This window comes from Desulfosporosinus meridiei DSM 13257, from assembly GCF_000231385.2.
Taxonomy (GTDB): Bacteria; Bacillota; Desulfitobacteriia; order Desulfitobacteriales; family Desulfitobacteriaceae; genus Desulfosporosinus; species Desulfosporosinus meridiei.
Map to the genome: position 1 here is coordinate 1,632,501 of NC_018515.1, position 57,671 is coordinate 1,690,171.

The window sequence follows — 57,671 nt, forward strand, 5'->3', positions numbered from 1 at the left end:
CATCCTATTGGTCGATTCTCACGAAGAACATCGGTTGAAAGACTTAAGTTCGACGAGAGATCAATAACGAGTCGTAAGACTCACGCCGAGGGATCGGCAACTCATTGGAAACAGCTGTTGTTTAGTTTTGAGAGACCAGGATGGTAACTCAATATTGTGGGGGTATAGCTCAGCTGGGAGAGCGCTTGAATGGCATTCAAGAGGTCAGCGGTTCGATCCCGCTTACCTCCACCATTAAATTGAGTTACAGGAATCCTAAGATCTCAATCATAAAATGCAAGATGGGTTATCTTAGTCACTAGGCTAAAATAATTCCTACATCATGCCAGCATTTTGTATATTGTTTGTTCTTTGAAAACTGCATAGAGAAAACTAGTAAAGTCGAACGAATTCACATCAATACGGACGTATTGAGTAAACCTAAAAGTAGCGACCAATAGGTCAAGCTATTAAGGGCGTACGGTGGATGCCTAGGCGCTAAGAGTCGAAGAAGGGCGCGGTTAACAGCGAAATGCCATGGGGAGTCGTAAGCAGGCTTTGATCCATGGATACCCGAATGGGGCAACCCAACCGGAGTCATGTCCGGTTATCCTCAACTGAATACATAGGTTGAAGAAGACAACCCGGGGAACTGAAACATCTAAGTACCCGGAGGAAAAGAAAGAATCATCGATTCCCTGAGTAGCGGCGAGCGAAACGGGAAGAGCCCAAACCGAATCCTTCGGGATTCGGGGTTGTAGGACCCTCTTTTAAGAATGGAATTCTAGTCGAACAGATCTGGAAAGGTCGAGCAAAGAAGGTAACACTCCTGTAGACGAAAGAAGGACATTCTGTGAGGGAATCCTGAGTACCGCGGGACACGTGAAACCCCGTGGGAAGCAGGGAGGACCACCTCCCAAGGCTAAATACTACTTAGCGACCGATAGCGAACCAGTACCGTGAGGGAAAGGTGAAAAGCACCTCGGAAGAGGAGTGAAAAAGAACCTGAAACCGTACGCTTACAAGCAGTTACAGCACAGTTATGTGTAGTAGCGTGCCTTTTGTAGAATGAACCGGCGAGTTACGGTATGTAGCAAGGTTAAGGCGAGAAGCCGGAGCCGAAGCGAAAGCGAGTCTGAAAAGGGCGAAAGTTACATGCTGTAGACCCGAAACCGTGTGATCTACCCATGGCCAGGGTGAAGGTGGGGTAAAACCCACTGGAGGCCCGAACTCACTGTCGTTGAAAAGGCAGGGGATGAGCTGTGGGTAGGGGTGAAATGCCAATCGAACACGGAGATAGCTGGTTCTCCCCGAAATAGCTTTAGGGCTAGCCTCAATTGATGATCGATGGCGGTAGAGCACTGAATAGGCTAGGGGCCTTACCAGGTTACCGAACCTTATCAAACTCCGAATGCCATCAGATTTAGATTGGGAGTCAGACTGTGGGGGATAAGCTTCATAGTCGAAAGGGAAACAGCCCAGACCATCAGCTAAGGTCCCAAAGTATACACTAAGTGGGAAAGGATGTGGAATTGCACAGACAACCAGGATGTTGGCTCAGAAGCAGCCACCATTTAAAGAGTGCGTAATAGCTCACTGGTCGAGTGGTTCTGCGCCGAAAATGTAACGGGGCTCAAGTGTATCACCGAAGCTATGGCTTGCACTTTATGTGCAGGGGTAGGGGAGCGTTCTATCAGCAGAGAAGTCAGACTGTAAGGTCTGGTGGAGTGGATAGAAGTGAGAATGCCGGTATGAGTATGCGAAAAGGAAGGTGAGAATCCTTCCCGCCGAAAATCTAAGGATTCCTGGGGAAGGCTCGTCCGCCCAGGGTAAGTCGGGACCTAAGCCGAGGCCGAAAGGCGTAGGTGATGGACAACTGGTTGAGATTCCAGTACCACCTAGAAATGTTTGAGCAATGGGGTGACACAGAAGGATAGGTTAAGCCAACCGTTGGTTGAGTTGGCCCAAGCGATGAAGGAGGTAGGGTAGGCAAATCCGCCCTGCGATACTCTGAGACGTGATGGGGAGCGAAAATTAGTAGCGAAGTAACCGACTCCAAGCTGTCAAGAAAAACCTCTAGTGAGTGACTAGGTGCCCGTACCGTAAACCGACACAGGTAGATGGGGGTGAGAATCCTAAGGCGCGCGAGAAAACCCTCGTTAAGGAACTCGGCAAAATAGCCCCGTAACTTCGGGAGAAGGGGCGCTCTTCGAAAGAAGAGCCGCAGAGAAATGGTCCAGGCGACTGTTTAACAAAAACACAGGTCCCTGCTAATCCGAAAGGAGATGTATAGGGGCTGACACCTGCCCGGTGCTGGAAGGTTAAGAGGAGAGGTTAGGGGCAACCCGAAGCTTTGAATTGAAGCCCCAGTAAACGGCGGCCGTAACTATAACGGTCCTAAGGTAGCGAAATTCCTTGTCAGGTAAGTTCTGACCCGCACGAAAGGTGTAACGATCTGGACACTGTCTCAACGAGGGACTCGGCGAAATTGTAATACCCGTGAAGATGCGGGTTACCTGCGACAGGACAGAAAGACCCCATGGAGCTTTACTGTAGCTTGACATTGGATTTTGGTATAAAATGTACAGGATAGGTGGGAGACTAAGAAGCTAGGGCGCCAGCCTTGGTGGAGTCAACGGTGGGATACCACTCTTTTTGTACTGAAATTCTAACTAGGTCCCCTGAATCGGGGATTAGGACAGTATCAGGTGGGCAGTTTGACTGGGGCGGTCGCCTCCTAAAGAGTAACGGAGGCGCCCAAAGGTTCCCTCAGCGCGGTTGGAAATCGCGCGAAGAGTGTAAAGGCAAAAGGGAGCTTGACTGCGAGACCTACAAGTCGAGCAGGGACGAAAGTCGGGCTTAGTGATCCGGTGGTACCGAGTGGAAGGGCCATCGCTCAACGGATAAAAGCTACCCTGGGGATAACAGGCTTATCTCCCCCAAGAGTCCATATCGACGGGGAGGTTTGGCACCTCGATGTCGGCTCATCGCATCCTGGGGCTGTAGTAGGTCCCAAGGGTTGGGCTGTTCGCCCATTAAAGCGGTACGTGAGCTGGGTTCAGAACGTCGTGAGACAGTTCGGTCCCTATCCGTCGCAGGCGCAGGAAATTTGAGAGGATCTGTCCCTAGTACGAGAGGACCGGGATGGACGAATCCCTGGTGTACCAGTTGTCTCGCCAGAGGCATAGCTGGGTAGCTATATTCGGAGCGGATAAGCGCTGAAAGCATCTAAGCGCGAAACCGACCTCAAGATGAGATTTCCCACAGCGAAAGCTGGTAAGACCCCTGAAAGATGATCAGGTTGATAGGCCAGGTGTGGAAGCACGGTGACGTGTGGAGCTGACTGGTACTAATCGGTCGAGGGCTTGACCTAAATCGAGACGCTAGGTGAGTGGCTCAAATTCTTAGACAATACTAGATAGACTCTGTGCAGTTTTGAGAGAACAGCAATCGAAAGAAAGCGATATCTCAGACATCTGGTGATTATGCCGGAGGGGTTCCACCCGTTCCCATACCGAACACGGAAGTTAAGACCTCCAGGGCCGATGATACTTGGGGCATAGCCCCTGGCAAAGTAGGTTATCGCCAGGTAAGACATAGGGACTACTTAGGTAGTTCCTTTTGTGTCCTTATTACCTAGAAAAAGGTGATATTATCCACCCCAATCCTAGGGGATTAGTTTAATGGTAGAACAGCGGTCTCCAAAACCGTCAGTGGGAGTTCGACTCTCTCATCCCCTGCCAATTCTTATCTGGCCCGTTGGTCAAGCGGTCTAAGACACCGCCCTTTCACGGCGGTTACACGGGTTCGAATCCCGTACGGGTCACCAATTTATGGGCGATTAGCTCAGTTGGTAGAGCGCCTGCCTTACAAGCAGGATGTCGGCAGTTCGAATCTGTCATCGCCCACCAATCCTGGCCCCGTGGTGTAGTGGTTAACATGCCTGCCTGTCACGCAGGAGATCGTCGGTTCAAGTCCGATCGGGGTCGCCATCATACTTGGAGGGGTGTTCGAGTGGTTTAAGGAGCTGGTCTAGAAAACCAGTGACTCCGCAAGGGGCCGTGGGTTCGAATCCCACCCCCTCCGCCAAAAAAAGCAAATAATAGGGTGGGATTCGAACGGGCGGATAAAGAAAAGCCGACCTTTGGGAGGGTTTTCCCGCCCCGGCGTGATAGTGAGCGAAAGCGAGCGGAGCGAATCCCACCCCCTCCGCCAGCATTTATATTTGCCTTGGTAGCTCAATCGATAGAGAAGCGGATTGAAAATCTTAATAACAAATGGCGGCATAGCCAAGTGGTAAGGCAGAGGTCTGCAAAACCTCTATTCCTCAGTTCAAATCTGAGTGCCGCCTCCAATTCATTTGCCGATGTGGCGTAACTGGCAGACGCACGGGACTTAAAATCCCGCGGACTTAACATCCGTACCGGTTCGATTCCGGTCATCGGCACCATGACATCTAACCCCGCTACATACAACCTGATGCAAGTACAGTTGGAGTTTGGATTCGAGTTCTTAAAATTCCAATTATAGCTTCAGACAAATATTATGCACCTCATTGATTGCCTTTTTCTTTGAATAATATAAGTATGCCCTTAGTTCATTAATGAGGTCTCCATGTTACTAATAGAGAGCGCTCATCAGCTTTAAAAGCTGATGAGCGCTCTCTATTAGTAACTTACTCTCTCTTACTCACTCTCCTTCATTGCTTTGATTAATAAGTGAATAGCTTTCTTTTCTAACCTTGAAACATAGGAACGTGATATTTTAAGTGTATCGGCCACTTCTTGTTGAGAGCATTCCTGGCTGTTCATCAGACCATATCTCATTTCAATGACTTGCCGGCAAAGAATTGGTAATGTTTTGACCTTTTCCAGTAGAAATTTGTGATCCTCCTCATTGATGATTTGATCAGGAATCGGGCAAATATCTGCTTCTAGGTTGTCAATAATAATTAGTTCATTCCCGCTATCATCTTCCCCGATGGGCGTAAAAAGAGAGGTTTCGGATTTTCCGCGCCCTCTACGGTAGTGCATTAGAATCTCGTTTGTAATGCAGCGTGTTGCGTAGGAACTAAGCTTGACTCCAACCGCAGGTTTGAATGTATCAATTGCTTTAATTAGGCCAATTAGTCCTATGGAAAAAAGATCTTCATTATTTTCTTCGAATTTGTTAGCAGTAAATGCTACTAGACGTAAATTGTGTTCAATCAGCATGTTTCGGGCATGTTCAGCCTGAATGACTGTATCTATCGGTACCACATTGGAGTTGGAGTTAGCACGACCACGCAGTAAAATTTCAAAGTAACGTGATTCATCCTCTTTACTGAGCGGTTTTGGAAGGGATTTATTATTAATATATGAAACGAGAAAAGTCATCCCTTTAAGGACAGAGAGGGTAAAACCAGTAAGGTAAAATTCCATTAACATCAGTTTCACTCCTTTCGCATTGTTTTATAGTATGCGAAAGAAGAGAGGTAGGTGATTTATACTATAATATACATTTAATGGCAAACGATCATCGAGTGTACCGACCCTGATAGCCGGGGAAGTCGTCTAATTCTTTGGTTGAAAGAAGAGTAAATCCCATTTTAATCCAAAATTCTCGTGCCTCAACAACAGATCCCAGGATAATGTATTTGAAACCCAACTCACTGACCAAATCTTTAAGCCAATTGATACAGATTGTTCCAATTCCCATTCTTCTAAAGTGTAAAGGCAATGATAATCGATCTACGTAAATTCCTTGCTTTGCATTACAAAAATGAAGCCAGAGCTGTGTATTGTCTTTTTCGCTCAGATTATCAAAACTCACGCTATCAGTCTCGCAAGTTATCGTTTCAAATTTTAGGCTGTGGGTTAGGACTAAGGAGTCTCTCAACATTTCTACCCAAGATAGAACATTCTGGTAAAACAAAACCATGTTTTGATTTCTCGCTTTAGTAATCAAAGGTTTATAAACGAAAATCCCAGTATCCTTAGGGCTGGTGCAAAAGAAATTGTTTGAGAAAGTGTTAGAAATATAATTAAACCCATTCTTATTTTTCTCACTATCAACGAGCGACATTATAAAACAACTCCTCTCAAATTGAGAATACTTGGTGTTAAAAACAGCATATGTATAGTTGGGACGATAATTTACAGAATATTATGCAAACTAATTGGGTAAAAACTTTGATTGTCGTTAGTTTCTTCAGTTTCTCCATAGTTTCAGTGACATCAAACTTCTAAGTGATTTATCTCCATATCCATAAATGTAAATGATAATAAATATCATTTACATTTTGCCTGAAGTATTGTAGAATTAAGTTATTGAAATAGTGATTCAGATAAAGTATTAGGAGAATACGAAATTTTAAAGCGTAGTAATTTGTCGCTGAAAATGGCTCAATCACGGAATTACACTAGACTAAGCACTCGGTTTTTTAGATGCCCATTATTAACTCAAGAAAGTCGCATTAGTAATCCTAATAGGAAAGAAAGTTCAATACAGCAGAATAGTAGGGGATTGAAGCTTAATTCAATTGATAACCAAATTCAATTTTAAGCTGTTTTATTCTAAAAAGAGAGGATTGTTGTTAATGAAAGTAATTTCAACTACTAACAAAACCTTTGTGTCGATTAGCTCAAATGACTTCTGGAGAGAGGGGCAGTGGTTAAGATACTGGGAGGATAGAATAAAGGAATATGATGTAGCTGTGCAACAGGATGGACTTACCAAAAGAACTGTTGATACTGATGAGCGCTAGAGTCAAAGGATCACAGAAAGAGGTGGTCTGTTCATGAACTTTATGAGTCTACGGCGTAGTATTATGGACGACAAGAGTTATCTATACATATCCATAGCTTACTGGGCGGCACCAACCATTGCTAAGCAGAAACCATCTTCACTAATAGCTTTCTCACATGATAGTCGTGATCTTTACAGTCTTTGGGAGTCCCATAAGCAAGAAATCACGGAAAAACTACAGCTAGAGTACTTTGAGATTCGTAAATGCCCTCGAAGAGTGCTAGTGATTTTTTTGGATAGGACACTATTAATAAAAACTCTATCAGTATATAAAAATAAGAAGTTTCTTATGGCTATTGGATATCCTAGAAAATTAATCTTGGATGAATATCTAGTATTACTAAAAAGACATTTTCAAATATCTTGTCCTCACGAAGTGGGTATCTTTCTGGGCATACCTTTAGAAGATGTTCTTGGATTTATAAAATTCAAAGGTAAAGAATGCCTTCTTAACAGCTATTGGAAGGTATATCATAATCTCGAAGAGGCTAAAACAATTTTTGCTGCTTATGATAAGGCCAGAGTTGAGGCGATTTCGTCACTTTCATTTTTGGAGTACTCAAGTCCCGTCAATGAAAACCTAATTAGTACGGCTTAATAGTAATTGGGTACTATATAAATCTAAAGATACATGAATCTGGGTGGTTGAAGAGGCTATCACCAAGACAGTGAAGAGGGAAATATCTTACTCCGATATAAAAAATATTTTTTATATCTAGTTTTTACCATAGTAATATGGTAGTATAAATATCGTAGCGTTCATTAATTGCCTAACTGTTTATCCGGTAGTTGTCGATTAATGGAAGAGTTTTCGTAATAGCACCATTAAAAATGGTAGCATTAGCAGCGTGGACTTGTAGTATAGTAGAGTGAGTAGTTAAGTTGTTTTCTATAGGTAGGATTGTAGGACGGTAGGAAATAAGGATGTGGTTTATACTCTATCTCTGTCTATTTATGGACGGGCAAGGGTGTTTTCGCAATTTTTAACTCCTATTTTTAGGAGTTTTTTATTTTTTAATCATTATTAAAAAGGAGAGATTGTTTGTGAAAAAGGGGCTATGGAAATCACTTAAACAAAAGTCATTAGGAAGAGGACTTTTACTCGGGGCGATGGTGCTAAACTTACTTTTTGTTTCGGGATGCGGACAGAGTGCATCTGCTCCGACTGATACGAAATCTCAATCAGTGGAGTTAAAATTGGCCCATTTCTTCCCTGCTACTCACCCGGCTGAGAAAGAATTAATTCAGCCTTGGGCAAAGGCGATTGAGAGTGCGACTGAGGGCAGAGTAAAAATCACCAGTTATCCAGGACAGACGCTTTCCCAGGCCGATGCCACTTATGACGGGGTTATTAATGGAATTTCAGATATGGGCCTTTCTTGTTTTTCATACACGCGAGGTAATTTTCCGGTGTTGGAGGTATTTGAACTGCCCGGTATTAAGTATGTGAATTCTAAGGCTGCCAGTAAAGTTGCCTGGGAAGGGATCAAACAAATTAATCCAAAGGAGGTTCAGGATACCAAACTAATGATGGTATTTACAACAGGCCCTGGGGATCTATATACAAAAGAACCTGTACGTGGTCTCAAGGATTTAAAAGGGTTAGAGATTAGGGCTACTGGCCTTAGTGCCAAAAGTCTGGCTGCTCTTGGAGCGTCTCCGGTAGCAATGGCTCAATCTGAAGCCTACGAATCATTGTCAAAAGGTGTAGTTAAGGGGAATCTAGGTCCAATCGAGGTTCTACAGGGCTGGAAACAGGCAGAAGTCACAAAGTATCTAACGTTGACACCATTTTTATACAATAATTTATTCTATATTACCATGAACCTCGACAAATGGAATTCTCTTACCCCGGAAGATCAGAAAGCAATTGAAGCTGTTAATGAGAAGTTCTTTAACGAAGTTGCCATGGGTTTATGGGACAAACAGAATGAAGCAGCTTTAAAGTATGCGGTGGATGAAAAAGGAATGGAAGTTATTAATCTGTCTCAAGAAGAGCAGGAACAATGGATGAGCTTGGTTAAGCCAATTCAGGACGAGTTTATAGCTCAAATGAAACAAAAGGGGCAGAACGGTCAAGAAATTTTGGATAAAGTGAAAAGTCTTGCAGATCAATACAACAAGGAGTTTCAGTAATCCTAGGAGGAATTAAGAGTTGAAATTTACTGACCTGGTAAAAGGAGTAAGCAGCATCTTGGACAAATTTGCACCCCTGTGCATTTTTTTTGTAATGCTGTTGATTGTAGCAAATATATTTTTAAGGACAGTTTTGAACCATCCAATTTTGGGAACCTATGAGTTGGTAGGCTTTTTAACCGCTGTGGGTGTGGCCTTGGCCTTAGCGCACTGTGCTTTCAAAGATGGACAGATTGCAGTTAGCTTGATCATGGAACGTTTCTCTAATAAATGCCAAGCTATGGTTTCTTTTTTCGTTAACCTTGCTTCTTTAGGGTTATGGGCTGCCGTTGTCTGGTCGTTAGGTGAATTAGCGCAGACTATGAAGATTAAAGGGCTCGTTTCGCCCTCAGCTGAAATACCTGTTTACCCATTTATCTATTTAATTGCTATAGGCTTATTGGGGCTTTGTCTAGTGCTATTAAATAAGTCAGTGATATCCTTCCGACAAATTCTGGGAAATGACTCAGCAAAGAAGGTGGCACGATGAGCATATTCTTAGTTGGGTTAATTGGAATCGCTGTTTTCTTTGGTCTGGTGATGGCACGTATGCCTATTGCCTATGCCATGGCGCTGGTGGGTTTTGGAGGATTTAGTTACCTTACTTCGGTGCCTGCAGCTATGGATATGTTGGCTAAAGAACTATATAATACCTTTACCTCTTATTCACTGAGTGTTATTGTCATGTTTGTCTGGATGGGGTTTCTGGCTTTTTATTCAGGAATTGGCACAAGTCTCTATGTTTTTGCCTATAAAATGATCGGACATTTGCCCGGCGGGCTGGCAATTGCTACACAGGCAGCGTGTGCTGTTTTCGGGGCTATTTGCGGCTCTAATACCGCAACAGCGGCAACAATGGCTGCCATCGCTTTGCCTGAGATGGATAAATATCATTACGATAAGTCATTATCCACAGCTAGTATTGCGGCAGGAGGGGTCTTAGGGATACTGATCCCTCCAAGCGTTATATTTATTTTATATGGAACCGCCACGGAACAGTCTGTGGGTAAGCTTTTTATGGCCGGAATTATTCCCGGAATCCTTCTGACGGTTTTAAACATGGGTATGATTTATATTCTCACCTTGCGTAACCCAAGTTTGGGGCCGGCTGGCTCCAAGTCGACTTGGAGAGAACGCGTTCGTTCTTTGCGGGGAGGTCTGGGTGAAGCCCTTGCTGTGTTTGTACTTTCCATTGGCGGCTTATTCGCAGGCTGGTTTACCCCTACTGAGGCGGGAGCGGTAGGTGCGGGAGGAATACTCATTATCAGCCTATTGGAAAAACGTCTTAGTTGGGAAAATCTAAAAAAGTCCTTATATGATACAACACGAACTAGTGCCATGATCATGCTTATGCTTGCCGGGGCGGTTATGTTTGGTCGCTTTATGGCAATTAGCAGGGTACCCTTTGAACTGGCTAATTGGGTAGGATCTCTACCCCTGCCCTCATTTGCCATTATGGGCATGATTCTCTTAATTTATCTTATTCTGGGATGCTTTATTGATGCCCTAGCGTTAATTTTGCTGACTATCCCAATATTCTTCCCCGTAGTTGTTAATACCTTGGGGTATGATCCAATTTGGTTTGGGGTAGTTGTAGTACTGGTTGTAGGGATGGGGGTTATTACTCCTCCCGTTGGGATGAATGTTTATATAATTAAAGGGATAGCGCCAGAGATTCCGTTAGAAACAATTTTTAAAGGAGTATGGCCATTCCTATTCACAATTGTTATATGTATAATTCTACTGATGGTTTTCCCGGGAATTGTTACCTTCTTGCCAGAGCTCATTAAAGGGTAAGAAAAAATCAATAGCTTGTATTTTGGGTTGACCGCTATATATTAGGTCAACCTTTTTTTATTTATCAGAAAATTTTACTTTTCGTCGCATATTCTTCAACGTCTAAAAACTGTGTTGCATGAAGGTTTAACACGTGCAAAGACAGTGCTGCAAGAAGGTGTAAACACGTGCGAAGACAGTGTCTTCGTCGTAGTCTGAAGGATAAGTGCATCTAAGGCGGTCGCCAGCCAAGTTTTTCTTATCTAAAGTTGATTGGAGGTTCTAAAAAAAATAGATAAGCATACTTATTCTTAAAAATAACGGCTATAGATAGAAATATTGGTAATTTCCTGACTTAGGGATATAAGTGAGATTTTTGTTGGGATGTTGTGGTAAACTATTAATATCGCTAGAGCTCTTAATAGTTTAATTTTTGAACATTTTTTAAATGTATAGTTATCAAAGGGAGGTAGTTAAGTGTCTATCAAATTAGAACATGTATTAAAGCGCGTACATGCACTTCCTCCCTTACCCTCATCAGCTATCCAAGTGTTAGAACTTACGAATAATCCTGCTACCTCTGTTAAACAGCTTGAAACTGTTATTGGTAAGGATCCTGCTCTTACGGCAGGGATTCTTCGTCAGGCTAATTCTGCTTATTATGGTTACCCCAGAAGAATCTCGTCCCTTCGGGAAGCTATCGTTTTGCTCGGTTTTCAGCTAACTCAAGAGTTAGCTATGTCTGCAGCAATTTCACCTGTTCTTAAAACCAATCTAGCGGGTTATGAGATAGACCAAGAGGGACTATGGAAACATTCCTTACTTACAGCGATGGCTGCGAGAAAGGTGTGTCAACATTGTAAACTTCCTTACGGAGAGGTTGCCTTTATTGCAGGATTACTTCATGATATCGGTAAACTAGTTATTTCCGTCTATGTTCAAGAAGTTAGCGATTTTCTACGGCAGAAAGCAAAGGACACACCGCTTACTTTTGTAGAACTTGAAGAAAAAGTAATAGGATTCGACCATGCAAGGGCGGGCGGTTTTTTAGCTCGATCATGGAATTTGCCTGAAGAATTAGTAGCTGCAATTTCTTTTCACCATTCCTTAAGTAACGCTCAGAATCATGAAGAACTGTCTAGTGTAATCCATGTTGCCAATGGTCTTGCTAGTTTATTAGGAGTTGCAGGAGGGGTGGATAGTTCATTGAATCCTATCCGCCAAAAGGCTCTTGACCTTCTGAACTTCCAAACGTCGGATCTTGAACTTCTCAAGGATGACCTTAGCAAAGTTCTTGTAGATCCTACCATTTTTGGTTAATGAATTGAATCTCCTAAGATAACCCTGACATAGGCATTATGAAGCTGTCCTAACACTTGTAAGTCTTGGCTTCAAATTCTCAAATCCTGAAATTCAAAATTATCGCTTCTAAACATAAAGCAAAAACGCAAAATCGGTCACTTCCACTTCAACAATGGAAGCAGGCCGATTTTTAATGAAGGTAATTATTTTTTATAGGCTTAAGTTTTCACTCGGCCCCATAAGAAAATGCTTGTTTGGTTAAAATCACTTTGACAAGAACATATGTTTTGTATATAGTTAAAGTAGTGATTGTCAGGGGGTCGATTATTATAGATATTTTTGATAAGCTGACTATCTTATCAGATTCAGCGAAATATGATGTAGCTTGCACCTCAAGCGGTATAGATAGAAAAGGAAAATCAGGCAGTTTGGGTAGTGCTGCAAAAGCAGGGATATGTCATAGTTTTTCCGCCGATGGCCGCTGCATTTCCTTACTGAAAGTGCTGATGACAAATGTCTGTGTCTTTGATTGTAAATATTGTATCAATCGTGAATCTAATGATACTCCAAGAGCTGCATTTACACCCCAAGAACTAGCGGAATTGACCATTAACTTTTACCGCCGTAACTATATCGAGGGTTTGTTTCTAAGCTCTGGTGTTATTAAAAACCCTAATTATACAGCTGAACAAATGATTAAGGCTTTGGAACTGCTTCGTAATGTATATCACTTTAACGGTTATATTCATGTCAAGGCTATACCCGGAGCAGATAGTGAACTTATCACACGCTTAGGACTCTTAGCAGATCGGATGAGTATAAATATTGAGCTTCCATCTCAAGAAAGTTTAAGGCTTCTGGCCCCGAATAAGACAAAAGAGTCCATCTTACGTCCTATGGGGCTTATAAGTAATAAAATCCAGGAAAACAGAACAGATCTTGTGAAATATCGTCACGCTTCCAGATTTGTGCCTGCTGGGCAGAGTACTCAGCTGATTGTGGGAGCTACTCCTGATACGGATCACACTATTTTGACACTCACTGAGGGGCTCTACAAAAAATACGGTCTTAAGCGAGTTTTTTTCTCCGCCTATATGCCCGTTGTCGAGAATTCCCTCTTGCCGGCCATTGACACAAAACCACCACTGATTAGAGAACATCGACTTTATCAAGCAGACTGGTTATTGCGCTTTTATGGCTTTGAAGCAAAGGAATTACTTGATGCGCGAAATCCTAATTTCAATTTACAAGTCGATCCTAAATGCAACTGGGCCTTAAATAACATGGATAAATTTCCGGTTGAGATTAATAGAGCATCTCATGAAATGCTTTTAAGAGTCCCTGGAATTGGTGTGATTAGTGCCCAACGAATAATTACTGCCAGGAGAAATGGCACTCTTGATTTTGCCAGTCTTAAAAAGCTGGGGGTTGTTCTCAAACGTGCCCAGTATTTCATTACTTGCCAAGGAAAGATTATGGAGGGCCTAAAAATAACTTCGGATAGCACTATTAGAACATTAATGTCAGATCAATATAAGCTCCCGTCATATCAAGAGCAGTTAAGTCTTTTTGATGAACCTTTTATTACGAGAAAGGATGTGCAGCAATGCTTGACGGGACAGATATAGTGTACGCCTATGATGGCACTTTTGAGGGTCTGATGTGTTGTGTCTTTGAGAGTTATGAATGTAAAGAAATTCCCTGCCTCATCCGTCCTCCAAGTGTCCAGCAAACTATTTTTGACACTTCAAAATGGATTGAAACAGATTCCCAAAAAGCCGACAGGGTTTATAACTCTATTCCTGTAAGAATTTCTTCTGAAGCTCAAGAGTTAGTGAAACTAGGGTTTTTAACCTGCGAGGAGAATAAAGAACTACTAATTTTTCGTTTTTTACGGTTAGGTTTTAAGGTTGGTGGCAAAGTCATGACCATGCTTACAGATGAGGCAGTTTGTTCACTGCAAAAAGCCGTTCGCCATTTGACGTCCGAAAGCCATAAGTATAAGGGCTTTATTCGCTTTTCTGTGTTTGGGGAGGCATTGGTTGCAGTTATTGAACCCAAAAACTACGTTCTCCCTCTTTTGTCTGCGCATTTTTGTGATCGTTATAACGGTGAAAAATTTATGATTTATGATAAAACCCACAGCGTGGCCTTAATCTATCAGTCCAATCGTGCTGAATTGATTGGTGTGGAAGGGTTAACTCTTCCCAATGTTGATTCTATGGAGGCAAAGTATCGCCTATTGTGGAAGCAGTTTTACAACACAATTGCCATTGAAGGAAGAACTAACCCCCGCTGTCGAATGACCTTAATGCCTAAACGATACTGGAACCAAATGACCGAACTGGATAATACCAATACTTTGGTTAACTTTAAACTTACCGAAACAAATAAAACCATCGCAAATGATATAAGCAAAACAGCAGACAAAACAGTAAGATACCAAATTCAAGGTAAGCAAGTTCCTTAGTTTCTCGTCGACGGGTTTGTCGATGCTGATTCTGGGAGTTATGGGGTATTATAGTCGGCAAGATATGCAGAAGCACAGGGGTGACCTAACGGTCACCCCTGTGCTTCTGCTCTAACCAATATTCGGAAATGCAAATATTTCACGGATTATACAAGGAAAATTAGGCTTTATGGCGAATTATTACATAGAATAATATGAAGTAACGAGGAGCTAGGATTAATGAAAAAAGGGATAAGCATACTGCGTAAGACAAGTCTTGTGGGTCTTATCGGAGTTTTACTTTTTGTGGCCTCATCGGTGCCTGTTCGGGCTGACAATTTACAACAACAGCTTACTCAATCTCAAAAGCAAGCCAGTCAAATGAAGGCAGCTCTCAATGCTCAAAAGGAAAAAGTAGCCGGCGCGACGACCCAGGTGTTGGCCTTAAAACAATCCGTTGAGGCATTAAATAATAGCATCGCTCGAGAACAAGAAAAGCTCACCGACGAACAAAAAAACCTTAAGAATTTAGAAGCTGAGCAGCAAAAGCTAGAGATTAAACGTCAGGAACACATTAAAGCTTTAGGAAATGTCCTGCGAAGCAACTATGAAGATGGAATTACTACATACCTGGCGGTCTTATTCGAATCCACTAGTTTATCGGATTTTATCGATCGGGCCGATAAGATCCAGATGATCATAAATAATCACAGTAAACTGCAAGAGGACATTCAGAAATTGAAAGAGTCTATGGATACGCAAAAGGAACTTATCGAACAAAAGAAGGAAGTCATTCAGGTTGCCATTCAGGGTAAAACTGAGACACAACAAGAAGTTCAGAAAGTATTGGTTAAACAGCAGACTGTGTTAGATCAACTAAGCAAAGAAGAAAAGGCAGCCTTAAATGCTTCCTTATCTGCTCAAGCAAAAGTTAATCGTATCCAACAATTGATTGAACAGGAAAAACTTGAAGCTGCTTACGCTGCCAAGGAGAAATCTTCTGGATCATCATCAGGCGGAGGGGGAGTTTCCGGTACAGTCGCTGTCTCAGGTGGAGCTAAGCAAGTTCTTAATTATGGAGCTCAATTCTTAGGAATTAAATATGTCTGGGGTGGTACGACCCCTTCGCCGGGATTTGATTGTTCAGGGTACGTACAATATGTTTTCCGAAACAGTGGTATAACCCTGAGCAGAACTTCAGAGCAGCAGTTTAATAATGGAGTTTCCGTTTCTCGTTCGGACTTAAAACCCGGGGATTTGGTATTTTTTGCCACATACTCATCAGGTGCATCTCATGTAGGAATCTATGCCGGAAACAATACAATGATTCATTCCTCTTCTGGAGGGGTTTCCTATGATGATATGACTAGTTCATACTGGGCTAAGCGATATCTGGGAGCTCGTCGAGTTATTGCCCAGTAAATGACAAGGGCGAGCTTTTCCAGAATTGATTTTGGAATAGAAATTCATTCACATACCACTTAATGTTGATTCGGGATGGGCAGGTTAATCTCACTTTTAAGTTCCAAATCCTTTTGGTTTTCAATCTAAATGGCTGATCGGAACCCTAGACCCTAGACATACTTATAATGGCTAGGGTTTTGTTTTTTGTTAGTAGAAAATCTCTCTCGCAACAAGTATTTAAACCATTTTAATATGTTCGCTTTTGTGAAATATCCAGACGGAAATTAAGCACCAAGAAAGATAAACAAAAGGTTGGATGTATTTATAGATTCCGATTGTTTCATATAGTCCTGATTGGGACATTACCATACCCACTGAATAATTTAAGGCTACAAAAGCGAGGAGATAGGGGACAAAAAAAGTTTTCCTCACAGGAAGAAAGTAGAAGAAAAGCATGAAGTAAAAAGTCCATCCAATGGGAGTCCAAAATGAAAAAAGCCCGAAGATACTTGTCTCACCCATGTTTTTGTAGTTTAAGTACCCCATAAAATGAAATAAAGCCACAAGTAGGGTATCTCCAATACCTCCAAAAATCAAACCATAAAGAAGATATTTCTTATATAAGTTTCTAGGAATTAAGATAATCGTCGCTAGCCCAATAGTAGCCGCAAAAATGAAATAAAAGGACAAATCAAACATTAAATACAACTCTTTCTCTATAGATTTTATTGTAGAATTTCCATATCTGAAGATATTAATTCACCAAACCATAAACGAGGTGAAATTGAACTATAACATACATTCAGTAGGATAAGGCATTTGGTAGTTTGCGTTTTAGTTGTGATATGCTGTGATATAATAAAAGGCCAAAGGCTTGGCTTAGTTAAGTGGTCATTAATTATTAAAAATTGCTTTTATATAAAACTAGGGGGAAAGATTCTTGAAAATACTCGTAATTAATCCAGGATCAACTTCAACAAAAATTGCCGTTTATGAGGATAGCAAATGTTCATGGAAGTATGGAATAAATCATCCTGCCCAGGAGATCAACACCTTTTTACGGGTAAGTGATCAATCTGAATATCGCATCAAATATATATTAGAGCTCTTGGAGGAAAAAGGATCTTCCCTGGACTCTTTTGCTGGAATAGTGGGACGGGGCGGAATGCTCAATCCACTTGTTGGCGGGACTTACTTGGTGGACGAAAATCTGGTTAAAATCTTGCAAAACCCACCTGGTGGGGAACATGCTTCAAATTTAGGTGGTATCATTGCCTATTACTTAGGACAGAAAACAAAAGTTCCTGTCTATATTGTTGATCCCGTTTCAGTTGACGAAATGGAGCCGGTAGCCAGGCTTTCGGGACTTCCTGAACTGCCCCGACTCAGCCAATCCCATGCCTTAAACATGAAGGCTGTAGCCCGAAAGGTGGCAAATAGGTTAGGGAAGGCTTATGATGAGGTTAACCTTATTGTTGCTCACTTAGGTGGAGGAATTTCAGTAACCCCTCATCGGCGAGGGAAAATGATTGATGTCAATAATGCTAATAATGAGGGGCCTTATTCGGTTGAACGCTGTGGTACCCTGCCCAGCGCTCAACTTGTAAAATTATGCTATTCGGGGAAGTATACTGAGCAGGAAATGCGGGCCAAAATCCTTAAAGAAGGTGGTTTGTTCGCTTATCTGGGAACTAAAGATGCTCAGGAAGTTGAGAGACGGATGAAAAACGGAGACTCCTACGCAAGTCTTATCCTGGAAGGACTATGTTATCAAGTAGCGAAGGAAATTGGGGCCATGGCAACGGTTTTGCTCGGTGGGGTTGACCAGATAGTCTTGACCGGGGGACTTGCGCATTCAGAGTTTATTACTCAGGAAATCACGCGGCGGGTATCATTTATTGCTCCGGTAATTGTGATTCCAGGCGAAGAAGAGATGGAAGCATTAGCTCTTGGAGCCTTAAGAGTTCTTAATGGAGAAGAGGAAGCCTTAACTTATAACAGTTAGTAGGGATATAATACTAACCAGAAAGGATAACTTTAAATGGGGTGTAACAATGCGCTTTAGCGGGTTTGATGCTTTATTCGATAGAGCAAGGAGTTTAGGCCGGGCAAAAGTAGCTGTGGCAGCTGCTGCCGATAAAGAAGTAATGGAAGCTATCAAATTAGCTGAACAAGAAGGACTGATTACACCGCTGCTGATTGGTGATGTCAATCAGATTGAGCAACTGGCCTTAGAAATAGGGTGGAACTTGGAAAGAGCCAAGTTGATTCAGGAAGCAAATCCTCAAGAAGCAGCTCATAAGGCTGTAGATGCAATTGTCAATGGGGAAGCGGATTTTTTGATGAAAGGGCTGATTAACAGTTCGGACTTTTTACGGGCTGTACTTCGTCCTGAAGGAGGACTTCGAACCGGACGTTTGCTGAGTCACTTAGCAGCATTTCAAGTTCCTGGGTACTCTCATTTGTTCTTTGTAACAGATGGAGGAATGAATATTGCACCGGACTTGACTCAGAAAAAACAAATATTAGAAAACAGTTTGTTCTATTTGCAGAGAATCGGAATGGAATTAGTAAATGTCATAATACTCGCAGCTAATGAAATGGTTGATCCCAAAATGCCGGCGACAATGGATGCCAAGGAATTAGTCGCAATGGGAAAAGCAGGAGAATTCCCAGGGGCGATTGTAGAAGGCCCGCTAGCTCTTGACGGAGCAGTAAGTGCTGTTGCACTAAAACATAAGGGAATTAGCAGTAAAATTAATGGCGAGGTCGATTTGATTTTAACTCCGACCATTGAGGTAGGGAACGTCTTAGGAAAATCAATGGTCTATTTTGCAGGAGCAACAATGGCAGGAATTGTCCTTGGGGCTAAAGTGCCTATAGTACTGACCTCACGCAGCGACACCCCTAGGAACAAGTTTATGGCCATAACCATGGCTGCTTTAAGCCGAACACTATCATAAGCCTCTTTACATTTTTCTATTTTTTGAGTTAAAATGCTTGTATGAGTTCATTTTAGAAAAAATTTGCTCATTTCTACTAAGGGGGGAGACTAGAGAAAGCATGAAAAAATTAATGACAGGCAATGAGGCAATTGCTCGGGGTGTCTATGAATATGGAGTCGGCGTAGCTGCTGCCTATCCTGGCACACCAAGTACTGAAATCCTCGAAAATATTGTGAAATACCCTGAAGTTTATTGTCAGTGGTCGCCTAATGAAAAAGTAGCAATGGAAGTCGGAATCGGGGCAGCTATTGCCGGCGCTCGCTCTATTGTTGCTATGAAAATGGTAGGTGTTAATGTAGCTGCGGATCCGCTTTTTACTGTAGCTTACACTGGAACTCGTGCTGGCTTAGTCTTAGTGTCAGCGGATGATCCGGGAATGCACTCCTCGCAGAATGAGCAGGACAATAGACTATATGCAGCCTTTGCTAAGATACCCTTGTTAGAGCCCTCTAACTCTCAGGAAGCTAAAGATATGGTTGGCTTGGCGATGGAGATTTCCGAAACTTTTGATACGCCCGTAATGATTCGGATAACGACACGGATAGCCCACTCCCAGAGCTTTGTAGAGTTACAGGATCCTCAAGAACGAATAATTAAGACCTATGAGCGTAATCAAAGTAAATATGTTATGCTTCCGGCTAATGGACGCGCTCGGCGTTTAGTAGTGGAAGAAAGGATGCATAAACTCGCTGACTATACAGAGACAGTGGCAGTTAATTATATGGAGATGGATGACCCAGGCGTTGGAATTATAACCTCCGGGATTTCCTATCAATATGTTAAAGAAGCTCTTCCTAAGGCTTCTGTTCTAAAATTAGGATTGACCAATCCTTTACCGTCAGGCTTGATTAAAGAGTTTGCGGCTAAAGTCGATAAACTCTATGTTGTCGAGGAATTGGAGCCCTATATGGAAAACGAAGTCCGTAGACTGGGCATAAATGTCGTAGGTAAAGAACTCTTCCCACCCTTCGGGGAACTCTCCGTTCGGATGATAGGGGAAAAGATCAGCGGTCAACCCGGAATACCGGTAGCTCCAGCTTTTGACTCGCCGGTTCGCCCGCCGGTGATGTGCCCCGGTTGCCCGCACCGTGGAGTTTTTTACACCCTTAAACAACTTAAATTGATTGTTTCAGGTGATATTGGCTGTTATACTTTGGGGGCAATGGCTCCACTCCAAGCAATGGATACAACAATTTGCATGGGGGCCTCAATCTCAGCAGGTTTAGGTATGATCAAAGCTCATCCGGAAATGGCCGAAAATATGGTGGCAGTAATTGGTGACTCAACCTTCCTCCATTCCGGGATTACCGGACTTATGGACGTGGTTTATAACGGTGGAAACCTTACGACAATTATTCTCGACAACTCCATCACAGCCATGACAGGGCACCAGCATAACCCCTCTACAGGCCAGTCACTGATGGGTCAGCCGGCTCCTCAAGTCGACTTTGTTGCTTTATGTAAGGCTTTGGGAATAAAGCGAATTACCGAAGTTGATCCTTTTGACCTACCAAGGGTTAAAGAAGTCATTAAAGCAGAAGTTGCCGCCCCGGAACCTTCAGTGATTATTGCTAAACGTCCTTGTGCTCTTATTATCAAAAACACAGAAAAGCCTCTCCAAGTTCAAGACTGCAGTGGCTGCAAAATGTGCCTAAAACTAGGATGTCCAGCACTTTCTTTTGATGAAGAAAATAAAACTGCTCAAGTTGACCAAGCCCTATGTACAGGGTGCGGAGTGTGCATAAATATATGTAAGTTTAATGCCTTGCGAAAGGCCGGTGACGGTAATGTCTAATATAATTAATGTTCTACTCGTAGGAGTAGGTGGCCAGGGAACAATTTTAGCCTCGAAAATTTTAACCCATGCCGCCATGGCCCAAGGGTATGAGGTGAAGATGTCGGAAATCCACGGTATGGCTCAACGAGGGGGATCTGTTGTAACCCAAGTTCGGATGGGAGAAAACGTTTACTCACCTGTTATAGAACCCGGAGAGGCAGATTTTATTGTCGCCTTTGAACAGCTGGAAGCTTATCGGTGGGCTCACTTCTTAAAAAAGGACGGCGTCTTAATCGTCAATACTCAAAAAATTGTACCTTTAACAGTTCTTATCGGAGCCAAAACCTACCCCACAACAATTCTAAGTGACCTTAAAGAACGTGTGGAGCGTTATATTGAATTGGACGGGTTAAAGTTGGCTTCCGAAGCTGGCAATGCCAAAGCAACGAATGTGGTTTTAATGGGAGTTCTCTCTAAGTACATGAATTTCCCAGAGGATACCTGGAAAAATGCCCTTGATGCCAAGATTCCTGCGAAGCTGCTGGACTTAAATAAGAAAGCCTTTGCTTTGGGAGTGGCCGAAGCGAAATAATTTGGTCTTAGATGTGAATACTAAAGATAAGTCAGAACAAGATGAAAGAAGCTGGAACACGCAGGTGCACCAGCTTCTTTTGTTTATATCTTTTTATGGTTTTCCGAATCCTCTGGGGTAGGGTGCTCTTGTAATCGTCCTGCCCGACGGACTGCGTCTCGAAGTAAAAACTCAATATGAGCATTGGTACTTCTGAATTCATCTGCGGCCCAACGTTCCAGAGCGGCATAAAGTTTTGGATCAAGTCGCAAAGGGAACTGCTTCTTTGTTGCCATTTTTAACACATCCAATGTAAAGCTGTTGGAGATATTTGATTTATTAATAGAAGAAATTGTTGATAAGGAGTTACTAATACATTGTTCCGGCATTGATGACAGGTTGAGCCGACCGCTCGGAAACGATAGAGACTAAGAGGTTATTAATCATTGCGGCTTTGCGCTCATCATCTAGTTCTACAACTCCATTTTTCTCGATTCGTTCAATAGCCATCTGGACCATACCTACAGCGCCCTCGACAATAATTTGGCGAGCGGAGAGGATAGCAGAAGCTTGTTGACGCTGAAGCATGGCACCGGCAATTTCTGTAGCATAGGCCAGGTGGGTGAGCCGGGCTTCGCTGACTTCTACACCAGCCAGATTAAGCCTTTGTTGGAGTTCGTTCATTAATTCTTGGGATACTTCTTCAGGATTTCCTCTAAGGGAAAAGCCTTGTCCTTCAAAGTTGTCGTAGGCATAACGGGTTGCGATGTGGCGTAATGCTGTTTCGCTCTGAATCTCTACAAACTCTTCGTATTTTTCAACGTCAAAAATGGCTTTAGCTGTATCAACGACCCGAAATACTACGACTGCTGCAATTTCCACTGGATTACCTTCAATATCGTTTACTTTTAGAGTTTTGCTGTTGAAGTTTCGCACTCGTAAAGATACTCCCTTGCGAATAGCAAGTGGAACACTGAGCCACAGACCGGGTTGGCGGATCGTTCCCAGATAGCTCCCGAAAAACACGAGGGCATAGGATTTATTGGGTTGAACCACCAAAATACCGGAACCTAAAATAATAGCCAAGATAATCAGGGGGATACCCACTAAGTTTTCCTGAATGACTAAAGCAATACCTCCAGTTATCAGTGCAAGAATCAGAATCAGAGCAAAATAACCATTAACAGCCCAGGCTTTTTTCTCAATCATTTTAATTCCTCCTTGAGTTCATATTGATATTTATATGATATCACTTTTGCAAAATATGTAAAGTAGTATCTTTTAACAGGCCATGAAGTTAAGTGCTTACAATCCCGAAAAGAAGAATATAAAACTTGCGACTATAAATTTCAGAAATGGCCATTTTAATAATGAACTAGTGATTTAGGAGGAACTACAATGACTAACATGCCTCAACCTACTTTTCCTGCTCAGCATCAAGAACAGCAACCGGGACTAGAATCCTTGATGAATCCTTTGCCGATTGCTGAAGATGCTAATTATGTGGGAAACAACAAGCTTAAAGGAAAAGTTGCTCTAATTACCGGGGGAGACAGTGGAATTGGTCGCGGGGTAGCCATCGCTTTTGCCAAGGAAGGTGCAGATATTGCAATTATCTACTTGAATGAACATGAAGATGCCAATCAGACAAAGGCTCGCATTGAACAAATAGGCAAGCGCTGCCTTGTTTATGCCGGAGATATTGGGGATGAAGGGTTTTGTCAGCAAGTTGTGAATCAAACAGTACAAAGCTTTGGAAAACTGGATATCTTAGTCAATAATGCCGGAGAACAACACCCCCAGAATAGTTTGTTAGATATCACAAGTGAACAGCTGGAAAGAACCTTTCGGACAAATATCTTTAGTTATTTTTATATGGCTAAAGCGGCATTGCCCTTTTTAAAGGCCGGGAGTGCGATTATAAATACTGCCTCAATTACAGCCTATGAGGGACATGATCAACTGATTGATTATTCAGCAACTAAGGGAGCAGTAGTTTCCTTTAACCGTTCTTTGTCAGAATCCCTTTGCAAGTTGGGGATTAGAGTAAATGGTATCGCTCCTGGTCCAATTTGGACACCGTTAATTCCAGCTTCTTTTCAAGCTGACAGCGTGGCGACTTTTGGGAGTACAACACCAATGCAACGTGCCGGACAACCTAAAGAGTTAGCACCGGCCTATGTTTTTCTAGCCTCAGATGACTCAAGTTATATGTCAGGGCAGATGCTTCACATCAATGGCGGGAAAATAATAAATAGCTAAATAAATGGTAATCGGTGATACTAAAGAGGCTGTCTTTTCTTAATGGAATATAAAAGAGGCAACTATACTGTGGAGTAAAGCGGACCCTATGTCAAGGACATTTTAAAAAAGGGGTCTTGAAAAAGAATGCCCTCATGTCACAAAAATGTGATGTGAGGGCATTTTCTAAATTTTAATTGGATATTTCCCAGTTTTTATGTAATTGGCATACTTATTTGGTGACAGTTTTGCTAGTCTCCATTGGTAACGGTCATTATTGTAATAGTCCATATAATCATCAATCTCAAGCTTTAAATCTGAGAAGCTATTGCACCTTTCCAGATGAATTTCGTCCTTCATATGACCAAAAAATGATTCCTGAGGGGCATTGTCCCAACAGTTACCTCGCCGGGACATAGATTGTCGTAACTTCTTATCCTTTAAAAGTTGCTGAAAAGATATGCTTGTATAATGGCATCCCTGATCAGAATGCAAGATCGTTTCTCTATTTAATGTGATTCCGTGATTTTCTATAAGCATATTAACCGTTTCAAGTACGAAATCCACTGCCAAGGATTCGCTAGCAACATATGCCATTACCTGTTTGGTACAAGCATCCTTAATAACAGATAGATATGCCTTATCACCATGATTGTAGAAAAGGTATGTGATGTCGGTAAGAAGTATCATACCCGGACCATGTTTTTGGAACTCCCGGTTTACTAGATTTTTAGAAACATTGTTGGTTTTCATGGCCTTTGCCATGCGACGGTAAGGATTTGCCTTGCGTATCGGACATTTTAATCCGTATTTACCCATAAGACGCTGTATTTTCTTTCGATTCATTCGAACTCCCTGATTCAGAAGGCGCATATGAATTCCGCGTGAACCCTTATCATAACCACGAAACTTATATGCTTCTAGAATCAGTTCGAAATCCTTTTTGTCTTGTTCTTCCTTTTCATTTCTTGTATCTACAGTATTTAGCCATCGATAATAACCGGAGCGTGATACTCCGGCTGTATTGCATAGCCAGCTGATATTTAACAGGTTGTTATCTCGTTCGATCATTTCTTTGATGAGTTTGTATTTGATGGATGGTTTCGCTTGTATTCCCAGTTTGCCTGCCGATTCATCTGAATATTTTTTTTTAAGAATTCATTTTCTTGGTTTAAGTATGCAATTTCCTGTTCTAAGCGCTCAATTTTTTCAGTATTGGTGAGTACCTTTGTGGATGGCCGCCCGGTGTTATTTCTTCGGGTGTCTTCACACCCCTCAGGGCGTAATTCATATAACTTCATACGGGCTACAAGACTGTTTTTTCGTTTCTTTCCGAGTATACGATGGTCAATCCCCATATCTGCTAAAATTTGCGACGGCAGTTTTCCAGCGCGATATTCCTCTTCGAACCTTTCTTTAAATTCTTTCGTATAGGTAATTGATTTTGCACTTGCTTTTTTAATGTATGGATTCTTTTGTAGCTCGATCTGTTGTTCTTCAGTAAAATAGTTTTTCCCCATCCAAGCTTTTCTCCTAATTTGATGTATTAAGTATAACAAAAAGACCCTATAAATAGAGTCAGTTAATTTTACGGCAAGTGAGCCTTTTTTTAACTGTCTATTTTATAGGGTCCATTTTAGAGTGCAGCGGTATAGTTGTCTTTTTTTATGACTTGGTTCATAGTGTTGGTACTTCCAAGTGAACAAAATATTCCATGTGATCAATATCACTATTTATGCCCGTTTTTTTAGTATAATAGGGATGTACTTCTTTTTTGAGTATGAACCTTAAAAGTTAACAGCAAATCTAGATTGGGGGTCAATATGAAATTCAACATCCACAGAAATATTTCAGTTAGAAATGTTGTACAACTCCTCTTTGCCGTTATAGTACTGTATATCGGAGTAGTCTTTGTCATGTTTACTGAACAACTGGCCAATAATTCAGTTTTAACAGTTTCTAGGCCGGCGGGAGTAGAGGGGTTTTTGCCAATCAGTGCTCTAGTCGGTTTGAAGGCATGGGTTGCGACTGGGAAATTCGATCCTATTCATCCGGCTGGGTTAGTGATATTCCTGGCAGCGATCACTTTATCAGTGTTATTCAAACGATCTTTCTGTGCTTGGATTTGTCCCATTGGAACACTTTCAGAGGGACTAGCCAAAATTGGCAAACAGATTTTTGGGAGAAATTTTCAGATTCCTAACTGGTTAGACCTTTGTTTGCGATCGCTCAAATACATCCTCTTATCAGTCTTCCTTATGGGTATTTTATTCATGATGAGCGGTCATGAAGCCATATCTTTTATGTACACTCCGTATAATATTTTGGCCGATGCAAAGATGCTGTCTTTCTTCCGTAATCTGGGTATTGTGGGGATGAGTGTAATCGGACTTGTTGTAGTATTATCGATTTTCTTTGAAAACTTTTGGTGTCGTTATTTATGTCCTTACGGAGGACTTTTGGGACTATTCAGCCTACTCAGTCCCTTCAAAATCACGCGTAATAGAGAATCCTGCGTTCATTGCGGAAAATGTAACGCAAGTTGTCCGAACCGGGTGCTTGTTGAGAAGGCAGAGAGGGTATGGTCTCCGGAATGCACGGGCTGCTTGAATTGTGTGCAAAAATGCCCTGTGAATGACACTCTCAAATTTCAAGCTGTTACAGGTCGAAGTTTTCTGTCCCTATATAATTTGGCACTTGGAGTTTTGGCTCTGTGGTTTATTATTATCGGTTTGGCAATTGTCACGGGACATTGGGAGTCAAAAATATCGATAACGGTTTATCAGGAACTGTTTTCCACTGTGAATTCAATGAATTAGTTTTGATACCTTTCAGAGAATTAGGATCTGGGTGATTCAGACTTGAGGTTTAAGCACATTACTCAGAGAAGAAAAAGAACTTGTAGTGTAGCAAAAACAATAATGAGAGTCATAAATAAGTCATGAATGACTGACAAAAGTCCTTCGTGACTTGAATTATTGTATTAATGTAAGATAAAATAGAATTTAGTTGAAGGTTGCTTCATAGGGTTTGGGACAAACTAGTGATGCTTTAGGCTGAAATCTAAAGGAAATGCTGTAAAGTGTACTCTAAACTAGGCTAAGATTGTAAATAAAGGGTTTGCTGAAATTTAGATTTGTCTAAACCAGAGAATTGGCATGGAATTTGCAATGATAACAGATTGTATTTCAGGCGAGTTCTTGAAGTCATTTTTAAATGGGGGGTAGATCGGATTGATCGCGTGGACTCTAAATCCGCGTAGGCGGGTGAAACTCCCGTACTCCTCGCCAATATTATCAGGGGGGAAACTGAGAGTGAGCATTACATGGACACCCATCCAAAAACAACGATTACAAGAACTTAATGCCAGTGAAGTACTGCAAGAAATGTGTTTTGAGTCTCATCAAGAACGGGATCGTGCTTATCAGGAACAGGAACATTTACTGGTAATTAGAGGAAAACAAAAATTGCAAGAATTGTTAGAAACTAATCGGCGTCCGTCCTTAAGTGTACTTGAACAACAGCTTGTAGAAGCTTTGACACAAGAGGGATTTGTCCAAGTAGTCACTCCCACAATCATCTCGAAAACAGCCCTAGCAAAAATGTCCGTATCCGATGATCATCCGCTTTTCTCGCAGGTTTTTTGGCTTGATTCAAAGCGATGTTTACGTCCTATGCTGGCTCCAAATCTATATACCCTCTGGAGAGATCTTTTGCGTTTATGGGAAAAACCAATTAGGATCTTTGAAATAGGGACTTGCTATAGGAAGGAATCGAAAGGTTCCTTACATCTGAATGAGTTTACAATGCTTAACCTAACGGAATTAGGATTGCCGCTTGATCAGAGGCATCAAAGATTAAAAGAACTTGCTGACTTGGTTATGAACACAGTGGGAATTGATGATTACCAACTGGAGTCAGAATCTTCTGTTGTTTATGGAGATACCTTAGATGTTGTTAAGGGTATTGAATTAGGCTCAAGTGCTATGGGTCCTCATGTCCTGGATGATCAATGGGGAATTTTTGATCCATGGGTTGGTATAGGGTTTGGATTAGAGCGATTACTAATGATTAAAGAGGGATCCCAAAATGTCCAAAGCATGGGTAGGAGCCTTACGTATCTTAATGGTGTACGGTTAAATATTTAATTCTAATACCGGAGTTCGGAATTTGAGTTGTGTGTTTGAGAAAATTCTAATTTGAACGGGAGGATCTATAATTATGCATGAACAAGTTATGATCGAACCCTCCATATCCAAGGAACATATCGGACGCATCTACAAAATGATTAGCAAGATTCCCTTTTTTAACGAATCCCGAATTAGTGAAATTGAAATTTTGCCTGGAGGATTAACAAATAACAATTATAAAGTAACAATTGGTGGAGTTACATATGCTGTTAGGCTCGCTGGAGCAGGTACTATGGAATACTTAAATCGTCCGGCAGAAAAGCATAATGCGCAATTAATGGCTGATATTCAAATAAGTGCTCCGATTATTTATTATGATGAAACTACTGGAAACCAGGTGTGTAAGTATATTGATGATTGTAAAACCTTACATATTCCAGATTTTAAAGAAGAAAGACAATATCTCAGTATGGCGGCTAAGGTTTTCAAAAAGTATCACGATTGCCAGAAGGAATTCATATCTGTCTTTAACCCACTAAAGGAAATCGATATATATATGAAATTATTGGCGGAAAAAAATTCAGAATTTTATGAAGGTGCAGAAACTATGGAGAAGAAAATCGAGGAAATCAAAGAGCTCTTTAAAAACAATCCTCCGCCCCAAGCACCTTGCCATAATGACCCGCTTTGTGAAAACTGGTTAGACGATAAAAAGAACTTCTATCTTATCGACTGGGAGTATGGCGGAATGAACGATCCGTTGTTCGATTTAGGAGCATTGGCCATAGAAGCCGAATTGACTGATGAACAAGAACGTTTCTTCTTGAAAGAGTACTATGGCGGGGATTTGACAGACAAACAAATCGGATCCCTGATAATTAATAAATTTTTGTGTGATGCTTTATGGTCATATTGGGCAGTACTTCAAATTGCTATGGGTAAATCAAGAGAAGAATATTGGCCATATGGATTAAATAGATTTAAGCGGGCTTACGCATTAATTCACGATGGAAGTCTAGATCGAGCTATTAAAGCTAACCAATAATAGGTAGCATTATAGACTATACATTTACTCACATCTAAATCTCTGAATTCCTTTGAAGGTCTGGTTTAAAAACCGGGCCAATTTTTTTACTCGAACTAGAGCTGTTTTAAGTGGGGGTGGTTCTCGCAAGTCTTGGAAGATAGCAAGTTAATAATGACTTACATGAAGTAGTGACCGACTTGAATACTAATATCTTTAACCTTCCCGAACTATAACAATTGCTTTTCTAAAGAGAAATTGAGGTGACGAAAACAGATAAATTCCTTAGCACAGGAGGATCTTCAGAGATATTAAGATAATCAGAATATTTTAGTGTGATTATTTTTGATGTGGCATGAAACTTGCATCTAAATTTGTAATAGAAATTAATTTATTAGATCAACCAATAAGAACACGAAATGTTAACTACAAGTTAAAGTATAGTTCAATACAAATTATGTAGTATACTTAAACAAAAAAAGAAGGTGACTAAATGACAGTGGATTTGGCAACTTCGAAATTAGATGAAATGTTGCAAAAAGCAGCTAAAGAGATCCCTCTAAAGCGCAATGAACTTCTCTTTTTGTTAAAAGTATCGGATCAAAAGGACGTAGCCAAGGTCTTTAAAACTGCTAGGTTTCTTAGGGAACGTTACTTTGAGGATAAGATATTCACCTATGGCTTCGTGTATTTCTCGACTTATTGTCGTAATGAATGTGCCTTTTGTTTATATCGAAAGTCAAATAAGGAACTCCAACGTTATCGTAAAACAGATATGGAAATCATGAAAACTGCATTTAGTTTGGTAGATTCAGGTGTAAACTTAATAGATTTAACAATGGGTGAAGATCCTTTCTTTTTTGAGAACCAAGGTGCGGGATTTGCTCATATGATTAGAACCGTTGAGATGATAAAGAAGAGTACAAATATCCCTATTATGCTTTCGGCAGGGGTTGTTCCTGAAGATATTCTCATGGAGTTTAAAGAGGCTGGCGTTGATTGGTATGCTACTTATCAGGAAACTCATAACCCCGAATTATATAGCAAGTTAAGACTTGGACAAAATTTTGAAGAACGTATGCAGAGAAAGAGAGTAGCTCAACAAATGGGCCTTCTCCTAGAAGAAGGTTTACTTACCGGAGTCGGGGATACTGATGCAGACTTGGTTGATTCACTGGAGGAAATGGGCAGGTTGGGTTCAGATCAAGTAAGAATAATGAGCTTCATACCGCAAAAAGGTACACCCATGCAAAACTTTTCCCCGGTTCCACGGGCAAAGGAGTTACTTGTGATCGCCGTCATGCGCATAGTGTTCCCGGATCTCTTAATTCCTGCTTCATTGGATGTTGACGGGTTAAACGGCTTAGCAGAACGCCTTAACGCAGGGGCCAATGTTGTTACTTCAATTATCCCTCCTGAATCAGGCTTAGCCGGCGTATCTAATCAATCGTTAGATATTGAAGATGGAAACAGAACAATTACTAAGATTACTCCTGTCTTAGAGAAATGCGGGCTTGGTTTGGCAAGCCGTGATGATTACGCAGAATGGATTCAACGGAGAAAAAAACTTTCACATAATTTCTAGAAAGGGGCCCTAAGGTGCGAGTAGTAATTGTAGGGGGTAAGCTCCAAGGATTAGAGGTAGCCTACTTAGCGAAAAAAGCAGACTGGGAAGTTGTTCTGGTTGATAAGAATGAGTGGGTGCCGGCAGCAGAATTGTGTGACCAATTCTATAATGTGGATGTAACCAAAACTGATGAATGGATTCCATTTCTAAAAGATATAGATCTCATTATTCCTGCTTTAGAAAATCAAGAGGTTTTAGATAGTTTAGTCCGAAGCGCTCATTATGCTCATGTTCCCTTGCTTTTTGATAGTAAGGCCTATGGAATTTCTTCTTCGAAAATTAGTTCGAATGAAATGTTTGCCCGGACAGGGGTTCCGGGGCCAATCCCTTGGCCGGAATGTGGATTTCCAATAATTGCAAAGCCATCTGGTGAAAGTGGAAGTAAAGGAGTCCAAAAGGTAAAAAGTGCTGTAGAATTTAAGAGTTTATTTGATAATGGGTTAACAGACTGGGTCATAGAAGAGTATTTAGAAGGGCCATCCTATTCATTAGAAGTCATCGGATACGCAGGAGTCTATAAAGTGCTGCAGATTACCGAACTTCATATGGATGAAAACTATGATTGTAAGCGAGTTATTGGTTCCGCCATATTATCGGATGAACTGAGAAATGAATTCGAACAAATTGGCATGAACCTAGCGCGAACTCTTAAGTTAAACGGGATTATGGATATAGAGACAATTTTGCATAAAGGAAAATTGAAAGTTCTGGAGATAGATGCCAGAATTCCAAGTCAAACTCCGATTACTGTTTTTCATTCAACAGGAGTTAATATGTTAAAAGTTATAGGGGAGGCTTTTGTCAGCAAGGTACCCTGGACTGAGTTCGAAATAAAAGAAAAATCTGGTGTTATCTTTGAACACATCCATGTCTGGAACGATGGTCTTGAAATATGCGGAGAGCATATTATGGCTGACTCAGGGCCTCTGCACCTCTATCCGGATTTCTTTGGAGCTGATGAAGCCATTTCTAACTATATTCCTGGAAAGACTGAATGGGTTGCTACTTTAATCATTAAAGGAAAAAACCTACAAGCGGCCTGGAGACAGCGTGAGGTTGTTATCCAAGCAATAAAAAATGAATGGGGAATCCATCATTACTACGACAGAGATCCGTACCATTCAGACCTATCTGAAAGAATATATGCCTCAGGGAGTTGATCATCTTGACAAGACTAAAGCACGAAGACGTTGTAGAAATTCCTACAACACTAGAAGACTATGACCAACAATTGATTGATAAAACAGGTTGTTCGCTGAAAGAGCTTGCTGCGAGAGCAGCAGGACTTCAAGCTAATATCGAAGTGAACCAGCTTCAACTAAAAGTAGCTGTAATTCCCATGTCTTGTGGTCAAGGAATAATTGAGGGGTTTGCGGAATCTGTAACCGGAATAATCAGCTATCTGGGCTTTAAGGCGTTAACGACTAAGAGTTGGGATGCCGGTGGGGTTGCGGAGGCAATTCAAGAGGGCGCGGAAGTGTTATTTATGGCAGATGATGAACGTTTTGTTGCAGTCAATGTGCGTACCGGTAAGGTCTCTGACAATGGCGATGCTACCGGTAGAGGATATGCTGTTGGACTTGAGCGAATGAGTAATGGATTAGAAGGTAAAAAAGTTTTAGTGATCGGGGCTGGTCCAGTTGGTGTAGGGGCAGCTATTGCCCTGGCCGGTTTCCGGGCAGAAGTTGGAGTTTATGACATTGTGAGTGCATCAAGCGAAAGACTCCAAGAGAATTTAAGAAGGCTCGGGTATAGGGTAACTATCGAGACTGATTTAAATGCTGCCTTAAACCATTATCAAAACATAGTTGATGCTTGTCCTGCTGAAAATATCATTTTATTGGAACATATCACTGAAAATACGAGGATTGCAGCTCCCGGTATACCCCTTGGTGTCCAGGCTGACGGTCTGAAAAAGGTCTCGACAAGATTACTACATGACCCCCTGCATATAGGCGTAGGAACCATGATGTTTGATGTACTAATAGATAGTCTTTGAGAAGGAGTACTCTGGCTAGAGTTTTATGACTAGAGTGTAGGATCACGATAGGAGTGATGTCATGACAGCAGATGCAACCAAAAAGAAACGTTATTATCGCAAAAATGTTGATTTTTTCAAATTCGTAGAAAAATTAAAGCTATGGCCCTCTAGAAGTGGTACTCTACATGGCGTGAAAAGTATGACAATAAGAGGAAATACGGCAGAGATCGTGACCCATTGCAATGAGAAATTTCAAATTTACAATTCTAAACACAGTCGAGCAGCTCGTTGTCTTCGGAATAAATTATTTTTTCGTGCTTGCACTACCTGTAAAATTCCTGGCTGGAAGTTGGAAAAGTATTCTTCGACCCACGTTAATCAAAATTATGGTTCGCGTTTATAAAAGGGAAGTTTTTTAACGACTGATGACCATTTACCAAAGAGAAATAAAGCTTGTTCATGATTCGAAAACTGCAAGAGCAAGCTTTATTATAAAAAAACCTTACCAAATATAGCGGAAGGTTTTTCTCAAGGGCTAACTCTTAGTGTGTCTATGTCTTTATAACTTGAAAAAGAGGAGGAATTTAAGGAATGTCTAACTATGCCGATCTTGCCAAAAGTGTTATCGAGGGTCAAAAGGATAAGGTGAAGGAGCATGTTCAAAATCTTATCACAGCTGGGAATAGTCCTCTTGAGATTGTCAATGAGGGCCTAATTGCCGGAATGAATGTTGTAGGAATTCGTTTTAAAGCTGGGGATATGTACGTTCCGGAAGTTCTCATGGCAGCTAAAAGCATGAGTGGCGGACTGGAAATTGTTAAACCCCTAATTGCCAAAGCCGATCAAAAAAGCCAAGGAAAAATTCTTCTGGGAACTGTAAAAGGAGATTTACACGATATTGGTAAAAATCTTGTCGGCATGCTGATTGAGAGCGGCGGTCTGGAAGTAATCAATATGGGAGTAGACATTTCAGCGGAAGATTTTATTGATGCCGTCATTGAACATGAACCTGATATTGTTGCTTTATCAGCTCTGCTTACTACGACAATGCCTGCCATGCAAGATATTATTGAATTGTTGGAAGAAGAAGAGCTAAGAGACAAAGTTAAAGTCATAATCGGGGGAGCGCCTGTTTCTCAGGAATATGCTGACACCATTGGTGCCGACGGCTATGCTCCGGATGCTGGATCCGCTGTAGAGCTCTGCAAGAGACTTTTAGCTTCCAAATAATTAGATTATTTATAATTTATAGTCATTTTAAGGGGGTGGTTTATTCATATAATTCTGGCTAATTTCTTCGTGACTTTCTAGTTCTATATAAATATGGAGGTGATTTTTTTGACATACAGAGGTATACATGCTGGTTCTACTAGAATGGATGGGATCGGGCTAAATATGTTTACCTACGATGAGCTGTACGATGTACATTTAGCTACATTAGATCTGCTTTGGGACATCGGAGTAAGAGTTGAAAGTGAAGAAGCACGGGAAATTTTCTATAGTGCTGGATGTACTCTTAATCGAAAAACAAATATTGTCAAAATACCAGCGCACTTAGTGGAAGACGCTATTCGCTCAATTCCTAAAACATTTAGAGCTTGTGGAAGAAAACGTGAAAATGATTGGCTGAATGAAGGAAATCGCACTGGATTTGTTAACTTTGGTGAAGCTATCCGACTGATTGACCCTTATACTCGCCAATTAAGGAAGCCGTTAAAAAAAGACGTAGATGATGTGACTCGCTTTTGTGAAACAATGGATCAGATTATTGTTTTTGAAAGAGCTTTAGGGCCCTCGGAAGTTGATCCGGATGTTGCACAAGTTCATATAGCGGAATCATTCTTCAATTATTCGACAAAGCACGCTTATATTGGGATGAATCGCCCGGAAAATATGCGCGCGGCTGCCAAAATGGGCTATCTTGTTTCCGGTGGCGAAGATAAATTCCGTGAAAGACCCCTTTTCTCACAAAGCACAGACCCTGTTGCTCCCTTAGTTCATGCAAAAGGTGCGACAGACACTCTTCTCCAAGCGATTCGCTTAGGTGTTCCGGCAAAAATCAATTCCATGGGTCTAGCCGGAGGAACTACCTGCGTTAACTTGGCCAGTACTCTAGTGACTCACAATGCTGAAATCTTAAGCATGTTTGTCTTAGGTCAACTCGTCAAAAGAGGGTATCCAATGGTTTATGGTACTTCTACAACCATGATGGATCTGAGAACAACTGTTGCTTGTGTCGGAACTCCTGAACTGGCTCTCTTTAGTGCAGCTTGTGCCAAGCTTTCCCAATTCTATAATATTCCGGTCTGGGTTGCCGGTGGATAGACTGATAGCAAAGTACCGGATGCCCAAGCAGCTCATGAGTTTACCCTAACCGCTTTATTACCAGCGTTAGCAGGCGCTAACATGATATATGGTTTAGGGATGCTCGAAGGTGGCTTGACTTGGGATTATGCTCAAATGGTTATGCAAAACGAGATGGCTCGTATGATTATGCATACCATTAAAGGGATACCCATAAGTGACGAAAAAATGGCCTTGGAAGTTGTCCGTTCGGTAGGTATCGGCGGAGAGTTCATTAGCCATGAACACACTTATGCGCATTTTAAAGAGCTGTCTAAAACAGAATTGTTAGATCGTAGGAATAGAGAAAACTGGGAAGCGGCTGGCAGTAAGGATATTGTCGAAACCTCCTATGCTAAATCTATTGATATTCTTGAGAACTACCAAAATCAAAATCCTCTGCCTGAAGATATTCAACGTCAGTTGAAAGAAATAGTCTTAGAAGCAGAAGCTGAAACGACTGAAATTAAGGCTAAGGAAAAAGAAGCAAGAAGAAGACCAAGAAAACCGAAATTCTAATATTAATTGAGTAGACGAAGGAGTCGATATAATTATCGGCTCTTTCTCTATTCTGACTTAGATGAGTTAAAACTGACTCGCTATAGTGCTTGATTATAGGGTGTATAAGCCAAACCATCAGGGTTTGGCAACCATATTAAAGGCGTCATATTTGGCATAGCTTTTGCAACAGTCAAAGATAAGATATATTTTCGCACTATTTCAATAATTTTAAATCATTATTGAGTAGATTAATTTGTCGACAAGGAAGGTGATACTTGACTAAGAAATAACAAGCAAGTAAGTCTAGGGATTTATGAATTCGTATGAAGGAGTGAATAGAATGGGTAGTGCTGATGTAAGTCCATTGTGGTACTGGTTAGTGTTTTTTGCTTATATCGTATTCCTTATCGTAGTAGGTTTGAATGCCTATAGAACGCAAAAAGCCACTGCCAGCGCTGAAGAAGAGCATAATGATTATTGGATCACAGGCCGTAGTCAACCGGCATATATGGTAGGTATGTCTGTAGCGTCCGGGTGGATGTTAATTGGTATGATCACTTGGATGACTTGGGCGACCTATGACCTGGGGTTATCAGGCTTGTGGGTCGTAGCTATCCCATGGTTTTTTTCGAATATCTGGCAATTTCTAATGGCCCGTCCTTTAAGAAGAATTAAGGCTATCTCTCAATGCCAAATGCTAGAAAAACGCTTTGGACTGCCGGCTAGGATACTATCCGCTCCAATAAATATCTTTTCCTATACGATTTGGTCAGCGGCTGAATTATACGCGGCTTCACTGATCATGGCACCTGCTCTTGGAATTTCCATTGAGGCAATGATCATTATCTATGCGATCCCAATTGCAATATACATGTGGATGGGTGGATTCCGATCAGTAATTAATGCTAATGTTGTTCAATTCTTTATGGGAGCAATCATTCTGATTGTTACAGCTGTGGCCATGTATTTAACCGCCAAAGGTATTGCTACAGCTCGAGGAACAACGATTTTTGGCATGTTGGAGGCCCAGCCGATTGTCAACAGTATGGCTTATCCAGTTGACTCAACTCAGAACTCGGCTAGCTTCTTCGCTTATGTCTCACTATCCTTCCCCTTGATTGTTATGCTTGGTTTGGTACCTGGATGGGCTGCAGCCGAAGATTTTTGGTTAAAAGCACAAGCAGCTAGAAGTACAAGTGAAGCACGTCGAGGCGGGTTATATAGCCTTACCTTCAATACCTTCATCATTGTTGCTCCCGCCGCGGTTATTGGACTTTTTGGACTTATCGTTTTCCCACCTGAAGCAACGGATGGCGTATACGCTGCTGCTTCAAGTTTAGGAGATAAAGGAGCTTACAACATAATATCAGCCTATATCAACACTTATATGCCGCCCATGCTAAAAGGACTATTGATATTCTTATTGTCTGCTCATACAATGTCAACGGTTGCTAACTATAGCAACATAACTGCAATGAACCTATCCTATGACGTATTACAACCATTAATCTATAAGAAGAGAAATTGGTCTGATGCCAAAATCGTTAAATGGTCGCGCATGGTTACAGTTTTCATGATTGTGATAAACATACTTCTGGCTTTGCTCTATAATAGCCCAGTCATCGGAGCAACTCTCAATGATGCCTACTTCTTGTCCTCAGGATTGCTTACAGCAGGTATTTCCGTAATGCTTTATGTATTGTGGTGGAAACGTGCTACTCTTTTAGGCGTAATGCTTGGCGGGTTGTTTGGAACTTTAGGCACCTTCATCTTCTTTATTCTTGAATATAAGGTGTGGGCATTCTCCTATAACACTCCAATTTGGGACTGGATTTTTGGCCCGGGAGCAATGGCAAACTCTTACTATGGTTATTGTGTTGTTGGCTTAGTCTGTGGTATTGCAGGAGTCATCATTGGTACCTATGCTTCTCCGCCTCCCACAGCAGAACAGTTATCAGCCATTGCTGATAAACCTATTGACAATAATGAAGATTTTTTTGCAGGAATGCACTCTTAAGCAAAAATCGAACTTCGAGTTGAAGCTGATTTATTAAAAAAATGGCTAAGGAATTATTCCTTAGCCATTTTCAACAAGTTCCCGAAGAACCTCAACATTTGTAGAAATTTTTGTACTATAATGAATTTAAGGGATTCAATACGAAGGAGGAGTCTAACAAATGCTAACACCTGATTTTTCAAGGTTTGTACTTATTCCTTTATTTGTTCTGAATATGGGTGCAATGATCATCACCTTATTTCTAAAGAAAAAAATCAAACCGGAATTCTCCAGAAATCTAGATGTCTTGTTTTTTGTAGAGAATGTCATTGGTTTAATCTGCTGCATAGCTTTGGGGTATATTGCTTTTTTTGTAGATTAATTGTTATTCATCAGTATGGACATATTTGCGGATTAATCGACTAGCCTTACTCTGGCTGATATCGAGGAATTTGGCAACTTCGTAAGAGCTCCCTAATGTTTTATAGGTTTCTAAGATCAGGTTTTTCTCCACGTCACACAAAGCTTCTTCAAGGGAAAGGGGTTTGTTAGGGGCGGTTGGTGTAAAAGGGTTCGGATGCTCTATTAAAGTTAGAAATGATTGAGGCAAATCAAAGTCATCAATAACTTTGGCCTGAGTTACTACTGTTAAACGTTCAATAATATTCTCTAGTTCTCGAACATTGCCCGGCCAAGGGTATTTAAGAAATAAATCATAGCATCGATCACTTAACTCATGGTCTAACTTGTATTTTTGATTGAATTTGGACAGAATCTCTTGAGCAAGTGGAATGATTTCCTCTTTTCGTTCCCTTAGTGGAGGTAGTACTATTTCAAAGATATTTAAACGATAGTATAAATCTTCTCGAAAATCTCCCTTACTAATCATTGCTTGTAGGTTGCGATTTGTAGCGGCTATAACTCGGCAATTAACTTGCTGAATTTCCCGGCCTCCGACTTTAAAATATTGATTCTCATGAAGAACTTGTAATAGCTTGGCCTGCATGCGGGGGGACAACTCGGCAATCTCATCCAAGAAAAGGGTGCCGTCATTTGCCAATTCAATTAAACCTATGTTACCTTTTACATTTGCTCCGGTAAAAGCACCTTTAGAATACCCGAACATTTCGGCTTCCATCAGTTCAGAGGGGATTGAAGCACAGTTAACAGTAATAAAAGGGCCGTTTTTGTTTGGACTATTATTATGGATATATTTAGCCATGTGACTTTTTCCGGATCCGGATTCGCCAAGCAAAAGAACTGTTGAATTGACAGCAGCGATTCGTCGAACAAGTGTTAAAAGAGACTCCATTTTTGAACTTTTACAAACATAGTCGGGTATTTTAGTTTCTTTTTCACGAAGAACAGCGACTTCTTTTTCATATCTCATTAATAGCTTAGTGCTTTTCTCTAATTCGTGTTTGATACCTTCCGATTCAGTAACGTCTCGAGAATTTTCAATAATCATTTCAATGTTGCCATTAGAGTCGAAGATAGGAGTTGCCGTAGTAAGCAATGTTTTGCCGGTACATGTTTTTTGCTCAAGTGTGATGCTCATTTTTTTATCAATGGCGATGGGGCTGACTCGAGGTCCCCAATATTTCTTCTCAGATATTTCCCTCGACTTTTTGCCTATAATTTCTGAGGATTTTACACCGTAATGTTTTTCACAGGCATTATTTACGTAAATGACGATTCCTTTAGCGTTTGTTACATAGATTTCATCATGGGAATTGTCAAGGATTTTTTTAAGTGTGTTAAAATCTAACGCTTCAGGTTCCGTATTCATCCTGCTTATTCCTCCTCTTGAATAGGATATTGTATATATAAAGACAAACGAGTAAGAACAGTTAGATAAAACTAAATCATTTATGACTTATTATTCATTTTCGACTTGATTTATAAAAAACCCTTCTTTGTCACCGATTTTCCCTAAGAATTATTTGTTAATTTTTAACTTTCCAATTAGTATGCTTATTAAGTAATGTAATAGTCATTAAAATAAAGATTTTGACTTAATGAAGTCAAGGTTGACTTATTTTTTCTCCTTTTATGAGTTTAAACAATAGAAAGTTTGGATTTTTCTAAGATAAACAATAGTTTTTGAAATGGCATAATATTTGCATATTAGATTCAAAGACGATTTTATGAAAGGAGTTGAAGATAACCTTAACTAATACTATGGTGATCGCTACTGTCTAACTAACTAAATGAGTCCCGAAGGTTTTGTGATCGCCTTGTTCCTTTTATCAGACTACCAGTTGTCGAGGACTAAATCAATGTACTGATTGTAATTAATATCATTTGATTCCATTGTAGCGGTTGAGGTTATTAGTAACATGGAAGTCCTGCTTTATATAAGTAGAGTCATAAAACCTAGTAATAAAACGATAGCGAGAGGAGCAAACACAAATGGCTATAAGAGAAGATTTGGTAGCACTAGGAATGGTAGAAACCCGTGGAGTCGTAGGAGCTATTGAAGCGGCAGATGCCATGGTCAAAGCAGCCAATGTCACCCTAATCGGGAAAGTAAAAGTTGGAGGCGCCTTAGTGACGGTCATGGTTCGAGGAGATGTGGGAGCGGTAAAAGCCTCCGTTGATGCGGGAGCAGCCGCTGCTGAGCGAGTCGGAGAGCTTATCAGTTGTCATGTTATACCCCGCCCACACCCTGAATTAGAAGCCATCCTGCCTAAATTACCGGTATTCGAAGAGAAACCTAAATCCAAAAACGTTGAAAACAAATAAAACGTCGGACTATAGAAAACGTCCGGCAGTAGATTGGGAGGATAACCATGATAGAGCCTCTAAAACCTAAAGTATTAGCCGTCCGATTAATCCCGAATGTAGCCCCGGATCTGGCCCAGCAGCTGGGCCTGACGGACTATCAGCGTTCCATCGGTATGATCACCGCCGACATTGATGATTCCACCTACGTAGCCCTAGATGAAGCCACTAAAAAAGCGGAAGTCGAAGTCGTCTATGCCAAAAGCTTCTATTGCGGAGCAGCCCGAGCCTCCGGCCCGCTATCCGGAGAAATCATTGGCATCTTAGCCGGCCCTAATCCGGCGGAAGTCCGGGCCGGAGTGGATGCCTGCATCGAACACCTGGAAAATGAATGCTGGTTCTACACCTGTGACGGCGGAAAAACAGCGTTCTTTCCTCACACTATCTCACGAACCGGAAGTTATCTTTCTAAAGTTGCCGGAATTGAAGAAGGCCAGGCTCTTTCTTACCTGATCGCCCCTCCGATTGAAGCCATGTTTGGCTTAGACGCCGCCTTAAAAGCCGCCGAAGTCAGCATGAAAGCCTTCTACGGCCCCCCCACGGAAACCAACTTTGGCGGCGGACTCTTAACCGGCTCGCAAAGCGCCTGCAAATCCGCCTGCGAAGCCTTCCAAAGAGCCGTTATTGACGTCTGTGAAAACGGATTGAAATTTTAAGATAGAAGACTAGGCTACACGAAGACATTGTCTTCGCACGAATTAACCCTACTTGCAGTATGCAACGAAAAGTTAGACTTTCTATATTTAGTACAAACAGGGAGGAGGCAGCTTCGTAATGGAACTTGACCGCGATTTATGTTCCTTACAGGAAACCCGAAATTTAGTGCGAGCTGCGCGCAAAGCCCAAGAAGCCCTGAAAGACTTCACGCAAGAGCAAGTGGACCATATCATCGATATGATGCGGGAAGCCGGGGAAGCTAATGCAGCCAGACTAGCCATGATGGCCGTCTCCGAAACGGGGATGGGCAACTATAACGATAAATGCTTTAAGAACTATTTTGCCTCGCGAACTCTCTACGAGTTCATCAAACCCATGAAGACCGTGGGAATCATCCGAGAAGATCAGGAGCAAAAGCTTTGGGAAATCGCAGAACCCGTGGGTGTCATCGCCGGGATCGTCCCGACCACGAACCCTACCTCAACGGTCATCTACAAAGCCATGATCGCCCTGAAATCCCGCAACGCCATCGTTTTCTCTCCCCACCCCAGTGCCGTGCGCTGCACCCATGAAGCGGCAAAAATTATGCAGCAAGCCGCCGCCGCAGCGGGAGCGCCGGAAGGGGTTATCGGCTGCATCATGAATGTCTCCATGGGAGCCACCAACGAACTCATGAAACACCCCGATGTAGCCATGATCCTAGCCACAGGGGGAAGCGCCCTGGTTAAAGCCGCCTACAGCAGCGGAAAACCAGCCCTCGGTGTGGGCCCCGGAAACGTCCCGGCCTTCGTGGAACGCAGTGCCGACCTGGCTAAAGCCGCCGAGTACATTGTCATGGGTAAAACCTTTGACAACGGAACCATCTGTGCCTCCGAACAAGCCATTGTTGCCGAAGAATGTATCGCCGATGACCTCATTATCCAGCTCAAGAAACAAGGTGCCCATTTCCTCGATCCCGAGGAGGTGGCCAAAGTCTCCAAGGTGGTTATGTTAGCGAACGGAGGGGTCAATCCGAAAGTCGTGGGCAAAGAACCTAAATTCATCGCCCAACTGGCCGGGATTTTAATCCCCGAGCAAACCAGATGCTTAGTCGCCCCCTTAGCAGGCGTCGGCCCCCAATGGCCCTTATCCTATGAAAAGCTGACCACCGTCTTAGGCTTTTACCGAGTGGCGGATTGGCATGAAGGGTGCGAGCGCTGCTTCCAGCTCTTAGAAGCCGGCGGAGTAGGACACAGCTTGGCCATGCACTGCAACAACCTAGAAGTGATCCGAGAGTTTGCCCTGAAGAAACCCGTCAACCGTTTACTGATCAACACCCCGGCAGCTATGGGCGGCGTAGGAGCCACCACGGGCTTAGCCCCCTCCTTCACCTTAGGCTGCGGCACCTGGGCCGGATCCAGTGTCTCCGAAAACGTGACCCCCTTACATCTGCTGAACATCAAGCGAGTCGCTTGGCATCTGGGCATCCCGGAGCGCAAACCCGTTGACCCCATGAATACCCAGGAAAGTAGTGGGAGAGCTCAAAGCCAACAACAAACCTCAGCAAATCCGCAAATCGATGCTGAGTTAGTGCAAGAAATTCTTAACAAAGTCATGCAGCATATAAACGGCATGAAATGCGGTAAATAATTCACCTCAACATTAACCAGTTAAACATTGAGGACTCATACAAGAATCCCCAGCCTCGAACCACGAACATCGAACCACGAACATCGAACCACGAATATCGAACCACGAATATCGAACCACGAATATCGAACCACGAATATCGAACCACGAAATTAGGGAGGGACTAAAATGGCACAAGATCGAAGTGTAATAGCACTTGGCATGATAGAAACCAAAGGATTAATCCCAGCGATCGAAGCAGCCGACCAAATGTTAAAAGCAGCCAATGTAGTACTCTGCGGCAAAGAACACGTCTCCGGCGGACTAGTCTCCGTCATGGTGCGAGGTGATGTCGGAGCGGTCAAAGCCGCCGTCGATGCAGGAGCCGCCGCCGCCCAGCGCGTGGGAGCACTCCTCAGCGTTCACGTCATTCCACGCCCCCATCACGATGTGGAATACATTCTGCCTGTCGGTGACAACAAAAGCTTTGGAGATAAATAAGTAAACGTCAAATGTTCGAGCCAGAGGTAAGGACAACTAACTATTAACTTCAATCTATCTAACGTAATTAGTATTGAAGCAAATGCACTAAACCCTTAACCGCTGGCTTCCGACCTCTGACTTCTGTAATGAGGTGAGGACTTGATCGTCACAGAATATGAATTGCGAGCCAATTGGCATAAAAACAAAGAAACACTGATCATCTTACCGCCAGGAAGTGTGATCACACCCTCAGCCAGAGACTTTATCCGCTCCAAGGGAATCGATGTCCAGATCGAAGGAAACGGACTGCAAGACCTTCATAAGACAACCTTTTCCTCAGCAGCCCAAAGCTTGAGCAGGGGGTATCAACCTAAGCCTACGGAAGAGTCCAAGAGTCATCAGGGTACCCAAGCCCAGACGACGGCTACGAATATGACCACGGGCACCAATGCATTGGCAAGGACAAAGACCATTGTGTCCACCACGCCGATGGCAGCCCCTCCAACCCCAGCAGGCGTCAAACCGGAACACATGACCCATCTGCGTGCGGGCGAGTTAGTCACCAAGACTCACCCGGTGATCGCCTACCGCGGACAACTCGACCTGTTTCAAGGTGACCTAGTGAAGCTCAATGTTACTTCAGCAAGCAGGGGAAGAGACGCTGATTCAGCACCTAGAAGAAATCTCCGCCCTCTGCCGCCAACTTATGGTGAGTGAAGTCAAACAAGAGCCCTTTCAATGGAGCACCTTGCTGGGACTAAGCCCAGAAGAACTGCGGGAAAGGTCCCATCATCCCAAAAAATATTTTGGGATTGATCACACCCCGCTAAGCTATACCCATGGCCCCATCGTGGCTAGACTTCACCGGCTAAGAGCTAAGTCGCGAGAAGTGGAACTCTATGCCAACCGAGCCTTTACTGATGAAAAGGGAGAATGCAGCCGAACCGACTTGATTCAGGCTCTGAATCGACTTTCCAGCGCCTTCTACATTCTAGCCTGCGAAGTAAGAAGCCGCATGACCCAGGAAGGTCAGAACCAAGCTAAGAAGGAAACTCAGAGGGAATCCCAGCAGGACAGCTTAAAGGAAGCCCCGGTAAAACGAGTTGCCGTTGGAATTTCCAATCGGCATATCCATCTCTCCAAAACCGACCTGGAAGCCCTCTTTGGAGCCAGCTATACCTTAACCGTCCAAAAAGAACTCTCTCAACCCGGACAATTTGCAGCCGAAGAAACCGTCAGCCTAATTGGGCCTAAAGGACGGCTGGAGAAGGTACGGGTCTTAGGCCCCGTGCGAAAAAACACCCAAGTAGAAATCAGCGTCACGGACTGCTTTAAACTGGGCGTCAAACCGGTGATCCGAGATTCCGGCCAGCATGAAGGCACCCCCGGACTAAAGATTGAGGGCCCAGCCGGAACCGTCGAACTAACCAGCGGCGTCATAGTGGCCAGCCGACACATCCATCTCCATCCTGAAGATGCCCGGGAATGGTGCTTAAAGGATGGGGACCGAATTTGCGTCAAAGTCGAAAGCCCCCGCCCCATCACCTATGAAGATGTCTTAATCCGTGTCAGTGACCAATACCAAAAAGAACTGCACCTGGATCTGGATGAAGCCAATGCGGCTCTCATAGAAGCCACGAGCCAGGGCATCCTCCTGGGGGTATGACATGAATGAAGAACTAATCCGCCAAATTGTCAGCCGTATCCTGTCGGATCCCAGCTTACAAGGACTCCTACAAGGAACAGGCCATCAAGCCCCTCCATCAAGGGTTAAATCCGAAGCCCTGGTTCTCTTAAACTATGTCTCGGATTTCCCGGGTGTCTTAGCCACCCTCCAAAAACGGTGGGGAGAGACCCATACCCTCCGCATCCTGCCCAGCGACCAAGCCTTTCAGGCGAAACCGGAACTGCCGGCAGGGATGAGCTGGATCAGCGGGGAAGAGGCCTTGGGAAAAGCAGACTGGCCCCAAGTAATCCTACCCACCTGTTCCGCCAATACCTTAGCCAAAGCCGCCTTAGGCATACGGGATAACCCCATCAGTGAACTGATCGGGCGAGGGATCAGCCAGGGCAGCTCCATCGAGCTCAACACCGAATATCTGGGTCTTACCAACCGGACCCCGGCAGCCTATCGGGAACTTTATGAAGGCTATCTGGAGAAACTAAAGTCCTATGGAGTTCAGATCCTTAGGCGTTTAAACCCAAGCTGTGCAGACGTTAAGTTCGGCTCACAGGAGGCAAACCTAATCCTCGATCAGAAATTCCTTAGTCAGCAACCTAACTTACTCGCCGATGAACAAAGGACAGTAAACCAGGCGTCAAAGGCTCAATCCAAGGAATCCCAACCTAATCAATACCCGGTCATCAATCAGCCGGTGCGTACAGTCTTTGCTGACGAACCTGACCACAAGCGCCAAGAAATCTACTACACCAAGAAATTCTTAGGGGATAAACAAGCCTACGGATTTCCGGAAGCCTCGAGAGTCTTGGTCAGCGAAGGAACCGTCATCTCTCCCTTAGCCCGAGACACCTTGAAACAACGGCGAATCGAGCTCTGTCTAGAGAGAGAAAAAGGGAGGGGACAAGGATGATCCTAGCCCGAGTCATCGGAAATGTCTGGTCGACCCGCAAAGAAGAATCCCTGCGCGGTCTAAAATTCCTGGTCGTCCAACCCGTGACCCTCTCTTACCAGGAGGACGGAACCCCTAAGCTCAGGGAGTTCGGGAATTCCCTCATTGCCGCCGACCAAATCGGAGCCGGCGAGGATGAAATCGTCATGATCGCCAGCGGATCCTCCGCCCGCCAAGGCTTAGCCAATAACAACATCCCTATCGATGCCACCATCGTCGGCATCATCGATAAAGAAACCTTTGAAGCGTAACGCTTAAGCAGGTGAAAAAATGAGTAAATTAACCCCTCAAGAAATCAGCGAGAAAGTTCGAGAGGCAGGGGTTGTGGGAGCAGGGGGCGCCGGATTTCCCACCCATGTCAAACTCTCGGCCCAGGCCGAAATAGTGATTGTCAATGCGGCGGAATGTGAGCCCTTACTGAAAACCGACCAACAACTGGCCGCCCGCTATCCCGAAGAACTCATTAAGGGTTTAACCTTAGCTATGGAATCGACGGGAGCCCCAAAAGGGATCATCGCTTTAAAAGCCAAATATAAAGAAGCCATCATCGCTTTAACCCCCTATGTTCAAACCCGAGATAACCTAGAGATCGTGATTATGCCGGATATCTATCCGGCGGGAGACGAAGTCATCACCATCTGGTTAACCACGGGACGGCGAGTACCACCGGGGGGAATCCCCTTAAACATCGGCGTTGTGGTCAACAACGTCCAGACCCTGATCAATGTGGCCAAAGCCGCCGAGGGAACCCCCGTCACCACCCGAACCCTCACCGTTACAGGGGCCGTAAAAAACCCGATTACCGTCACTGTGCCGATTGGAACCTCCATCCGAGACGTCCTGGAACTGGCGGGCGGAGAACAAGGAGACTTAGCCTATATTAATGGAGGGCCGATGATGGGCAGCCTCATCAGCGACCTCTCAGCCCCGGTCACTAAAACCACCGGCGGACTGATAGCCCTGCCGGCGAATCACATGCTCATCGAACGCAAAAGCATGACCGTGGACAGCATCTTGCGCATTGCTAAAACCGTCTGCGAGCAGTGCAGCTTCTGTACGGATCTTTGCCCCAGACATCTGATCGGCCACGAACTCCCGCCTCATAAACTGATTCGGGCGGTAAACTACCAAAAGGTGGGAGACCCGAGCCTGGTCACCAGTGCGCTAACCTGCTCGGAATGCGGGGTTTGTGAAGCCTATGCCTGTCCGGTGGGAATCTCACCCCTCAGAGTCAATATCGCCTTAAAAGCAGAGCTTAGAGCCCAGGGCATCAAGTATCAGGGAGAGCTGGGCAAAGTTGACCCCATGGCTCAACACCGCTTAGTGCCTTCCGCCCGCCTCATGGATCGCTTGAGACTAAGACCTTGGTACAAAGAAGCCCCCTTATCCTTAGATAAGTATGAACCGGCCGAAGTCAGCCTCAAACTGCAGCAGCATATCGGAGCCGCCGCCGTCCCGGTTGTCCAGGTCGGAGACAGAGTTCGAGTGGGACAGCTCATCGGTGACATTCCGGAAGGAGCCCTCGGTGCCAAGCTTCATGCCAGCCTTGAGGGAACCGTGACTCAAGTTACGCCCCAAGCCATAACGATAGGGAAAGGTGGTGCAGCCAAATGATCCATGCCATAGGGCTGGTGGAAACAACCAGTATAGCCCAAGGGATAGAGTGCGCCGATATCATGAGCAAAACAGCGGATGTAACTATTTTGGTCGCCAAAACCATCTGCCCCGGAAAATACATCGTCATGGTCAGCGGGGATGTCTCCGGAGTCCAGCAGTCCGTGAACGCCGGAGTCGACTTAGGAGCAGAGACCGTGGTGGATTCCTTTGTCATTCCCAATGTCCATCCCTCAATCCTGCCCGCCATCGGGAGAGCGAACGCTCTAAAGGATATTAAGGCCTTAGGCATCATAGAAACCTTTACCGTTGCCTCCCTCATCGAAGCGGCGGATGCGGCAGTCAAAGCCGGGGATGTGGAGCCACTGCTCTTACATCTGGCTTTTGGAATCGGGGGTAAAAGCTACACCCTCCTCACCGGAGAAGTCGCTTCCGTTAAAGCCGCTGTGGAAGAAGGAAGCACCCTGGCCAGTGATAAAGGATTTCTCATCCGCCAAGTCGTCATCCCCAGGCCTGCTAAGCAATTAATTGAAAGCTTGCTGTAAGCAAGATAGAAACCGGAAGCATGAGGCACGAAGTCGGTAAACTCGATGCCGGTCAGGCGAACGATCATAGTTAGTACGAAGTACTAAGCGAGAAGCAGCCAAAAAACCATTGCAAAAGCCAAGAAGGGAAACGAGGCGCAAAGCGTCAAGGTTTACCCCTAAATCACATTATTCAACCTTAAATATCGAATCACGAATATCGAATATTGAACCACGATAAGGAGGTGTACTATGGGACGATTTATCTCGGCAGCCGTTCTGCGGGATATGGCCAAATTAGGGAAAAATATCGTTTTAGAAGAAGACAGTGTCCTAACCCCATCCGCCAAGGATCTTGCTAAAGAACTGGGAATTACCATTAGCAAAGGCAGAGAAGAAATTATCGGCCACAATGTTGTAGGGCAAGCAGGCGTACAACTCATCAATTCACAGTCTCGTACTACAGACACCAAGGATGCGGACTTAAAACAGGCCGTACAGAAAATTTTGGGAGAGGTTCTTAAACCTGCTTGTGCAAACCCGAAAGCGACCCATGTCAAAGGAGAAAAAGTCGTAATCCAACCGTTTCTAGAAGCTCCTCCCGGACAAAAAGTAGGTCTGGTAGACGTGATTGACTCCCGGGTGGGCAATCTGGCCTCAGGTTTCATGACCTTTGATCATTCTCAACTCCCTTGGTTTTTAAACTACGATGAAGTCGATTACGTCATCGAAGGAGAATTCGTTCTTGAAGTAGAAGGCCAAGTCTTCCGAGCTAAGCCAGGAGATGTGGTGTACATTCCTAAGGGAAGTCAGGTCATCTTTTCCTCGCCAACGTTTTGTAAAGTATTCTATTGTACCTATCCGGCTAACTGGGCTGATTTTTGCGATTAAGGACATTATGTCAGATTGGGGGAGTGTTCAATGATTTTAAAGGCAAAGGTTTACAATAAAATTTTTGCGTTCCAGAGTCTTAAAGAGGTTATGTCGAAAGCCAATGAAGAAAAATCTGGCGATGAATTAGTTGGGATTGCTGCTAAATCAGCATCTGAACGTGTTGCAGCCAAGCTGGTTCTCAGTAACCTTACTCTGGAGGATATTTATAATAACCCGGTCATTCCCTATGAAGAGGATGAAGTTACCCGAGCAATTTATGATGGTCTAAACCTTAGAATCTATCAAGAAATCAAAAGCTGGACGGTTGGCTATTTAAGAGAATATATCTTAGACCACAAAACAACAGGAGAAAACCTGCTTCATATCAGCCGCGGACTGACAAGTGAAATGATCGCTGCAGTAGCTAAGTTAATGTCTACTATGGATTTGGTTTGTGGTTCTAAAAAGATGCGCGTTCAATCCCACTGTAATACCACACTCGGGATACCCGGAACCTTGGCTTTTCGATGTCAACCTAATCATCCGACAGACAGTGTCGAAGGGATGCTAGCTTCTCTAAAGGAAGGGTTAGCTTATGGTTCGGGGGATGCCGTGATTGGAATTAATCCCGTAGAAGACAATGTTGAGACAGTATCCCGTCTCTTAGATACAGTCAAGAACTTCATGATAAAATGGGAAATTCCAACTCAGAACTGTGTTTTGGCTCATGTGACAACACAAATGAAAGCAATCGAAAAAGGAGCTCCCGTTGATCTTGTATTTCAGAGTATAGCCGGAACTCAAAAGGCTAATGATGCCTTTGGCGTTAGCTCTGCAATTCTAGATGAGGCTTTTGCTTTGGCGCAGCGTAAGGGATCGGCCACCGGCCCAAATCTTATGTATTTTGAAACCGGACAAGGTTCTGAGGTTTCACTTGATGCTCATTTAGGTGTCGATATGATGACCTTAGAAGCCAGAACCTATGGATTTGCCCGGGGCTATCGTCCATTCATGACCAATAACGTTTCCGGATTTATAGGACCTGAGACCATTTATTCAGGTCGTGAAGTAATCCGAGCCGACTTAGAAGATTTATTTATGGGTAAGCTGCACGGATTGCCCATGGGAATTGCACCCTGTTATACAAACCATATGAAAGCAGACCAAAATGATCAGGAAATGGGAACCCTCCTTTGTGCAATGGCTGGTTCAAACTTCTTTATGGGAGTTCCCGGCGGCGACGATGTTATGTTGAGTTATCAGGATACAAGTTACCATGATGATGCAAGTACCCGCGAAATCTTAGGGTTACGACCGCTTCCTGAGTTTGAGCAGTGGCTGGAGAAAATGGGAATTTTAGAGAACGGCAAACTTACTGAGAGAGCCGGAGACCCATCCATATTTGATAAATAGGGAGGCGAATCAGGTGGGAGTCGAGAACAACGAATTAGAGAAAGTTATTATCCAAAGTGTAATGGAAGAACTGGCTAAGAAAGGGCTGCTTTCACAAAAAGGGAAAGACCATATGATGTCAGCAGCAATGATGGATACACCTATCGTCCCTAACCTGCAATCTGAGGAGATGGTTACCTTTCCTCCCCAAGAAGAAATGCAAATTACCAATCCCTTTAATGCAGACGCAGTAAGGGCTATGAAAAAGCTGACCCCGGCTCGGATTGGAATTGGCAGAGCCGGAACACGCCCAAAAACAATGTCATTGTTGCGGTTTCTGGCAGATCATGCCGTCGCTCAGGATGCAGTATTCCTCGACGTTTCTGAGGAGTTTCTCCAACGGATGAACATGATGTCTGTCCAAAGTGCCGCTGCCAGTAAGGATGAGTTTCTCCAACGGCCCGAGTTAGGACGCCGTTTATCGGAAGAGGCAGCCAGATCAATTGCAGAAAAATGTGAGAAAAATGTCCAAGTTGAGATCTTAATCGTCGATGGTTTAAGTTCAAGTGCCATCGAGGCTAATATCCCGGATTTATTGCCTGCCTTGATGCAAGGGTTAAAATCGTCAGGCATCAAAGTTGGGGCACCCTTTTTCATCAAAAACGGCAGGGTATGGGTACAAGACCATGTTGCTTCAATTGTCAATTGTGATGTGGTCATCTCTTTGATAGGAGAGCGTCCGGGGCTGGGAACAGCTGAGAGCCTCAGTGCCTACATGATCTATCGACCTGATGAAAACACAGTAGAAGCAGATCGCACCGTTATTTCGAATATTCATAAGGGCGGCATCCCTCCCGCTGAGGCAGGTGCACATCTGACCGACGTTATTAAACAGATTCTTTCTGCCAAAGCAAGTGGCGTTAAACTAAACCAGCAGAAATAAGGGTGGTGATAAAATGCCCCAGTCGAATAATCAAAGGATCACGAGCGTGGGCATTGACATTGGAACCACAACTACCCAACTGGTGATTAGTCAATTAACCATTGAAAACACTGCTTCGGGCAGCTTAGTTCCTCATGTAGAAATTACGGATAAAGAAGTCATTCATCGCAGTCAGATTTATTTCACTCCCCTTATAGACCGTGACTTGGTAAATGCTGTTGCAATCTCTAAGATTTTGGAGAGTGAATATAAGGCAGCAGGGCTTAGCCCTGAGATGATTGACACCGGTGCGGTGATTATTACTGGAGAAACTGCAAAGAAGGAAAACGCTAAAGCTATCATTGATGCTTTGGCCGGATTTGCAGGCGACTTTGTCGTAGCAACTGCAGGCGCCAATTTAGAGGCGATCTTTGCGGGTAAAGGTTCGGGAGCCGCTTTATATTCCGCCGAGAGACATCAAGTTGTTGTCAATATCGATGTAGGTGGCGGAACCTCCAATTATGCTACGTTTTTTGAAGGCAAGGCCGTGGATTCTTCCTGCATAAATGTTGGTGGACACTTAATCGAGTTTGAACGTCATGGAGATCGCATAACTTATATTTCTGAGCCGGCAAAGATCGCTTTACAGATTACTGGACAAAGATTGCAGGTAGGGGAGCGGGTAACTCTTCCTCAGCTTCGTCCCGTTGTCCAAGCAATGGCGGCAAGTGTTGTTGAAGTTTTAAAAACACCTTTACACTCTGATTTAACCCAAAAACTGCTGATGACTCCTCCATTGCAGTTAGGGCACCCAATTCGAAAAGTGATGATTTCCGGTGGGGTTGCAGATTATGTTTATGCTGAGAATCAACCAACGACAATGGCAGAAGTGACTGCCTTTGGAGATTTCGGGCCTCTTCTGGGCTGGGAACTTAAAGCGAGCCTGAAGAGCGCAGAATTCATATTAGAAAAGCCTAATGAAACTGTTAGAGCAACCGTCATTGGCACAGGAACACAGTCGGTTAATTTAAGTGGCAGTACGATTCATCTTCAGGAAACTACTTTGCCGCTGCGTAATGTAATGGTTGTTTCTCCATTTTCAGCGATAATTCCCGAGACACCCCTGAAGATAGCAGAAGTTATCAGGAACGAGATTATCAGACTTCAGGTGGATCACTCGGAGAGTGTAGTAGCCATAGCTATGAAAGGCCCTCGAACCATGTCTTTCTCTGACATTAATAGCTTGGCTCAAGGTCTGCTTTTAGGTTTACAGGATTATATAGTTAAGGATAAACCTTTAATTCTTGTTATAGAGGCTGACTGCGGGAAAGTTTTGGGGCAGTGTATCAATGCTTCAGCAAATCGAGTTTTAGAGGTCATTTGTATTGATCAGATTGAAGTGGATAATTGTGATTATATCGATATTGGAAAGCCTCTGATGGGTGGCAGAGTTGTGCCGGTGGTCCTAAAGACCTTAGTATTTAATCGTTAATTTCTTACGAAGATGAACTGCATTTTCATCCCACCCTCTGAACGGCAGGTTCTTGAAGTTTACATTAGCTCGTAGGTAATGAGATTAACTGGATTTGCGACTGGAGGAAAGCACTTTTTCAGTTGCTTTATCATTAATTTCTTTGTAATTAACCATTATAAAAAAGGATTTTTACTAATCTTTGACGAAATAATTGGAAAATTAGTAACTAAATATTCATAGTATCTAATAGACTTTAAATTATTTTATTAATATGTTTAATAAACCCGAAGAAACCTCTGATGGAAGGATGAGTTCAATGCTCCAAACATTAGATTCTAACCTTCTAGATCCTAATTATTTGGAAGAAAGCTTAGGCAGCTTTCAAAACGCAACCGGACTACATATCGAGGCAATTAATAACCAAGGAGTCACAGTATCTTTGCTAGGGAATATCGAACGGAGTGAATTCTGCCGTTACATCCGCTCCCAGCCTGAAGGGGAAAGAAAATGTCAGGACTCGTATAAGCGTGCTAATTTTGAAGCTGCCAAGTGGGAAGAACCCTATTTCTTTCGTTGTCATGCCGGGCTAGTTATCTGGGCTGTTCCCATTATGATTCAGGGAGTTTCTCGAGGAAGTATTATTTGTGGGCAAGTTCTTATGTGGGAACCCGACCATTTTTTCTATCAGGAGTTAAAGAAACTTAATGCGGGAATAGAGAATTTTGAGCGGCTAAAAAATATGGCTTGTAAACTTGAAGTTGTTTCTCCGCAGCGCTCACAAGCTGCTGCGGATATGCTATTTGTGGTTGTAAACCATATGATTAAACGCAATATTAATAGCTTGGAAGAAATTAATGCTACTCGATTGCAACAGCAACAAATTCGCCATGAAATAGAGGAACGGAAAAAAAAGAATTTACGGGAACTTAGCGAGTATGATGATTATTTGAAAAAGGAACGGAAGTTCTTGCGCTACATCCGTCTCGGCGATAGAACAAGAGCGAATCAAACTTTGCAAAGTCTTTTGACAGACCTTCAATCAAAAACGTTAGGAGATCTTGAAACGATTAAGGTCAGGATTATAGAATTAGCGACATTGACCTCAAGAGCTGCCGTTGAAGGCGGCGCAAATGCTGAGCGAATTATGAAACTGCTCAAAGATTTCAATAAAGAAATGGAAGGATTTGAACGAGTCGAAAAGTACTTCTATACAATTCAACGGATTGTGGAGACTTTTTTGGAGAGTATTTTCACTTTAGCAGATAAGAAGCATATTGCCATAGTCAAGAATGCTCGGGATTTTATCATGGAGAATTATGCCTTGCCTCTTACCGTTAACGATGTTGCTCAGCACCTTTTTATCAGTCCTTCCCATCTTTCAAGACTGTTTCGTGAAGAGTTAGACTGTACAATTAATGACTATTTAACAAGAGTCAGAGTAGAGCAAGCAGTTGACATAATGAAGAAACCAGAATTTAGTGTTGCTCAAGTCTCAAAAGCTGTAGGGTTTCAAAACCAAAGCTATTTTTCGAAAGTCTTTAGGAAATATATTGGGGTTACTCCCTTAACTTATAAAAACAGCTTGTATTAGAAGGTGAGTAGTTGTGCTATTTCAAGCAATCATCAAATCCATAGCCACTGGAGATGCCGAACAAAGCATGGCCTTGACCCAACGAGCTTTAGCACAGGGTTTTTCTGCTGAGTCAGTTTTAGAAAAGGGCTTAATCGCTGGAATGGATCGTGTAGCTGAAAAGTTCCGCAAGCAGCGGGTAATGGTTCCTGAAGTCCTCATGGCATCTCGGGCAATGCATGCTGGTTTAAGCCTTGTCGAGCCATTGCTTGAAAGTACTAAGAAGATTTGTACCGGAAAAATTGTTATGGGCACTGTCTCCGGAGATCTCCATGATATCGGGTTAAGCTTAGTAAAAATGCTGGTTATGTCCACGGGCACCGAGATTATTAATTTAGGAGTAGATGTTACTCCGAAAAAGTTTGCAGCGGTGGTAAAAAAAGAAAAACCTCACATATTAATGATGTCGGCCTTGCTAACGACCACAATGTCAGTAATGAAGGAAGTTATTGACGAATTAGAGTCATTAGGAATTCGCAAAAACCTCATTATCATTGTCGGAGGTGCACCTATTGATGCAGGCTTTGCCAAGCGAATAGGTGCTGATTATTACTTTGAGGATGCATTTGAAGTGCGAGGATTCTTGGAGGACAACCTGACCAAATTAATCTCCAAAAAATTGAAATAAGAACAAAGACGTTAGAGGTAGATAATTTACTTAGTGAATTATCTACCTTTTAACGTACTAGGAGCACAGTATCCGAGACAGGCGTTATGATTATGTTCGACAAAGAACATCAGTATCTGCGGAATAGTGGGAATATTCAATTGGTAGTAATGCGTCAAAACGAGCAGGAATGTGTTAGTAAATAAAATTTTTTTAATGCTATGATTAATAATAGTAAGACCTTTCACTCAATTCTTTCAACGCAATCCAAGGGAATTTAAAATAGGAGGATTAACATGAATACAAGTAAGATGAGACTTCTTGATGCATTAAGTGTTAACCAAACGTTTTCCATGTTCACACAAAGCGAAGATCTCAAAAGAATCGCTGCTCATTTCTTTGAATCTATGGAATCGATCCTGATTCGAAATCAAATTGTCGATGCGCTGAGAGATTACGATCTGGGGAAAGTTACTGAGGTTTACGAAATATTTGGCGGATATGTCAATCGAAGTTTCGGTATATATACTGAAAAGGACGGAAAGAGAAACGAATATTTTGTAAGAAAGTATAAATATGGAATTACAGAACCGGAAATTGTCTTTGAACATTTAATGATTGATTACTCTAAGGCTCACGGTTTAGATATTGCGGCTGGATTAATTCGTACGAAAGATGGTTTAACCTTCGTCAAAAAAACCGAGGGAGTCAATGAAAATGCCACAGATATTTTTTTCGCTGTATATGAGTTCTTAGCAGGAGAGGACTTATACACCTGGGATACTCCGAATCTAACGGATGAAGAGTATGCAAGTGCAGCTGAAGTACTGGCATCATTCCACAATGCTGCCAAAGACTTTGATCCTCAAGGCCTAAAACGTGTAGAACCAAAGATTATGGATTTTCTTCCAACTCTCCCGGAAAAATATAAGTCATTAGCGCAAAAAGATATGGATACTAAGTTCCATAGATATTACACCAGTAAACTTAACTCAATATTAGAGGTTATCGGAAGATCACAAATCTCAGAGGATTCACTAAAAGGAATGCCTTCAACACCATGCCATAATGACTTTCATGCCGGGAACTTGAAATATTTAAATAACAAGGTTGTAGGAATCTTTGATTTTGACTGGTCGAAGATTGATTATCGTCTCTTTGATGTTTGTCTGGCCTTGGACTATTGCTGCAGTTCATGGACGGATGAACAGGATGGAGTCTTGCTCCTTGATAAATGTGTCATCTTTCTCAAGGCCTATCAACGCAAATTGATTGAATTAGGAGAACTTGAACCCCTTAATTCAGTAGAGCTTGAGAATTTTCCAACAATGATGGCTGCAGCTAACGTCTATTTGATTAACTGGGATGTCGTAGCCTATTATGCCGGAAAGAATTTAAATGAGTACGAGTATATTGCATATTTGCAACATCATGTCCGCCTAATGAATTGGATAGAAAACCACAAAGCTGAGATTGCCGACCTTGCAAAATCAATATAATGGCTTGCATCATAGTCAGGTTATTAAAGATTATTTAGAATTGGAAAGGGGACAGAATTGTGGAATTCACAAAAATATTTAGTCAAGCAGAAGTAGAGAGAGTTCATGAAGCTTCCTTAGAAATTCTCGAAAATGTAGGAATGTTGGTACGTAACCAAAAGGCCCTAGAAATCTTTGCCAAAAATGGCTGCAAAGTTGATAGGGAGTCAATGATGGTTAAATTCCCCAGAGAGGTTGTCGAGAAAGCCCGAGAAACCTTTGTGCCAACCTATACCTTCACAGCTCAAGATCCAAAGTTTGATATAACTATGCCTGGAGACCGTCCAGTCGTCGTAACGGGAAGCTCTGCACCCAATATTATCGATCCTAAAACAGGGGAGGAACGACGGGCAACCTCCGATGATATAGCCAATATTGCCTATTTAATTAATGAGTTGCCGGGATTTGACGTGTTCTCAATCTCCACGTTGGCTGATGATGCTCCAGAAGGACAGTTTAGTCTTTCACGTTTTTATCCGGCTTTGAAAAATTGTAAAAAACCCGTCCGCAGTAACACTCCTAACATGGAGGATCTTAAAGCCGTATTGGAGCTAGGATATTTGATAGCCGGAGGGGAAGAAGAATATCGAAAGCGTCCATTCATCAACCATCATTACTGTCCGGTTGTCTCTCCGTTGACCTTTGATGTGGAATCCACTGAAGCGGTTATTTACTTAATCGAACAAGGATTACCGGTCTACGGAACCATAGTTCCTAATGCAGGCATGACGTCACCCCTCAGTCTAATGGGGACGCTGACACTTGGTAATGCTGAATTCTTAGGTCTAGCTACTTTAACCCAGATGATTCGTCCCGGGGCCCCAATGATCTACGCAGTATTGTCAACAGTTGCTGATATGAGGACAGGTGCCTATGCACCGGGTGCAATTGAAACGGGTATGCTGCAAATGGCCCATACTGAGATGGCCAGATTCTACAATGTTCCCTCCGGCGGATACATTGGCTTAACCAATGCTCACACGAATGATGCTCAATCCGGTTATGAAACAGGGATGAACACCACGGGAGCGTTACTTGCTGGGGCAGATTTATTTAATATGGGTGGTCTACTGGGAAGTTTAATGGCTTTTGACTTCGGTAAAGCCGTAATTGATAACGAAGTAGCACTGATGCTCAAACGAATCAAAAAGGGCTATGAGTACAGTGAAGAAAATTTGTGCTTAGATCTGATAGCTGAAGTCGGACCTGGCGGCAGCTACATGGACGCAGATCATACGCTGAAAAATATGCGCACTATAGCTGTCTTACCAAAAGTTGCTACCAGAGAAATGCGTCGTCGTTGGGAAGACCAAGGCAAACCTGATGCTCACGCTCGTGCCATGAAAGAGGCCAACAAAATATTGAGCAAACCAAATAAGGCGCGTTTTTCTGAGGAATTAGATGCTAAAATTCGCGAGCAATTTAAGGGACTTGTTGCCGGAGATGCTAAGTGGAGCCTTTGATAGGGAAGGAAAAAATAACTGAAAAACTCAAGATAAAGGTTGAATGATTGAAGAGAAAAGGAGATAATAAAATGAGTGTACAAGATATTTATGATGCAGTTGTAGAATTTAGTGTTGATAAAGTAGTATCACTTGTTGATGCCGAAGTAAAAAGCGGAACAGATGTCTCAGAGATTTTAAGCAATGGTCTGATTGCGGCAATGGATGAAGTTGGGCAACGCTATTCTGAAGGAGAGTTCTTTGTTCCGGAAATGTTGATGGCAGCCAAAGCTATGAAAGGTGGACTTGAGGTATTAAAGCCTTTACTGTCTCAAGGGGATAGTGATAAAAAAGGTACTATTATTATTGGAACTGTTAAAGGCGACTTGCATGATATCGGTAAGAACTTAGTATCGATGATGATGG

Annotated in this window: 51 protein-coding genes, 8 tRNA genes, 2 rRNA genes and 1 pseudogene (1 of these 62 only partly in view); 54 read left to right on the forward strand and 8 right to left on the reverse strand. The window is 42.8% G+C overall.

All coding sequences use genetic code 11. The features are described from left to right. Window positions 1-158 precede the first annotated feature (158 nt). The 10 genes from DESMER_RS07520 (at window position 159) to DESMER_RS07565 (ending at window position 4,429) form a co-directional block, all read left to right on the forward strand. Window positions 159-234: transfer RNA gene (locus tag DESMER_RS07520), tRNA-Ala, on the forward strand. Window positions 235-439: 205 nt separating this feature from the next. Beyond that, a 23S ribosomal RNA gene (locus DESMER_RS07525) occupies window positions 440-3,352 on the forward strand. A gap of 102 nt (window positions 3,353-3,454) precedes the next feature. Next, window positions 3,455-3,570: ribosomal RNA gene (gene rrf / locus DESMER_RS07530) — 5S ribosomal RNA — on the forward strand. Between the two features lie 78 nt (window positions 3,571-3,648). Beyond that, window positions 3,649-3,722: transfer RNA gene (locus tag DESMER_RS07535), tRNA-Trp, on the forward strand. A 10-nt stretch (window positions 3,723-3,732) separates the two neighbouring features. Next, window positions 3,733-3,808: transfer RNA gene (locus tag DESMER_RS07540), tRNA-Glu, on the forward strand. A 6-nt stretch (window positions 3,809-3,814) separates the two neighbouring features. After that, a tRNA-Val gene (locus DESMER_RS07545) sits at window positions 3,815-3,890 on the forward strand. Between the two features lie 5 nt (window positions 3,891-3,895). Beyond that, window positions 3,896-3,971, forward strand: a tRNA-Asp gene (locus DESMER_RS07550). A gap of 8 nt (window positions 3,972-3,979) precedes the next feature. After that, window positions 3,980-4,068, forward strand: a tRNA-Ser gene (locus tag DESMER_RS07555). 190 nt (window positions 4,069-4,258) lie between these two features. Next, window positions 4,259-4,333, forward strand: a tRNA-Cys gene (locus DESMER_RS07560). An 8-nt stretch (window positions 4,334-4,341) separates the two neighbouring features. Further along, window positions 4,342-4,429, forward strand: a tRNA-Leu gene (locus DESMER_RS07565). Between the two features lie 235 nt (window positions 4,430-4,664). On the opposite strand, the gene DESMER_RS07570 is transcribed toward DESMER_RS07565, so the two are convergent. Together DESMER_RS07570 and DESMER_RS07575 are read right to left on the reverse strand one after the other, a co-directional pair. Beyond that, the gene (locus tag DESMER_RS07570) at window positions 4,665-5,405 is read right to left on the reverse strand and encodes a sigma-70 family RNA polymerase sigma factor (RefSeq protein ID WP_014902467.1); all 741 of its coding nucleotides are present in this window, start codon (window positions 5,403-5,405) and stop codon (window positions 4,665-4,667) included. Between the two features lie 88 nt (window positions 5,406-5,493). Continuing rightward, window positions 5,494-6,042 (reverse strand): GNAT family N-acetyltransferase, encoded by a 549-nt coding sequence (locus DESMER_RS07575; protein ID WP_014902468.1) that lies wholly within the window; start codon window positions 6,040-6,042, stop codon window positions 5,494-5,496. Between the two features lie 514 nt (window positions 6,043-6,556). On the opposite strand from DESMER_RS07575, the gene DESMER_RS23750 reads away from it, so the two are divergent. From DESMER_RS23750 to DESMER_RS07615, 9 genes are all read left to right on the forward strand, one after another. Beyond that, window positions 6,557-6,724, forward strand: coding sequence for a hypothetical protein (locus DESMER_RS23750; protein WP_014902469.1), 168 nt, complete (start codon window positions 6,557-6,559; stop codon window positions 6,722-6,724). A 33-nt stretch (window positions 6,725-6,757) separates the two neighbouring features. Further along, on the forward strand, window positions 6,758-7,363 hold the full coding sequence (locus DESMER_RS07580) for a DUF3793 family protein (RefSeq protein WP_014902470.1): 606 nt from the start codon (window positions 6,758-6,760) through the stop codon (window positions 7,361-7,363). Window positions 7,364-7,809: 446 nt separating this feature from the next. Further along, entirely contained in the window at window positions 7,810-8,901 is a 1,092-nt protein-coding gene (locus DESMER_RS07585; RefSeq protein ID WP_014902471.1) for a TRAP transporter substrate-binding protein, read from the forward strand. Window positions 8,902-8,920: 19 nt separating this feature from the next. Then, window positions 8,921-9,430 (forward strand): TRAP transporter small permease, encoded by a 510-nt coding sequence (locus DESMER_RS07590; RefSeq protein ID WP_014902472.1) that lies wholly within the window; start codon window positions 8,921-8,923, stop codon window positions 9,428-9,430. Next, window positions 9,427-10,737 (forward strand): TRAP transporter large permease, encoded by a 1,311-nt coding sequence (locus tag DESMER_RS07595; protein ID WP_014902473.1) that lies wholly within the window; start codon window positions 9,427-9,429, stop codon window positions 10,735-10,737. The genes DESMER_RS07590 and DESMER_RS07595 overlap by 4 nt, the downstream gene beginning before the upstream one ends. Before the next feature lie 456 nt (window positions 10,738-11,193). Then, entirely contained in the window at window positions 11,194-12,036 is an 843-nt protein-coding gene (locus DESMER_RS07600; RefSeq protein WP_014902474.1) for an HDOD domain-containing protein, read from the forward strand. A gap of 311 nt (window positions 12,037-12,347) precedes the next feature. Beyond that, on the forward strand, window positions 12,348-13,646 hold the full coding sequence (locus tag DESMER_RS07605) for a putative DNA modification/repair radical SAM protein (protein ID WP_042334357.1): 1,299 nt from the start codon (window positions 12,348-12,350) through the stop codon (window positions 13,644-13,646). Beyond that, on the forward strand, window positions 13,625-14,488 hold the full coding sequence (locus tag DESMER_RS07610; RefSeq protein WP_014902476.1) for a TIGR03915 family putative DNA repair protein: 864 nt from the start codon (window positions 13,625-13,627) through the stop codon (window positions 14,486-14,488). Before DESMER_RS07605 ends, DESMER_RS07610 begins: the two co-directional genes overlap by 22 nt. A 219-nt stretch (window positions 14,489-14,707) precedes the next feature. Next, window positions 14,708-15,889, forward strand: coding sequence for a C40 family peptidase (locus tag DESMER_RS07615; protein ID WP_014902477.1), 1,182 nt, complete (start codon window positions 14,708-14,710; stop codon window positions 15,887-15,889). A gap of 219 nt (window positions 15,890-16,108) precedes the next feature. Here DESMER_RS07615 and DESMER_RS07620 read toward each other — a convergent pair whose 3' ends face one another. Then, complete coding sequence (locus DESMER_RS07620) at window positions 16,109-16,570, reverse strand: hypothetical protein (protein WP_014902478.1); 462 nt, start codon at window positions 16,568-16,570, stop codon at window positions 16,109-16,111. Between the two features lie 241 nt (window positions 16,571-16,811). On the opposite strand from DESMER_RS07620, the gene buk reads away from it, so the two are divergent. The 4 genes from buk to DESMER_RS07640 all read left to right on the forward strand — a co-directional run bounded on the left by buk (window position 16,812) and on the right by DESMER_RS07640 (window position 21,245). Beyond that, window positions 16,812-17,876, forward strand: coding sequence for a butyrate kinase (gene buk / locus DESMER_RS07625; RefSeq protein ID WP_014902479.1), 1,065 nt, complete (start codon window positions 16,812-16,814; stop codon window positions 17,874-17,876). Window positions 17,877-17,925: 49 nt separating this feature from the next. Beyond that, window positions 17,926-18,834, forward strand: coding sequence for a bifunctional enoyl-CoA hydratase/phosphate acetyltransferase (locus tag DESMER_RS07630; RefSeq protein WP_014902480.1), 909 nt, complete (start codon window positions 17,926-17,928; stop codon window positions 18,832-18,834). Between the two features lie 100 nt (window positions 18,835-18,934). Continuing rightward, complete coding sequence (gene iorA / locus DESMER_RS07635; protein WP_014902481.1) at window positions 18,935-20,671, forward strand: indolepyruvate ferredoxin oxidoreductase subunit alpha; 1,737 nt, start codon at window positions 18,935-18,937, stop codon at window positions 20,669-20,671. Beyond that, window positions 20,664-21,245, forward strand: a complete 582-nt coding sequence (locus DESMER_RS07640; RefSeq protein ID WP_014902482.1) for an indolepyruvate oxidoreductase subunit beta — start codon at window positions 20,664-20,666, stop codon at window positions 21,243-21,245. Before iorA ends, DESMER_RS07640 begins: the two co-directional genes overlap by 8 nt. A gap of 83 nt (window positions 21,246-21,328) precedes the next feature. Here the strand turns inward: DESMER_RS07640 and DESMER_RS07645 are convergent, their stop codons facing one another. Both DESMER_RS07645 and DESMER_RS07650 read right to left on the reverse strand, forming a co-directional pair. Then, complete coding sequence (locus DESMER_RS07645) at window positions 21,329-21,520, reverse strand: type II toxin-antitoxin system antitoxin (protein ID WP_014902483.1); 192 nt, start codon at window positions 21,518-21,520, stop codon at window positions 21,329-21,331. Between the two features lie 73 nt (window positions 21,521-21,593). Continuing rightward, entirely contained in the window at window positions 21,594-22,433 is an 840-nt protein-coding gene (locus DESMER_RS07650; protein ID WP_014902484.1) for an SPFH domain-containing protein, read from the reverse strand. Window positions 22,434-22,622: 189 nt separating this feature from the next. Here DESMER_RS07650 and DESMER_RS07655 point away from each other — a divergent pair, with 189 nt between their 5' ends. Continuing rightward, window positions 22,623-23,486, forward strand: coding sequence for an SDR family oxidoreductase (locus tag DESMER_RS07655; RefSeq protein ID WP_014902485.1), 864 nt, complete (start codon window positions 22,623-22,625; stop codon window positions 23,484-23,486). A gap of 165 nt (window positions 23,487-23,651) precedes the next feature. On the opposite strand, the gene DESMER_RS07660 is transcribed toward DESMER_RS07655, so the two are convergent. Together DESMER_RS07660 and DESMER_RS07665 are read right to left on the reverse strand one after the other, a co-directional pair. Then, a complete protein-coding gene (locus tag DESMER_RS07660) occupies window positions 23,652-24,623 on the reverse strand; it encodes an IS3 family transposase (protein ID WP_345787941.1) in 972 nt (323 codons plus the stop codon). After that, the gene (locus tag DESMER_RS07665; RefSeq protein WP_014902487.1) at window positions 24,533-24,985 is read right to left on the reverse strand and encodes an HTH domain-containing protein; all 453 of its coding nucleotides are present in this window, start codon (window positions 24,983-24,985) and stop codon (window positions 24,533-24,535) included. Before DESMER_RS07665 ends, DESMER_RS07660 begins: the two co-directional genes overlap by 91 nt. 303 nt (window positions 24,986-25,288) lie before the next feature. On the opposite strand from DESMER_RS07665, the gene DESMER_RS07670 reads away from it, so the two are divergent. From DESMER_RS07670 to DESMER_RS07725, 11 genes and pseudogenes are all read left to right on the forward strand, one after another. After that, window positions 25,289-26,284, forward strand: coding sequence for a 4Fe-4S binding protein (locus tag DESMER_RS07670; protein ID WP_014902488.1), 996 nt, complete (start codon window positions 25,289-25,291; stop codon window positions 26,282-26,284). Window positions 26,285-26,779: 495 nt separating this feature from the next. Further along, complete coding sequence (gene pylSc / locus DESMER_RS07675) at window positions 26,780-27,613, forward strand: pyrrolysine--tRNA(Pyl) ligase large subunit (RefSeq protein WP_014902489.1); 834 nt, start codon at window positions 26,780-26,782, stop codon at window positions 27,611-27,613. A gap of 73 nt (window positions 27,614-27,686) precedes the next feature. Then, window positions 27,687-28,640, forward strand: coding sequence for a choline kinase family protein (locus tag DESMER_RS07680; protein WP_014902490.1), 954 nt, complete (start codon window positions 27,687-27,689; stop codon window positions 28,638-28,640). A gap of 472 nt (window positions 28,641-29,112) precedes the next feature. After that, window positions 29,113-30,204, forward strand: a complete 1,092-nt coding sequence (gene pylB, locus DESMER_RS07685) for a methylornithine synthase PylB (protein ID WP_014902491.1) — start codon at window positions 29,113-29,115, stop codon at window positions 30,202-30,204. A 14-nt stretch (window positions 30,205-30,218) separates the two neighbouring features. Beyond that, a complete protein-coding gene (gene pylC / locus DESMER_RS07690; protein WP_014902492.1) occupies window positions 30,219-31,406 on the forward strand; it encodes a 3-methylornithine--L-lysine ligase PylC in 1,188 nt (395 codons plus the stop codon). Window positions 31,407-31,411: 5 nt separating this feature from the next. Continuing rightward, on the forward strand, window positions 31,412-32,245 hold the full coding sequence (gene pylD, locus DESMER_RS07695; protein WP_014902493.1) for a 3-methylornithyl-N6-L-lysine dehydrogenase PylD: 834 nt from the start codon (window positions 31,412-31,414) through the stop codon (window positions 32,243-32,245). A gap of 61 nt (window positions 32,246-32,306) precedes the next feature. After that, entirely contained in the window at window positions 32,307-32,630 is a 324-nt protein-coding gene (pylSn, locus tag DESMER_RS07700; protein WP_014902494.1) for a pyrrolysine--tRNA(Pyl) ligase small subunit, read from the forward strand. 188 nt (window positions 32,631-32,818) lie between these two features. Beyond that, complete coding sequence (locus tag DESMER_RS07705) at window positions 32,819-33,457, forward strand: cobalamin B12-binding domain-containing protein (RefSeq protein WP_014902495.1); 639 nt, start codon at window positions 32,819-32,821, stop codon at window positions 33,455-33,457. A 165-nt stretch (window positions 33,458-33,622) separates the two neighbouring features. Further along, a pseudogene (gene mttB, locus DESMER_RS24355) lies at window positions 33,623-35,089 on the forward strand ([trimethylamine--corrinoid protein] Co-methyltransferase). A gap of 322 nt (window positions 35,090-35,411) precedes the next feature. Further along, window positions 35,412-37,088, forward strand: a complete 1,677-nt coding sequence (locus DESMER_RS07720) for a sodium:solute symporter family protein (RefSeq protein ID WP_014902496.1) — start codon at window positions 35,412-35,414, stop codon at window positions 37,086-37,088. A gap of 160 nt (window positions 37,089-37,248) precedes the next feature. Beyond that, window positions 37,249-37,449, forward strand: a complete 201-nt coding sequence (locus tag DESMER_RS07725) for a hypothetical protein (protein ID WP_014902497.1) — start codon at window positions 37,249-37,251, stop codon at window positions 37,447-37,449. A gap of 3 nt (window positions 37,450-37,452) precedes the next feature. Here the strand turns inward: DESMER_RS07725 and DESMER_RS07730 are convergent, their stop codons facing one another. Next, on the reverse strand, window positions 37,453-38,856 hold the full coding sequence (locus DESMER_RS07730; RefSeq protein ID WP_014902498.1) for a sigma-54 interaction domain-containing protein: 1,404 nt from the start codon (window positions 38,854-38,856) through the stop codon (window positions 37,453-37,455). Window positions 38,857-39,479: 623 nt separating this feature from the next. Between DESMER_RS07730 and DESMER_RS07735 the strand changes: the two genes are divergently transcribed. The 19 genes from DESMER_RS07735 to DESMER_RS07825 form a co-directional block, all read left to right on the forward strand. Next, entirely contained in the window at window positions 39,480-39,812 is a 333-nt protein-coding gene (locus tag DESMER_RS07735) for a BMC domain-containing protein (RefSeq protein WP_014902499.1), read from the forward strand. A 47-nt stretch (window positions 39,813-39,859) separates the two neighbouring features. Next, on the forward strand, window positions 39,860-40,507 hold the full coding sequence (gene eutL / locus DESMER_RS07740) for an ethanolamine utilization microcompartment protein EutL (protein WP_014902500.1): 648 nt from the start codon (window positions 39,860-39,862) through the stop codon (window positions 40,505-40,507). A gap of 118 nt (window positions 40,508-40,625) precedes the next feature. Then, window positions 40,626-42,137, forward strand: coding sequence for an acetaldehyde dehydrogenase (acetylating) (locus DESMER_RS07745; protein ID WP_014902501.1), 1,512 nt, complete (start codon window positions 40,626-40,628; stop codon window positions 42,135-42,137). Window positions 42,138-42,305: 168 nt separating this feature from the next. Continuing rightward, window positions 42,306-42,617 (forward strand): BMC domain-containing protein, encoded by a 312-nt coding sequence (locus DESMER_RS07750; protein ID WP_014902502.1) that lies wholly within the window; start codon window positions 42,306-42,308, stop codon window positions 42,615-42,617. 219 nt (window positions 42,618-42,836) lie between these two features. Further along, a complete protein-coding gene (locus tag DESMER_RS24360; protein ID WP_242831064.1) occupies window positions 42,837-43,316 on the forward strand; it encodes a hypothetical protein in 480 nt (159 codons plus the stop codon). Further along, window positions 43,231-44,265: a phosphate propanoyltransferase gene (gene pduL / locus DESMER_RS22955; RefSeq protein WP_242831065.1), complete on the forward strand. Its 1,035-nt coding sequence runs from the start codon at window positions 43,231-43,233 to the stop codon at window positions 44,263-44,265. The genes DESMER_RS24360 and pduL overlap by 86 nt, the downstream gene beginning before the upstream one ends. Before the next feature lies 1 nt (window position 44,266). Further along, window positions 44,267-45,190, forward strand: a complete 924-nt coding sequence (locus DESMER_RS07765) for an HFCD family protein (protein WP_014902503.1) — start codon at window positions 44,267-44,269, stop codon at window positions 45,188-45,190. Next, entirely contained in the window at window positions 45,187-45,480 is a 294-nt protein-coding gene (locus DESMER_RS07770; RefSeq protein ID WP_014902504.1) for a EutN/CcmL family microcompartment protein, read from the forward strand. Before DESMER_RS07765 ends, DESMER_RS07770 begins: the two co-directional genes overlap by 4 nt. A 19-nt stretch (window positions 45,481-45,499) precedes the next feature. Beyond that, the gene (locus DESMER_RS07775; RefSeq protein WP_014902505.1) at window positions 45,500-46,843 is read left to right on the forward strand and encodes a 4Fe-4S dicluster domain-containing protein; all 1,344 of its coding nucleotides are present in this window, start codon (window positions 45,500-45,502) and stop codon (window positions 46,841-46,843) included. Next, window positions 46,840-47,388 (forward strand): BMC domain-containing protein, encoded by a 549-nt coding sequence (locus DESMER_RS07780; protein ID WP_014902506.1) that lies wholly within the window; start codon window positions 46,840-46,842, stop codon window positions 47,386-47,388. Before DESMER_RS07775 ends, DESMER_RS07780 begins: the two co-directional genes overlap by 4 nt. A 231-nt stretch (window positions 47,389-47,619) precedes the next feature. Then, complete coding sequence (locus tag DESMER_RS07785) at window positions 47,620-48,258, forward strand: cupin domain-containing protein (protein ID WP_014902507.1); 639 nt, start codon at window positions 47,620-47,622, stop codon at window positions 48,256-48,258. A gap of 30 nt (window positions 48,259-48,288) precedes the next feature. Then, window positions 48,289-49,653, forward strand: a complete 1,365-nt coding sequence (locus tag DESMER_RS07790; protein WP_014902508.1) for an ethanolamine ammonia-lyase subunit EutB — start codon at window positions 48,289-48,291, stop codon at window positions 49,651-49,653. Window positions 49,654-49,666: 13 nt separating this feature from the next. Continuing rightward, window positions 49,667-50,575, forward strand: coding sequence for an ethanolamine ammonia-lyase subunit EutC (gene eutC, locus DESMER_RS07795; protein ID WP_014902509.1), 909 nt, complete (start codon window positions 49,667-49,669; stop codon window positions 50,573-50,575). A 13-nt stretch (window positions 50,576-50,588) separates the two neighbouring features. Further along, the gene (locus DESMER_RS07800; RefSeq protein ID WP_014902510.1) at window positions 50,589-52,046 is read left to right on the forward strand and encodes an ethanolamine ammonia-lyase reactivating factor EutA; all 1,458 of its coding nucleotides are present in this window, start codon (window positions 50,589-50,591) and stop codon (window positions 52,044-52,046) included. Window positions 52,047-52,344: 298 nt separating this feature from the next. Further along, window positions 52,345-53,619: a PocR ligand-binding domain-containing protein gene (locus DESMER_RS07805; RefSeq protein WP_014902511.1), complete on the forward strand. Its 1,275-nt coding sequence runs from the start codon at window positions 52,345-52,347 to the stop codon at window positions 53,617-53,619. A 13-nt stretch (window positions 53,620-53,632) separates the two neighbouring features. Next, on the forward strand, window positions 53,633-54,286 hold the full coding sequence (locus DESMER_RS07810) for a corrinoid protein (protein WP_014902512.1): 654 nt from the start codon (window positions 53,633-53,635) through the stop codon (window positions 54,284-54,286). Between the two features lie 275 nt (window positions 54,287-54,561). Beyond that, window positions 54,562-55,764 carry a phosphotransferase gene (locus DESMER_RS07815; protein WP_014902513.1) on the forward strand — a complete coding sequence of 401 codons (1,203 nt, stop codon included), beginning with the start codon at window positions 54,562-54,564 and terminating at the stop codon, window positions 55,762-55,764. A gap of 59 nt (window positions 55,765-55,823) precedes the next feature. Beyond that, window positions 55,824-57,266, forward strand: coding sequence for a trimethylamine methyltransferase family protein (locus tag DESMER_RS07820; protein WP_014902514.1), 1,443 nt, complete (start codon window positions 55,824-55,826; stop codon window positions 57,264-57,266). Between the two features lie 71 nt (window positions 57,267-57,337). Continuing rightward, window positions 57,338-57,671, forward strand: the 5' portion of a protein-coding gene (locus tag DESMER_RS07825; RefSeq protein WP_014902515.1) for a corrinoid protein. Its footprint extends 293 nt past the window's final position; only the first 334 of its 627 coding nucleotides appear in the window; the start codon lies at window positions 57,338-57,340; its stop codon lies off the right edge, out of view.

Excerpts from the sequence above, each read along its gene's own strand:
- DESMER_RS07570 (WP_014902467.1), bottom strand. The coding sequence starts at position 5,405 with ATGTTAATGGAATTTTACCTTACTGGTTTTACCCTCTCTGTCCTTAAA.
- DESMER_RS07575 (WP_014902468.1), bottom strand. The coding sequence starts at position 6,042 with ATGTCGCTCGTTGATAGTGAGAAAAATAAGAATGGGTTTAATTATATT.
- DESMER_RS23750 (WP_014902469.1), top strand. The coding sequence starts at position 6,557 with ATGAAAGTAATTTCAACTACTAACAAAACCTTTGTGTCGATTAGCTCA.
- DESMER_RS07580 (WP_014902470.1), top strand. The coding sequence starts at position 6,758 with ATGAACTTTATGAGTCTACGGCGTAGTATTATGGACGACAAGAGTTAT.
- DESMER_RS07595 (WP_014902473.1), top strand. The coding sequence starts at position 9,427 with ATGAGCATATTCTTAGTTGGGTTAATTGGAATCGCTGTTTTCTTTGGT.
- DESMER_RS07610 (WP_014902476.1), top strand. The coding sequence starts at position 13,625 with ATGCTTGACGGGACAGATATAGTGTACGCCTATGATGGCACTTTTGAG.
- DESMER_RS07615 (WP_014902477.1), top strand. The coding sequence starts at position 14,708 with ATGAAAAAAGGGATAAGCATACTGCGTAAGACAAGTCTTGTGGGTCTT.
- DESMER_RS07620 (WP_014902478.1), bottom strand. The coding sequence starts at position 16,570 with ATGTTTGATTTGTCCTTTTATTTCATTTTTGCGGCTACTATTGGGCTA.
- DESMER_RS07630 (WP_014902480.1), top strand. The coding sequence starts at position 17,926 with ATGCGCTTTAGCGGGTTTGATGCTTTATTCGATAGAGCAAGGAGTTTA.
- iorA (WP_014902481.1), top strand. The coding sequence starts at position 18,935 with ATGAAAAAATTAATGACAGGCAATGAGGCAATTGCTCGGGGTGTCTAT.
- DESMER_RS07640 (WP_014902482.1), top strand. The coding sequence starts at position 20,664 with ATGTCTAATATAATTAATGTTCTACTCGTAGGAGTAGGTGGCCAGGGA.
- DESMER_RS07645 (WP_014902483.1), bottom strand. The coding sequence starts at position 21,520 with ATGGCAACAAAGAAGCAGTTCCCTTTGCGACTTGATCCAAAACTTTAT.
- DESMER_RS07650 (WP_014902484.1), bottom strand. The coding sequence starts at position 22,433 with ATGATTGAGAAAAAAGCCTGGGCTGTTAATGGTTATTTTGCTCTGATT.
- DESMER_RS07655 (WP_014902485.1), top strand. The coding sequence starts at position 22,623 with ATGACTAACATGCCTCAACCTACTTTTCCTGCTCAGCATCAAGAACAG.
- DESMER_RS07665 (WP_014902487.1), bottom strand. The coding sequence starts at position 24,985 with ATGGGGAAAAACTATTTTACTGAAGAACAACAGATCGAGCTACAAAAG.
- DESMER_RS07670 (WP_014902488.1), top strand. The coding sequence starts at position 25,289 with ATGAAATTCAACATCCACAGAAATATTTCAGTTAGAAATGTTGTACAA.
- DESMER_RS07680 (WP_014902490.1), top strand. The coding sequence starts at position 27,687 with ATGCATGAACAAGTTATGATCGAACCCTCCATATCCAAGGAACATATC.
- pylB (WP_014902491.1), top strand. The coding sequence starts at position 29,113 with ATGACAGTGGATTTGGCAACTTCGAAATTAGATGAAATGTTGCAAAAA.
- pylSn (WP_014902494.1), top strand. The coding sequence starts at position 32,307 with ATGACAGCAGATGCAACCAAAAAGAAACGTTATTATCGCAAAAATGTT.
- DESMER_RS07705 (WP_014902495.1), top strand. The coding sequence starts at position 32,819 with ATGTCTAACTATGCCGATCTTGCCAAAAGTGTTATCGAGGGTCAAAAG.
- DESMER_RS07720 (WP_014902496.1), top strand. The coding sequence starts at position 35,412 with ATGGGTAGTGCTGATGTAAGTCCATTGTGGTACTGGTTAGTGTTTTTT.
- DESMER_RS07725 (WP_014902497.1), top strand. The coding sequence starts at position 37,249 with ATGCTAACACCTGATTTTTCAAGGTTTGTACTTATTCCTTTATTTGTT.
- DESMER_RS07730 (WP_014902498.1), bottom strand. The coding sequence starts at position 38,856 with ATGAATACGGAACCTGAAGCGTTAGATTTTAACACACTTAAAAAAATC.
- DESMER_RS07735 (WP_014902499.1), top strand. The coding sequence starts at position 39,480 with ATGGCTATAAGAGAAGATTTGGTAGCACTAGGAATGGTAGAAACCCGT.
- eutL (WP_014902500.1), top strand. The coding sequence starts at position 39,860 with ATGATAGAGCCTCTAAAACCTAAAGTATTAGCCGTCCGATTAATCCCG.
- DESMER_RS07745 (WP_014902501.1), top strand. The coding sequence starts at position 40,626 with ATGGAACTTGACCGCGATTTATGTTCCTTACAGGAAACCCGAAATTTA.
- DESMER_RS07750 (WP_014902502.1), top strand. The coding sequence starts at position 42,306 with ATGGCACAAGATCGAAGTGTAATAGCACTTGGCATGATAGAAACCAAA.
- pduL (WP_242831065.1), top strand. The coding sequence starts at position 43,231 with ATGTTACTTCAGCAAGCAGGGGAAGAGACGCTGATTCAGCACCTAGAA.
- DESMER_RS07765 (WP_014902503.1), top strand. The coding sequence starts at position 44,267 with ATGAATGAAGAACTAATCCGCCAAATTGTCAGCCGTATCCTGTCGGAT.
- DESMER_RS07770 (WP_014902504.1), top strand. The coding sequence starts at position 45,187 with ATGATCCTAGCCCGAGTCATCGGAAATGTCTGGTCGACCCGCAAAGAA.
- DESMER_RS07775 (WP_014902505.1), top strand. The coding sequence starts at position 45,500 with ATGAGTAAATTAACCCCTCAAGAAATCAGCGAGAAAGTTCGAGAGGCA.
- DESMER_RS07780 (WP_014902506.1), top strand. The coding sequence starts at position 46,840 with ATGATCCATGCCATAGGGCTGGTGGAAACAACCAGTATAGCCCAAGGG.
- DESMER_RS07785 (WP_014902507.1), top strand. The coding sequence starts at position 47,620 with ATGGGACGATTTATCTCGGCAGCCGTTCTGCGGGATATGGCCAAATTA.
- DESMER_RS07790 (WP_014902508.1), top strand. The coding sequence starts at position 48,289 with ATGATTTTAAAGGCAAAGGTTTACAATAAAATTTTTGCGTTCCAGAGT.
- DESMER_RS07800 (WP_014902510.1), top strand. The coding sequence starts at position 50,589 with ATGCCCCAGTCGAATAATCAAAGGATCACGAGCGTGGGCATTGACATT.
- DESMER_RS07805 (WP_014902511.1), top strand. The coding sequence starts at position 52,345 with ATGCTCCAAACATTAGATTCTAACCTTCTAGATCCTAATTATTTGGAA.
- DESMER_RS07815 (WP_014902513.1), top strand. The coding sequence starts at position 54,562 with ATGAATACAAGTAAGATGAGACTTCTTGATGCATTAAGTGTTAACCAA.